The organism is Streptococcus sp. VT 162 (assembly GCA_000688775.2).
Classification (GTDB): Bacteria; Bacillota; Bacilli; order Lactobacillales; family Streptococcaceae; genus Streptococcus.
On sequence record CP007628.2, the window covers coordinates 1,384,117 to 1,441,787 of the forward strand.

A 57,671-nucleotide genomic window follows, 5' to 3' on the forward strand; every position below is an offset into this window, starting at 1 on the left:
ATCAAACTCCCAGACATAAAGGCCACTATGGAAGTCTTGAGTAGATTGGAACCCCATAGATTTTTAAAGACAAAGGCTGAAAATCCAAAGCAGATATTAAAGAAAAAGTTGATTAGGTAGGCTAGGGTTAAGCTAAATAGATAAAGGATGGTTAATCCCAGCACTTCTACCATCCCTTGCCCAGATAAGATTTTCATCAAAACAATGACACTTAAAAATGGCAGGCCAACAGAGATAAAAATCAACCACTTGGACCCAAGCTCGGTAAAGAGGTAAGAAGCCGCAAAATGCACTGGTCTCAACAAACGCATGATAATGGAACCATCCTTGACCTCCTCCCCAATCATAAAGGACGAATCTGACCTAGTCAGAATATTGGTCACAAAACTCATGATGATGTAGAGGGTGATATCCGCCATACTGAAACCCTGGATCAAAGACTCCTGCGAGGAATCAAAGACTGCCTTCCAGAGATAAAAGGCCACAAAAGCCCCCGTGACATCGCCAATCCGATAGAGAATAAAGTTGACTCGATAGGTAATCAACTCCTGAACACCTGCATTGATAAAGGGTTTATAACGTATCCACAATTTGACCATCTTAGAGCTCCTTTCGGTAGAAGCGACGGATAATATCCTCGATATCCGTGTCCAACATCTTCAAATCGCGAATCTCAAAATCAGACAGGGTTTGCTTGATAATATCAGCTGACTGGTAGCGAGAACTATCAAATTCAATAGTCAGGTTATTTCCTTGTCTATCAATAGTCATATCCGAAAAACCTTCATAGTGAGAAAGGAGATGACTTTGACCGGGTAGCAGTTCAAAGGAGAGAGTCTTCATCTTGCCAAAAGTTTCCTTGAGCTGACTCACCGTTCCATCAAAAATCTCTTGCCCCTTATCAATCATAAAAATCCGATCACAAAGTTGCTCAATGTCGCTCAAGTCGTGAGTGGTCAAGAGAATAGTGGTCTCTTCCTCTTGATTGATCTGGGTAATGGCCCGACGAATGTTATCCTTAACGGAAACATCCAAACCAATGGTCGGTTCATCTAAAAAGAGAACTTTAGGATTGTGGAGCAAGGAAGCCGCAATGTCCGCCCGCATCCGTTGGCCAAGTGAAAGAGTTCGCACAGGGTCTTTGATAAAGTCCTTCAAATCCAAAACTTCATTCAAAAAGTCCATGCGCTTATGGAAGAGCGAGTCTGGCACATCGTAAATCTCTTTTAAGACCGTGTAGGTCTCTTGCAGAGCCAAATCCCACCATAGCTGGGTACGTTGACCAAAGACCACCCCAATATCCTTAACATAGTCCTGGCGATTATCCTGCGGAATCTTGCCATTAATCCGACAAAAACCAGATGTCGGTTTTAAAATCCCTGTCAGCATTTTGATGGTTGTCGACTTCCCAGCTCCATTTGCCCCAATAAAGCCTAAAATTTGGCCCTTGGGTACCTCAAAAGTCAAATCCTTGACCGCTTCAAATGTCTGCTTTTCAGGATGAATAAAGGAGCGCAAAGCCCCCTTCAAGCCAGGTTCCTTGACTGTCTTCACAAAATTTTTCTGAAGATGTTCCACTTCTATCATTGCCATAAATCTCTCCCTATAGCAAGGAATAGCAACATTGTGTTTTTGACTACAAATATTCTAAATCCTTACTTTCTAAACCCTCTACATTTTATTATTACAGAAGACTTTATACCAACCTATTATAGTCCAATAAAAAACGGAATGCAAGCGTTTGCCTATAGATTATGAAATTAGAGATTTCTCTCTTAAAATCATACTTTTAAACAAAAATTCTGGTTTCATCGTTTCCTTAAAACACCAAAAAAACCTGCCCGATGGGCAGGTTACGAATTATAAAAAGCAAACTATTTTGATCAATATGAATCACTATTTAATCAAAGAACTAATCTTTCATAATTCTTTTCACAATCCCTTTTCTATCAATTAGAAAACAATCTGGAAAGGTCATCTGCTCCCATTTTTCATAATCAAAACTGGAATCAAAGTGATGTAGTAGTATTCCTATCAAATTCCCGTGTGAACTAAGTAAAATCGTTTTTTCTGAGTATCTCTCTTCCAATTCCATTAAAAAATTTAGTACTCTAGCTAGTGCATCTTGATTTGATTCCCCTTCTGAAAGAGATTCACTGGGATTTTGCCATAAATATTTAATACTGTCTTCAAACTCAGAATCTTTTATAAAGGTTGAAGATAATTTTCGCTCTCGTAACCGATTATCAAGAACTATTTTATCAAATTGAATTGGCGAGCTATTAATCGTTTCAAATGCTCGTTTATAAGGACTAGAAAAATAATAATCAATATTAAAAGAATTCAAAAACTCTAACTGGTCAAGAGATAAAAATCCTTTTTCTGACAAAGTTCTATTAAAATCATCACTTGAAAATCTTGAATGAGCATGTCTAAGTAAAATATAAGAATTATTCATAAGTCATTCCTTTCAATTATTATCATCAGTCTCAATGGATTTTTAAGCCCTCAATTATTCTCTAAAAATTCTTTAATGCGAGAAACAATAGCATCGCTTTGATAATGATAGAGGTCGTGAGGCGCATCCATATAGACGACTTGAACATTAGACTGGTCGCTTGCAAATCTCTCTGCATAACGTTGCCACTCAGATTGGCTAAAACTAGTACCTTCACCGTTAGACACCAGTAGTAAGGTGGGAATTTTCGGATTGATGCTAGAAGTAACTTTCTTGGCATTTTCCTTTACCGTTTGGGATTCATGAAGCATGGCTTGTGACATCAACTGCTTATAAGCTAGAAGTTTATATTGTTTTCGTTCATTTTCGGTCAAAGTTTGATTTTTTATATAAAAGGACTCAGGGAAGTAGCGTAATAAGCCAATATTGCTGGTCCAATATGCTACAGTGAGTAAGGTCTGATTTTGCTTTAAATTCTCATAACTTGATGGCAATGCCCAATCTAAACCAATCAAAGCTTTCACTTCATCAGGAAACTTCTCCTGCCAAGCCAGACTCTCTAAACTAGCCATGGAATGAGACAGAATGATAAACGGCCCTGTGATATTTGCTTGGGAAAGAGCTTGGCGAGTCTCAGACAAAACTTCCATCACATCTCTTGAATGATTGCTATCATCACTATAACCATATCCCGCTCGCTCCACGATGACTACCTTATATCGTTTCGATAAGGATTCCGATACATTTTTAAAGTCCAATATGGGAGAAGCAATACCAGCACCTGAGAGAACTACTATAGTCTCAGGTCCATCCCCTTCAACGTAAATATTTATTTGATGTCCATTGACAAGAACTTGTTGTCCCATAGATGATAGTGAGGCTTCTTCCTTTTCCAAACTGATACGGTGAAAGATGAATGTAGCGAGTAAAAACAAAAGAATGAAACTAAGAATGCCAAGAAACCATTTTTTCAGTATTTTCATAGCATTATTGTACAAAAAATAGAACCTTTTAGCAACTTAAGATTGGTTCTTCTACAGTATATTCGCTATATATCCAGACACAAAAAACCCACCCAATGGGCAGGTTCTTTCTGTATTGTTCAGCTAGATTAAGCTTTACCTTCTGAACCGAATACGTCGATACGTTCTTCAACTGATGCTTGGATAGCTTTTACACCGTCAGCCAAGAATTTACGTGGGTCGAAGAGTTTTTTCTTGTCGTATTCTGCTTCGTTTGCTTCGTAGTCACGAGCAAATTTACGAGTTGCGTTAGCGAATGCGATTTGGCATTCAGTGTTAACGTTAACTTTCGCAACACCAAGTTTGATAGCTGCTTGGATTTGGTCATCAGGAATACCTGAACCACCGTGCAATACGATTGGGAAGCCTGGTACAGCTTCAGTCAATTTTTGCAAGTGGTCAAGGTGAAGACCTTTCCAGTTTGCAGGGTATGGACCGTGGATGTTACCGATACCAGCTGCCAAGAAGTCGATACCAGTTGCAACCATTGCTTTAGCATCTTCGATTGGAGCCAATTCACCATCACCGATGATTCCGTCTTCTTCACCACCGATAGTTCCAACTTCAGCTTCTACTGATACACCATTTGCGTGAGCAAATTCTACAACTTTACGAGCTTTTTCAAGGTTTTCTTCAACTGGAAGGTGTGAACCGTCAAACATAACTGAAGTATAACCAACTTGAATACACTCAAGTGCATCTTCGTAGTGACCGTGGTCAAGGTGGATAGCTACTGGTACAGTGATACCCATTGATTCAACAAGGTTAGCGATCAAGTTGCGAGCAACTTTGTAACCACCCATGTATTTAGCAGCACCCATTGAAGTTTGGATCAAAACTGGAGCTTTTTTAGCTTCTGCTGCGCGCAAGATAGCTTGAGTCCACTCAAGGTTGTTTGTGTTAAATCCACCAACTGCATAACCGTTGTCACGAGCTGCTTGGACAAATTTTTCTGCTGAAACGATTGCCATTTGTCAGGCCTCCTATATATTTTTTGGGACATCCCATTTACATTGTTCATTTTATCACTTTTTGATAAAAAAAGCTAGTTTTTCCCATACTTTAGATTGAATTTCTTCCAATCCAATCAATGTAAACCCTTTCTTTCCCTTAGTCTTGAGCGACTTTGGGATAACGTATGAAGAAGGTTAATCGATCATCTTGCATCTCAAAATGATAAGGTAATTTCTCATGTTCTAATAAACTTTTGACCACAAAGAGCCCCATTCCTGAACCCTTGGCCTTGCGACTAGCATTGTCAGAAAAAGACTGGGCCAGTTTTTCCTGTTCTTCAGGACTACAGCTATTTTCGATATAGAGTTCCCCTTCTCTCTCGCCGATATGAACCAAGCCACCTGGAGTGGAGTGCTTGATAGCATTGCTGATGAGATTCGATAATATCAGTTTCATGACAGATGGGTTTATGTAAGCCTGCTGATGGGTTAGGCTAATGTCTACCTGAAGTTCTCGCTCCTTGGCGAGCAAAGCATAATCCTTGACCAAACTTTGCGTCATCTGAAGGAGGTCAACCTCTTCTTTCTCGTCTCGCAATTCCTGCACAGAAGAGAGAGACAATATCTGGAGAACGTGGTGACTGAGGTCGTCCACAATTCCCAAGGCAACTCCCAGATAGTGATCTCTATCCTTATAACGGCCGATATTTTCTTTCATATTTTCGATTAGGATTTTCAAGCTGGCCAGTGGTGTTTTCAATTCATGAGAAGCTCCTCGCAGGAACTCAACCTTCATCTTTTCCAGCTGGAGAATGGCTTCATTCTTGTCATGCAAGTCCGCAATAACAGTCAAAAGGTGCTGGTAAAGGCTATTGATTTGTTCCTTGAGATCACCTATCTCATCCTTAGAATCCACGCGCAATCGCACTTGAGCATCTAGTTCCATCATTCTACGGGTCACCCGCTTGATTTCCAAAATCGGGGCAACAATGGTTCGAGCGTAGATGTAGGCTACCAAGAGGGAAATCAGAAAGGATGCCAGCAAGGTATAGGGGAGAAACTGGAGACTGATCTGCTCTGCTTCCTTTTGCAAATCCATGGACGCTAAAAACTGGAGAGTCATGGTGCTACCATCTTGCGTTTTCACCTCACGCTCCTCGATAAAAAGGGAAGTAGTCTGGCGGTCCGTATCCAGAGGAAGATTGTCCTTGACTTCTAACTTGTCCTCGGTCATCTCTCCCTTGACAGCTCCTTTGATATCACTGGTCTGGGAATACAAGTCTAAGACTTGCTCGATACTTTGCCTATCCTTTCCATCTAGGGACTGGGCAATGGCTGTCGCTTTCTGGCCAATGGTTTCCTGACGGTGGCTCAGATAAGTTGACGGAAAGAGAAAATAAATGGCTAAATGAAGACAAATAACCAGAACACTAAAAATAGAGAAGGTATAGATAAAAATCTTTGTAAATAAACCTGTTCGTTTCATTTTCGCTCCAATTTATAACCAACATTGCGCACAGTGAGGATACAATCCAGGTCTAGCTTTTTCCGCAGTTCCTTGATATAGACATCAATGACGCGATCAAAGGGAACCTCATCTGTCGCCTTCCAGACAGCATCGATAATCTGAGAACGAGTCAAGGCCCGGCCTTCATTTTTAACCAGATAGTCCAGAATTTCTAACTCTTTGGCATTGATAGCCACTTCTTGACCTGCGAGGCTTGCACTGTAACTCTCAAAGTCCACCTTGGTATCCTTATAGGAGAAGACTCGTCCTGTATCGTAATAGCGCTTGAAAATCGCATCCACCCTCACTTTTAAGAGGGAGAGGGAGAAGGGTTTTTCCAGATAGCCGTCTGCCAGAGATGCAAAGGCGCCCATCTTATATTCTTCATCCTGGAAGGCAGTTAACATTAAGACAGGAACCTGACTGGTTTTACGAATCTCGGCTAGGACTTCTAAACCATTGAGTTTGGGCAGCTGGATATCCAGTAAAACTAGTGCTACTTCATAGCTGGAAAATTGTTCTAGAGCTTCTTGACCGTCCGCAGCCTCAATGGTTTCATAACCACAATCCGTCAAATAGTCACTAATCCCCTCACGGATCATCTCTTCATCTTCTACAATTAAAATTTTCATAGAAAAAACGGTTCACATTCCTTTAAATTTCTTGTAAATCTTCTCTGTTTCATCCTGATAGGAAGAGTTCTTATCAAGAGAAAACAGATAAAAATGCTACCTATATTATACCCCATTTAGGGGAGAATAGGTAGCAAGTTTTTTATTCGCTATCGAGCAAGAGCTCTTTTGGTTGTTTTCTGAGGAGATTGCTTGAGGCAAGCGCCATAACGAGAACCACTAGAACCAAGGCAAGGACAAAGACGATGATAAAGTCTGATGTCTGAATAGAAATATCTAGGCTCGACAAGGTCTTACTAAAGCCATCTACTTCTGCACCACCACCAAGATTAGAGGCTTGAGCAGCCTTGCTGGCTTGCTTGGCAACACCTGAAGTGACATTGGCAAGAACCGTATTTCCGATGGCACGGGCTGTGTAGTTGGCTAGGAAGTAAGCAGAAATAAGAGCAGGAATAGCAATCAAGATAGATTCGGTAATGAATTGCCCCAAGATACTTGCCTGCTTGAGACCGATAGAGAGGAGGATTCCCACTTCCTTGCGACGGGCGTTAATCCAAAGACTAAGCAAGAGTGCAAGGAGAAGGACTGAGAAGCTCAAGCTACCCCAGAAGAGGAGGTTGGCCATCTTGTACATACCAGAGATGGATTGCTCAAGAGCTGGGTAGTTAGAGGAGCTCTTCACAAGTGTGTAGCTCTTCCAGTTGATACCACTGATACCATTCAACTCTTTCATGACATCATCCAAGTTCTTGTCTGCTGTTACAAAGAAGGTTGCGTCCCCATAAATAGCTGTGTCTTCTGTGTATCCATAAAGTTTTGCAGCTGTGTGAATGTCTGTGATAGCTGTATTTTCATAGAGTTCTTGTGAATAGGTTACTGCTGACTTATTGTGACCATCAAATAGTCCCTTGATTGTCACTTCAACTGTTTCCTTGGCCCCTTTTTCATTGTCTGCATCATAGACATTAGAGTCCAATTTGACCTTATCTCCAACTTTCCAGCCATGTTTGGCTGCCAAGTCCTTATGCATGAGGATCTTGTCCTTATCATCGTTGGTCAGGTGCTCACCTTCAACTAGTTTGTAAGAGCCAGAGACAAACTTGTCTTCTTTAGAGGAGTCATTGACACCTGTAATCATCAAGCTGCTTCCAAACCGTTTGGCACGGTCTGCAGTGAGATTTTTCTTGGTTTCTGGCGTTTCGATGAGGTCGTATCCAGTCAAATCTCCGATGGCGTTGATGCGTTTAACATAAGACTCGATGGCCTTATTTTCGGTGATTTTTTTGATATCCTCACCCTTGATATTCCCAGAACCACGTGGCGTTCCTTGATTGACGCGACGATTGATTTGCATGGAGAAACTATTAGTGATATTTTTAAAAGTCTCCTGAGAAGCCTTGGCAGTAGCTCCCTTGATTGACAAGCCGACCAAACTCAAGCTCGCCATGAGGAGAATAATCAGGAAGATAACAATCGATTTGAAAAACTTCCTTGTAACATAGGCAAATGCGTTGTGTAACATAGGTTCCCTTTCTAGATTTTGTTCTATTTCAATGTCTTATAACTTATATAAATTATTTTTTTACTATTTCCCTTAGATTGTGCGGACGGGAGCAACTTCCTGTAGGAATTTCATCCCTAATTTTTGAGCCATATGTCTCAAAAATTCCGGCCTAGATAATAACTTTGTTATTATCTAGGCTATCACTACCTCGGGAAATAGTTGTTAAAGACTCACTTCGTTTATTATTACTTTACACGTATCTGGTTACCAACTAATACTATTTTAAAGTTTAATAACTAGATTCTATATTTCAGTCAATTTCTTATCCTTCAATTCAAGTGTAATATCTGATGCTTGTGCCACTTCTTTACTGTGAGTGACGACGATCACACATTTACCTGTTTTCTCGGCAAGTGATTTGAGCAGTTCGATAATATCTCCAGCAGTTTTAGGGTCCAGATTTCCTGTTGGCTCATCAGCTAGAATAACTGGAGATTCTGATACCAAACTGCGAGCGATGGCCACACGTTGCTGTTGACCACCTGATAACTGGAGAACGTTCCGCTTGATCTGACTTTCATCCAAACCAAGCTCAAGAAGTGTATCCTTGCTTGCTTTTTTGTTGACCAAGCGGATATTTTCCAGCGGAGAAAGATAATCTATCAAGTTATAATTTTGAAAGACCAGGGAAATATGGTGCATGCGATGGTAAGAATACCCCTTGTTCCGAATGTCCTCTCCTTGGAAAAGGATAGAACCTTCAACAGGGCTATCTAGACCAGCCAGTAAGGACAAGAGAGTGGATTTTCCTGCTCCTGACTCACCAATGATACTATAAAATTTTCCGGGTTCAAAATTATACTTGATCTGATATAAAACTGCTTCAGCAGTGTTCTTATAACGGTAGGTAACATCTTGCAATTGTAATAAAGTCATGATTTCTCCTTCTTATACTCAATGAAAATCTAAGATTAAACTAGAAAGCTAACCGCAGGTTGCTCAAAGCACAGCTTTGAGGTCGCAGATAAGACTGACACGGTTTGAAGAGATTTTCGAAGAGTATTAACTAATAGATGATAAAATTTCTTTTGGCGATTTTCTAAATAAGAATACGAAACAAAGGGCTACTGATAAGCAACCAATCAGGAGCAGAAAGACATAGGATTCTGCAAAGGATAGGAGACTGGTTGATAGACCGCTTGCTTTGGCCAGCGTGTCCTGTAAGGTTGCCTGATCTCCACTGGCTAGTACAGTTTGGAGCAGATAGGATGTGATGGCATTTCCAGCGATAAAGGATGGAAGCAAAGCTCCAAGAGATACCAACACTACTTCTAAACAGAATTGTAGGAAGATTGAACTCTTGCCTTTTCCAAGTGCGAGTAGAATCCCCACTTCGTAGACCCTTTCTCTCAACCAGAGGGACAAGACCAAAATTAAGGCTCCAGCTCCAGCTATCAACATCCCATAAAGGAAGATGGTGAGGAAGGTTTGGAAGGTTGCCACTGAGTCTTTAATTTGTTCAAAGGCCTTGTTTTCCTTCTCAACTTGGTAACCTTGACTTTCTAAAGCCAAGTTTTCCACCTGCTTCATGAGTCCGTCCATTTCCTTAGGATTTTCTACATAGAAGCGCGCTGCACTAACTTGAGGCTCACTATTTCCCAAAAGGGTTTGGCTACTTTCATAGTCAGTAAAGACTTGGTTTTCACTGAAGTCAGAAGATAAGCCTGTGAACTTTTCTTGTTTTTTACCAGAAAAGATACCGACAATTTCAAACTCAACTGTTTGCCCTTTTCCAGCTTCTGACTGACCAGCATCCAAGCGAATCTTGTCATGAAGCGAAAGACCGTTCTTCTTGGCCAACTCTTCGTGGATAAGGATTTTCTTGGAATCCCCTTTTTGAAGGTGTCGCCCTTCTTTTAGATTGAAAGCCGAACTGGTAAAGGTGACATCCTTGGATGAATCCTCGAGAGCCGTTAAGCTAACCAAGTTCTTGTCCGCGGCTGACAAATCATCACGTTCTACGCTCTGCTCACCACTCACCGCTTCCTTGTCTTTCAGTTTTGCGACCGTTTCGAGTTCAGGAGAGACATTTTCCAGTCCCTTAATCTTGCTCACGGATGCAAGGTCAGACAACTTGAAGGTCTGTCCATTTTCGATCTTTTTGATAGAAAAAGAAGTATTGAGTGATTTGTAAAGATTGCTTTCTACTGTTTTGTTGGACTTCATCAGAGTCAAACAGGCTGAAATTCCTGCTAAAAGGACAAATAAAATCAGAAATAAAATAAAACTTCTCAGTCGTTTTCTGCTGACATAAGCCCAAGCTCTTTGGATTGGATTCATTTGTCACCTCCATATTTGTAAGACTATTATAAAATCCAAATATGAAATGTTTATGAAATCAAAAATTTTTTTTGATTTATTTTTTGAAAAAAAGCTGGTATTTCTACCAGCTCCATTTTTATAACTGTATCCACTCAAAGCAAAGAAAATGCAGAAACTAAACCAGAGAGGATGTTGGCTGTGGCATGCATTAGCCAACTTGGTAAAATTGATCCTCCTGCTATCTTTTCATTAACAAAACCAAGATAAGCTGCTATTGCTCCAGTAAAAAATACAATGAAAAAAGTGACTTCCAAACTCACTACTGAAGCAAATAATACTCCATGAAGCAATCCAAAAGCGAAAGCCTGTATGGTATTTGCAAAAACAAACGGCATGTGATTTGCCATTCGTTTCAGTAGAAAACCTCTAAATAATAGTTCCTCTGGTAAAGATGTTTGCAAAATACTGTAAATTAGAATACTTGGTAAAGCCTTATATTCCATAGCAGAAAAAGCCGAAGTAGCTGTTTCTAGACTACGCGTAAGAGGAAAGATAAGGATAGAAAAAATAGTAAATAAGGAAAATCCCCCCACCATCCATAAAATCAGATGCAAAGTTTTTACTCTTTTGATAGCTTTTAGTCCGATCCATTCCATAAACGGAACTTTCCCCCTCATAGTCATAAACCACCAGATAGAAGGTAGTAAAATAATAAAGAGAATTTGAATAAAGGCGCTCATTATTCGCTGAAGTTCATTAACCATCGTAATCCTCCTTTACACTTTTGAAATACTCATTTCAAATACCAAATGACTATCTAGTCCTCCTTTCCTACCTTTTATACAACTTTAACTAAACCTATTAGCATCCATTACTCGATGATCTTTCATATAAGACTTTTTACTGTTACTTTCTATCTATATTATAGCACTATTTATAAAGAAAAAGAAAAAACAAGAAAGGTAGACCTCTCTTGTTGAATAGTCACTATATAAGCTAACAAAAAAGAGCTAGCCAAAGCTAACTCTTACCCTATGCGGAGAGAGGGACTTGAACCCTCACGACCTAAAGCGGTCACAGGATCCTTAGTCCTGCGCGTCTGCCAATTCCGCCATCCCCGCGTCGATTACTTTACTAGTATATCAACTTTCAAAATCTTTGTCAACACTTTTTTCAGATTTTTTTCATTTTTCCAACAGGCTTATAGTTCAATTTCAGCAAGGTTTTCATCCAGTAATTTGGCTCCCAATGTGTTCTTAAAATGCCCAAGAGCAAACTGATGATTTTCTGGCCAAATAGAGGCAACCGCAGGCTTGACAATCTCTATTTGATAACCTAAATTATAGGCATCAATAGCCGTATGAAGGACGCAAATGTCAGTCAACACACCAGTCAAAATGACCGTATCTACCCGACGTTCCCGCAAACGGATATCTAAGTCCGTTCCTGAAAATGCTGAATAGTGACGCTTGTCCATCCAAAAGACACGACTATCCGCCTCATGCTCAGCATAAAAGTCAGCTAGGGGGCCATAAAGGTTACGCCCACTAGTTCCGATGATGTTGTGTGGTGGAAAAAGCTTGCTTTCTGGGTGGAATGTATCCTTCTCCTCATGAGCATCAATGGTGAAAAAGACATAGTCTCCACGATTAAAAGCTAATCTGGTTGCCTGATAAATGGCTTTTGATATTGCTTGAGCAGGTGCTCCAGCAGTTAGCTTTCCATGGTCTGCTACGAAATCCTCTGTATAGTCAATCGAGATTAAAGCCTTTGCCATTAGTAGTCCCTCTTTTTCACTTCCTCAAAAATATCACCAATTAGAACTTTGAGATAAGTCCCCTTCATTCCTAATGAACGACTCTCAATAATTCCCGCAGACTCCAATTTACGAAGCGCATTGACAATCACTGAGCGTGTAATGCCAATACGGTCTGCAATAACTGATGCAGTCAGCTGCCCTTCATTTCCATCCAATTCAGCTAAAATAGCTGATACGGCACGAAGTTCTGAATAGGAAAGGGTGTTGACCGCCATAGTAACAGCTGTACGACGGCGAATATTTTTCTCATCTTCTTCACGTTGGAAGTTCAACAGTTGAATCCCTACCACCGTGCTCGCAATCTCGACAAGGATCAAATCTTCATCTTCAAATTTCTTGTCATTGCGCCAAATGATCAAGGAACCTAGACGAATCCCTGATACATGAATCGGAGCGATGGTCGTCAAACCATCTGGAAAGTCCGCACGGCTCTCTACAGGGAAAATGGTCAAATCATGTTCAACAGGAAGATTTGCTTCCGTGTCGTAAATCATGTTTGCCCCTTGTACATAGACCTCAGGGAAGGTTTTAGTTTGGAAGAATTGTTCTACACGGTCATTATTGGTCTTATACCGCATAAAGTAGCCCAAGAGACGTCCCTTGTTATTCACAATACAAGCGTTACAATCAATAATATCAGCTAACTGGCGTGTGATCGCATTGTAAGGAAGTTCATCTTGGAGTTGCTCTTCTGAGCGCTTTAGAATAGACGTGATTTTTCTTGTTTTTTCTAATAAATGTGCCATTTTTTACCTCGCATATAATCGCTTCCATTATAACATAGAAAAGTCTTTATTTCAATAATTATCTGAAAATTGCTTATTTAATTACAATTTTGAACAGCAAAAATATTTTAGAAAAAAAGCGATTTTTTTATTGACATCCTATTTTATTTTTGATATTATAACATTATAAGAAGATGACATGATAAATCCCTTTCCGTTTCACCTATCCTTTACTATCACCATCTTCTTTTACTATCGGTCTCCTTATATATAAAAGCGATTCACAGTGTGAATCGCTTTTTTCTATTTGTCTCCTTTGTTACGAATAACAAAGCCGGTCTTCTTTTCGCTTGAAGTGTTGCGAGGTTTTTTATTGTCTTTATTACGGTAACGTCTGTCTTTATCAAAACGATCGTTCCCACGACTGCCTTTTTTGAAATCATCACGGCGACCACTACGGCGATCACGGTCTCGACGGTCGTCCCCACGACGGCCTCCTCGACCTCCCTTGCCTTTGCCACCAAAGCCATTACCTGATGGTTTAAATGGCAGTGGTTTTTCACGCGCAATCTCCACTTCAGGAAGGCTGTCTGGATCTTGGACTGTCAGACTCAAGATATACATAGCCAATTCTTCTGGACTAAATTCTGCAGCCAATTTACGAGCATCTTTAGCAAATTTCTCAAAGTTCCCACGAATTGCTTCGTCTGCGAAGTCTCGTTCGATTTTCTTGAGCGCTACTTGTTTCTTAGCTTGGAAGGCTTCTTCTGCTGTCGCTGGTTTCAAGCCTTTCATGCGTTTCTTAGTCAAGTTTTCGATGATTTGAAGGTAGCCCATTTCATTTGGAGAAACAAAGGTAATAGATTGACCTGACTTACCAGCACGACCTGTACGACCGATACGGTGAACATAACTTTCAGGATCTTGTGGAATATCATAGTTGTAGACATGAGTCACACCTGAGATATCCAAACCACGTGCTGCCACGTCTGTCGCAACTAGAACATCAAGATTACCATTTTTAAAATCACGAAGGACACGAAGACGTTTATTTTGGTCTAAGTCACCATGAATCCCTTCTGCACGGAAGCCACGGATTTTAAGCCCACGAGTCAATTCATCTACACGGCGTTTGGTACGACCAAACACGATAGCAAGCTCTGGTTGTTCAACATCCATGAGACGTGTCATAGTATCAAATTTTTCTTGTTCCTTGACACGGATATAGTACTGGTCCACCAGCTCTGTTGTCAATTCTTTGGCAGCAATCTTCACATGCTCAGGCTCTTTCATAAACTGAACACCGATACGTTTGATAGCATCTGGCATCGTTGCTGAAAAGAGTAAGGTTTGACGACTTTCAGGGACACGAGAGATAATAGCTTCGATGTCTTCTAGGAAGCCCATGTTGAGCATTTCGTCCGCTTCATCAAGGATGAGGGTTTCAATATCGTGCAATTTCAAAGCCTTGCGTTTGATCAAGTCCAAGAGACGACCTGGTGTTCCTACAACGATATGAGCACCCGACTTAAGGGCTTTGATTTGTTTTTCAATGCTTGAACCACCGTAAACTGAGCGAACTTTCACTCCCTTGCTACGACCAAAGCGGAAGAGTTCTTCTTGACTTTGAACAGCGAGTTCACGAGTTGGAGCGATGACCAAGGCTTGAATAGTTGCTTCTTCTGTACGGATTTTTTCAAGGGTTGGCAAGCCAAAGGCTGCGGTTTTCCCTGTACCAGTCTGGGCTTGACCGATAACGTCTTTCCCCTCAAGAGCCAATGGAATGGTCTGTTCTTGGATGGGACTTGCTTCTACAAATCCAGCTTTTTCAATCTCTGCTAGCAAATCAGCAGACAAGTTAAATTCATTAAATTTCACGTTTTTCTTCTTTCTAAAGATGGTGCGAAGCCATCCTATAGCGCTTAGTATATACTTTTCTTTTCATGATGTATCTTCTTTAAAAACGAGATACCGTGTTGCTTCTTTTCCACGAAAGAAAAGTACGAGTTTCTTTGCAACCTATCTAGTATAACACAAGAGCGGGGCAAAAGATAGTAGAATCTTTAAGGAAAATCATGTAAACGATTTTCCACAAATATAAATACAGCCTTATATGATTCGTTTCTCCGTAGCGGAATTGTGCAAAAGTTTTTTTCTTGTGCTAGAATGAAATCAAACAGGAGGATTAAAAAATGTTAACATACGATTTAATTGTTATTGGATTTGGTAAGGCTGGTAAAACACTAGCTGGTAAATTGGCTTCAGCTGGCAAAAAAGTTGCCCTCGTTGAACGTAGTAAAGCTATGTATGGCGGAACTTGTATCAACATCGGATGTATCCCAACTAAGACCTTGTTAGTTGCTGCTGAGAAAGATTTGTCTTTTGAAGAAGTCATTGCTACCAAAAATACCGTCACTGGTCGCCTTAATGGTAAAAACTATGCAACTGTTGCGGGTACAGGCGTAGATATCTTTGATGCGGAAGCACACTTCCTTTCAAACAAAGTCATCGAAATCCAGGCTGGTGATGAAAAGAAAGAACTCACTGCTGAAACTATCGTTATCAACACTGGTGCTGTTTCAAACGTCTTGCCAATCCCTGGACTTGCTACAAGCAAAAACGTCTTTGACTCAACAGGTATCCAAAACTTGGACAAATTGCCTAAAAAACTTGGTGTCCTTGGTGGCGGAAATATCGGTCTTGAATTTGCAGGCCTTTACAACAAACTTGGAAGCAAAGTTACAGTCCTAGATGCCTTGGATACTTTTCTACCTCGAACAGAACCTTCCATCGCAGCTCTTGCTAAACAATATATGGAAGAAGACGGCATTGAATTGCTTCAAAACATCCGTACTACTGAAATCAAAAACGACGGTGACCAAGTTCTTGTCGTAACTGAAAATGAAACTTACCGTTTCGATGCTCTTCTCTACGCAACTGGACGTAAGCCAAACGTAGAACCACTTCAACTTGAGAATACTGATATTGAACTAACAGAGCGTGGTGCTATCAAAGTCGACAAACATTGTCAAACAAACGTTCCTGGTGTCTTTGCAGTTGGAGACGTCAATGGTGGACCTCAATTTACCTACATTTCACTTGATGACTTCCGTGTTGTCTACAGCTATCTTGCTGGAGATGGCAGCTACACTCTTGAAGACCGTCTCAATGTGCCAAACACCATGTTCATCACACCTGCACTTTCACAAGTTGGTTTGACTGAAAGCCAAGCAGCTGATTTGAAACTTCCATACGCTGTTAAGGAAATCCCTGTTGCTGCGATGCCTCGTGGTCACGTAAATGGAGACCTTCGCGGAGCCTTCAAAGCTATTGTCAATACTGAAACAAAAGAAATTCTCGGTGCAACTATCTTCTCAGAAGGTTCACAAGAAATCATCAACATCATCACTGTTGCAATGGACAACAAGATTCCTTACACTTACTTCACAAAACAAATCTTCACTCACCCAACCTTGGCTGAGAACTTGAATGACTTGTTTGCGATTTAAGTTGAGACTGATTTGTTAGCTAACAGCCCTCGTCGGGCTGTTTTTGTTTCTGCGAAATCTCATACTCTTCGAAAATCAAATTCAAACTACGTCAGCTTCACCTTGCCGTACTCAAGTACAGCCTGCGGCTAGCTTCCTAGTAGCTTCCTAGTTTGCTCTTTGATTTTCATTGAGTATCAAATCTGTCTTTTCCCTCTTTTATGATATAATAGAAACATGAAATTAAAAACTACTTTGGGCCTTCTTGCTGGGCGTTCTTCTCACTTCATCTTGAACCGTCTTGGTCGTGGAAGTACGCTCCCAGGAAAACTTGCCCTCCAATTTGATAAAGATATTTTACAAAATCTAGCTAAGAACTACGAGATTGTCGTGGTCACTGGAACCAACGGGAAAACCCTGACAACTGCTCTCACTGTCGGCATTTTAAAAGAAGTCTATGGTCAGGTTCTGACCAATCCAAGCGGTGCCAATATGATTACAGGGATTACGACAACTTTCTTGACTGCCAAATCCTCTAAAACTGGGAAAAACATTGCCGTTCTAGAAATTGATGAGGCCAGTCTTTCTCGTATCTGTGACTATATCCATCCTAGCCTTTTTGTCATCACTAATATTTTCCGTGACCAGATGGACCGCTATGGTGAGATTTACACGACTTATAAGATGATTTTGGATGCCATTCGTAAGGTGCCTACAGCCACTGTTCTCCTTAATGGTGACAGTCCACTTTTCTATAAGCCAGCTATTCCGAATCCAGTTCAGTATTTTGGTTTTGACTTGGAAAAAGGACCAGCCAAACTGGCTCACTACAATACCGAAGGGATTCTCTGCCCTGACTGTCAAGGCATCCTCAAATACGAGCACAATACCTATGCAAATTTGGGTGCCTATATCTGTGAAAATTGTGGCTGCAAACGTCCTGAATTAGACTACCGTCTGACAGACTTGGTTGAGTTGACCAACAACCGCTCTCGTTTTGTCATTGACGGACAAGAATACGGAATCCAAATCGGTGGACTTTACAACATCTACAATGCCCTTGCTGCAGTTGCCATCGCCCGTTTCCTCGGTGCAGATTCGCAACGGATCAAACAAGGATTTGATAAGAGCAGAGCCGTATTTGGTCGCCAAGAAACCTTCCATATCGGTGACAAAGAATGTACTCTTGTCTTGATTAAAAATCCTGTTGGCGCTACCCAAGCTATCGAGATGATCAAACTAGCTCCTTATCCATTTAGTTTATCTGTTCTCCTCAATGCCAACTATGCTGATGGGATTGATACTAGCTGGATCTGGGATGCGGACTTTGAACAAATCACTGACATGGACATTCCAGAAATTAACGCTGGAGGTGTTCGTCATTCTGAAATCGCTCGTCGTCTACGAGTGACGGGCTATCCAGCTGATAAAATCACTGAGACGAGCAATCTGGAGCAAGTTCTCAAAACCATTGAGAACCAAGACTGCAAACATGCCTATATCCTAGCTACCTATACTGCTATGCTGGAATTCCGTGAACTGCTGGCTAGTCGTCAGATTGTTAGAAAGGAGATGAACTGATGGTTTATACTTCACTTTCCTCAAAAGCTGGCAACTACCCTTATCAGCTCAATATCGCCCACCTCTATGGAAACCTCATGAATACCTACGGGGACAATGGTAACATCCTCATGCTCAAGTATGTGGCTGAAAAACTGGGAGCCCATGTGACGGTTGACATCGTTTCTCTCCATGATGACTTTGATGAAAATCACTATGATATTGCCTTTTTCGGTGGCGGTCAAGACTTTGAACAAAGTATCATCGCAGGCGATCTACCCGCCAAGAAAGAAAGCATTGACAACTACATCCAAAATGACGGTGTGGTTCTCGCTATCTGTGGTGGTTTCCAACTATTGGGCCAATATTATGTTGAGGCTTCAGGCAAACGTATCGAAGGACTCGGTGTCATGGGCCACTACACCCTCAACCAAACCAATAATCGCTTTATCGGTGACATCAAGATTCACAATGAAGATTTCGATGAAACCTACTACGGATTTGAAAATCACCAAGGTCGTACCTTCCTTTCTGATGACCAAAAACCGCTGGGACAGGTGGTCTATGGAAATGGAAACAACGAGGAAAAGGTCGGCGAAGGGGTTCATTATAAGAATGTCTTTGGTTCCTACTTCCACGGACCTATCCTCTCTCGTAATGCCAATCTGGCTTATCGTCTAGTCACTACTGCCCTCAAGAAGAAATACGGCCAGAACACCCAACTCCCTGCCTATGAAGATATTCTCAGCCAAGAAATCGCTGAAGAATACAGCGACGTCAAAAGCAAGGCTGACTTTTCTTAAACTAAAGAAAACTAGACCAAAGAACTCCCCTATCTTGTCGGAGTTCTTTTTGTCTGTTCTTTTACCCTTCTCCCTTGCATTTTCTCTCTTTTTTTGCCAAAATAGAGGGGTAGAAAGAAGGTAGCATATGTCTAAATTACAACAAATCGTAACATATCTTGAATCAGAAAAACTAGACGTCGCTGTCGTATCTGACCCCGTCACTATTAATTACCTCACTGGCTTTTACAGTGATCCCCATGAACGCCAAATGTTTCTCTTTGTTCTAGCGGATCAGGAACCTCTCCTCTTTGTTCCAGCTCTCGAAGTGGAGCGTGCAACCAATACTGTTTCCTTCCCAGTTGTGGGCTATGTGGATTCTGAAAATCCATGGCAAAAAATCAAAAATGCTTTGCCTCAGCACGACTTCAAACGTGTCGCTGTTGAGTTTGACAATCTCATCTTGACCAAATACCATGGTTTGAAAACAGTCTTTGAGACTGCTGAGTTTGAAAACCTCACTCCTCGCATCCAACGCATGCGCCTCATCAAATCAGCTGACGAAGTGCAAAAAATGATGGTTGCAGGGCTCTATGCTGATAAGGCTGTAAAAGTTGGTTTTGACAATATTTCTCTTGATAAGACAGAGACAGATATCATCGCCCAAATCGACTTTGCCATGAAACGTGAAGGCTATGAAATGAGCTTTGATACCATGGTCTTGACTGGCGATAACGCTGCAAATCCGCACGGAATTCCTGGTGCAAACAAGGTCGAAAAAGACGCCTTTCTCCTCTTTGACCTCGGTGTCATGGTCAATGGCTACGCATCAGATATGACTCGTACTGTCGCTGTCGGTAAACCTGATCAATTCAAGAAGGATATCTACAACTTGACACTTGAAGCTCAACAAGTTGCCCTTGACTTCATCAAGCCAGGTGTGACTGCCCATGAAGTTGACCGCGCTGCACGTGAAGTCATTGAAAAAGCTGGTTACGGTGAGTACTTCAACCACCGTCTCGGTCACGGTATCGGTATGGATGTCCACGAATTCCCATCTATCATGGAAGGAAATGACATGGTCATCGAAGAAGGCATGTGCTTCTCTGTTGAACCAGGTGTCTATATCCCTGGTAAAGTCGGCGTTCGTATCGAAGACTGTGGTGTTGTTACCAAGGATGGCTTTGACCTCTTTACAAGCACCAGCAAAGATTTGCTTTATTTTGATTAAATCTAGACAAGCAAAAAGTCAGCTATTGAAGCTGACTTTTTTATTTTATCTTCTTGACGCTCTGAAAGACTACAAATCCTACAACCATACCCAAGGTATTTTGCAGGAAGTTTGGAAGGATTTCTGGTAAGGCTGCTGACCAGCCATTCATTAGGGTTGAGCCCAGAGCGTAGCCACTTACCATGACGATAGTAGCTAAGACTAGGCCCAGCCATTGCCATTTCCCTTTAAAACCTGCAAAATATCCTTGCAAGCCATGGTTTACCAAGCTAAAGAACATCCACTGTGGAAAGCCTGATAAAAGGTCAAGCAGAAAAGCTGCTAGTCCTCCAACGACGGCCCCTTCTTTACTGCCAAAGTAAAAGGCAGTAAAGAAAATACCTGCATCCAAGAGAGTCAATATTCCTGTTGGCGTTCCAATTTTCAAGTAATAACCTAGGACTACTGAAAGAGCGGTTAGAAGAGATACAAGGGCGATTTTAGTTGTTTTGGTTTGCTTCATATTGTCTTACTCCATATTGATCTGCTTGTGCAATAGCACGGTAAACGAAAGCTTTTGAGCTCTCTACTGCTGGTAAAAGTTCATCCCCTTTAACCAAGTGACTGGCGATGCTTGAGGCAAAGGTACAACCTGCACCAGCATTTTGACCTTGAATGACAGGATTTTCTAGAACTGTAAAATTTTGTCCATCATAAAAGACATCTACAGCCTTGTCCTGACTAAGGCGATTGCCTCCCTTGATAATGACTGCTGGCGCTCCTAAATCATGCAATTTCTGCGCTGCAGCTTTCATATCTTCCAAAGTTTTGATTTTCTGACCCGCCAACAATTCTGCTTCAGGAAGATTTGGCGTAATCACACTGACATGAGGGAAAAAGAGAATCAACTCTTTACAGAGTTGGCTGACTGCCACATCATGGGTTTCCTTGCAGACCAAGACGGGATCCAATACAACAGGCACTCCTGGACGTTGCTTGATAAAGTTCAAGGCTTTCTCAGCCACACTGACAGTAGGGAGAAGACCAATCTTAATCCCTGCAAATTCCACATCACGCAAGCTATCCAATTCATGTTTAAAAATGGCATCGTCAGTTGGAAAGACTTCAAAGCCCTTTTCGGTCAAGGCCGTCAAACAAGTGACAGCTACAAAGCCATGCAAGCCGTTTAAGGTATAGGTGGCCAAATCAGCTGACAAACCACCACCACTAAAAATATCATTCCCAGAAAGGGCTAAAATACGATTATTCTTCATAACGAATCTCCTTTAAATACAAGCCATTTGGTGCCGCCGTTGGACCTGCTAGCTGCCTGTCCTTCTTCTCCAAAATCAAGTCAATCTGCTCAACTGGCATTCGATTATTTCCGATTTTGAGCAGTGTCCCCACCATATTGCGAATCTGCTTATACAAGAAACCATTTCCCGAAAAGGTAAAGGTCAAAAACTGCCCTGTCTCATCAACTGTTAGACTTGCTTCTGTGATGGTCCGAATCTTGTCCTCAACACTAGTCCCAGAGGCTGTAAAACCGGTGAAATCATGGGTTCCCTCTAGCTTTTTGATTGCCATCTGCATCCGCTCCACGTCGAGCGGATAGGGAAAGTGAGTAGCGTAGTGACGACGCATAGGATTTTTGGGACGTCCTCTATCCACGATAAACTCATAGGTCTTGCTGTGCTTGGCATAACGGCAATGAAAATCATCTGCCACAATCTCAATTGAAATCACATCGATATCTTCTGGTGACTGGGTATCCAGAGCAAAACGGAGTTTTTCCTCATCCATCTGATAGGGCAGGTCAAAATGAATAACCTGACCAAGAGCATGGACCCCACTATCCGTCCTACCAGCACCGTGTACAGCGATGGCTTGCCCCTTATTGAGTCTTGTTAAGGTTTTCTCAATTTCCTCTTGAACGCTCCGCGCATGAGGCTGGCGCTGAAAACCAGCAAAGGCATAACCATCATAGGAAATGATTGCTTTATATCTTGTCATAACTTCTATTTTATCAGGAAATAAAAGTGTAAACAAGTTTAAAAACCAATAATTGTCTGGGTACAAAATTTCCAGAAAGAAAAACTTAGGAAATTAATCCTAAGCTCTCTTTTGAAGTGCGTACATAACAAAGATAGAAGTGACAATCAACCAGCAGCCTAGAATGGTGAAGACCAACATACCGTTTTGAGTCACCAAACCAATCGCTCCAAGAATGAAAGGTGTCGTGAAGGCTCCAAAGCTACATCCTAGCACTGCAAAAGATGTTGCCTGATTAAGGAGCTTGGCTGGGATTCTTTCAGAAAGAAGCTGAAAGACAGTGGTCAAGGCCACACTGTAGGAAAAACCTGCCACAACACTTCCAACTACCATCACACCCAATGACGGAGACAAGGCAATCACAATTTGCCCCAATCCAAAGGTGATACCTGACCAAAGGAGCAACCTTTCTTTAAACAGAGAGATAAAGAAAGAAAAACTCACACCTGCCAAGATACCAATCAACTGCATGATACTTAAAACCAAGCTCGATAACTGGGCATCCCCTAGACTTCTTTCCACCATCAGACTAGGAATACGAATGGTGATAGCTGTGTTGGTGCAGACAACAACTGCTGCTTCGACAGCCAATAGAAAAATCAAGCCTTTCATCTGTCCTGTCAAACGAGTTGTTTCGGCCTCTTTTTTCTTTGTTTCTTTCTTTTCTTTCCCATAAGGGACAAAGAGCAGATAAAGGATCAATACTAAAAATCCTGCACTGTAGGCCAAGAAGGTCACTGTCCATCCCAAGGATAAGAGTTGACCGACCACTAGAGTCAAAATCGATGCCCCGACAACTTCTGCTGATCCGCGAAGACCCAACATCTGGATCCGTGTCTTTCCATGATAGCGTTCGCTAATGATGGAAATGGCCTTGGCATTAATCATTCCAACACCCAAGCCAAATAAAATCCGCATCGCAAAGACAAAGTTGTACTCCTGATACCAGAAAGGGGCAGTTCCACCGATAGAAAGGATGAGAAGTCCTAGACTAATCTGAAGTCGCTCAGGAAATAACCGCTCCAAAAACCCATTTAAAACCAGCATAATCATAATTCCAAAAGAAGGAAGACTGACCAGGAGCTCGATTTGTTCTTTGGGATAGCCTTGATAGTAGTCAAACATGGCTGGCAGAGCACTTGAGATGGAAAAGGAGGTAATCAAAACGAGGGAGAGGGCCAAAATACTAGCCCGTTCTAAATATTGTTTCATGAATTTTCTTTCTGTATATTTCTCACTGTTGATCCTTTTAAAAGGAAGATGGCAAGAAAAGAAGGAGCCCGATTGAACTAGAGACTCCGTCCTAACTTTCCTAATAGGAAGACTATTTTCGCTTGATTTGCTTGATCAGATAGAAGATGAAGCCTGCAACCATATACGCTGCAAAAATGATCAAACACCATTTGATAACCACGTCCCAACCCTTGTTCACATTTAAAAAGAAATAAGGGAAGGGATTGTCCTTGGAATTCGGAATATTGAGTTTTAAGACCAGGCCGTTAAACAAGGCAAAAATCATATAAACTAAGGGCAAGATGGTCCACAAGACTGGATCCCAGATCTTGTATTGACCCCGTTTATCAAAGAAGAGGGTGTCGGCTAAAAACCAGAGTGGAACGATATAGTGGCAAAGGAAATTTTCCACACGGTAAAAGTCTGTCGCGATCGGAGCAAGCATAAAATGGTAAATCACACAGGTAATCATGATACTCATGGTAACGCCACCCTTGAGACGAAGCAAGGTCGGACTTTGCCAATTTTCACCTGAACGGCTCATCACACGGAGCAGACAGCCCGTGAAAATCGTTACCAAAAGATTGGACAACACTGTGTAGTAAAGGAGCATACCAAAGCCACCGTGCTTGGTAATCTCCAAATAAACTCCTGTAAATGCCGCTAAGAACAAGAGGACACGACTATAAAAGATAAATTTATAATTCAGTTTCATGGCTAGATTTTCTTAACAAATTCTGACTTGAGTTTCATAGCTCCAAAACCATCAATCTTACAGTCGATGTTGTGGTCACCTTCTACGATACGGATATTTTTAACGCGAGTTCCTTGTTTCAAATCCTTTGGCGCACCTTTTACTTTCAAGTCCTTGATTAAGGTTACAGTATCGCCGTCAGCCAATTTATTTCCATTGGCATCGATAGCAACTACACCTTCGTCTACTTCTGCAACTTCAGCAGGGTTCCATTCATAGGCACACTCTGGGCAGGTCAAGAGACTTCCATCTTCGTAGACATATTCTGAATTACATTTTGGGCAATTTGGTAAGTTGTTCATAAGTCCTCCTTAAACTAACAATTATTCTTTAAAATTCATATGTTATTGAACAGCAACTATTATACCGTAAAATCCTACTTTTGACAATGTGTCCTAAGTCCAGCAGACAAAAAATCATGCAACTGTTTACAGTTACATGACTTTTAAAAGATGATTGCTCATGGGCGCTTATCAAGCGCCTCATGATAAAAGGGGTAGCAACTATATTTTACAAACCAGGAGCTTGTCCAAGTTCTGCTGCAAGCATCCAAACTGTTTTCTCAAGTTCAGCCTTAGCACCAACAAAGATATCGTTTGTAACATCATCGCCTTCTTCATCAGTCACATCCAAAGCTTTTTGGAAAAGCGTGATGAGGTAGCGATAAATCGCTAGAACACGTTCCAAACTTTCTTCAACGTTACGGAATTTTCCTTCTTCTTCTTCGATTTCACTGTGTTGAAGGAATTCTGTCAAAGTTGAGTAAGGTTTGCCACCAAGGGTGATCAAACGTTCGCTGATTTCGTCAAGATAGCCATCAAGGCTGTCCATGTATTCATCCATTTTTGGATGCCATACGAGGAAACCACGACCACGCATATACCAGTGTACTTGGTGAAGGGCAATGTGAGCCACATACAAGTCCGCTACTGCTTGGTTCAATACTTCCTTTGTTTTTACCAATGCTACTGGCGCTGTCTTAGATAATGTTGTTACGTCTTTTAATGCATCTTTTTTCAATTCAACCATTTTTTTCACCTCATAATATTATTTTTGTAACCATATTTATTGATTACTACCTCAGTATACTACACCTAGTAGACAAAAGCAAGAAAATTAACCCATATTAAAAAAGTTGTAATAGACTGATAATTTAAGAAAAATATACAGTCTTTAAAAAAAAGACAGTCTTAGAAGACTGTCTGAAATAACTGAGATTATTTTACAAAGTCAAGCAATGCCAAAAAGCTTTCAGCTTCAAGTGACGCACCACCAACAAGGGCACCGTCAACGTCTGGGCAAGCCATGTATGAAGCAACGTTTTCAGGTTTAACAGAACCACCGTATTGAACACGAACTTTGTCCGCAACTTCTTGACCAAAGTCAGCAGCTACAACGTCACGAACGACTTTACACATTTTTTGTGCGTCGTCTTGTGAAGCTGATTTACCAGTACCGATAGCCCAGATTGGCTCATAAGCGATAACGGATGCAGCAACTTGTTCAGTTGTCAATCCAGCCAAAGCAGCAGATACTTGAGCACCTACGAATTCAGCAGCTTTACCAGCTTCGTAAGTTTCAAGTGACTCACCACAACAGATGATTGGAAGCATACCGTTTGCAAAGATTGCTTTTGCTTTTTTGTTGATATCTTCGTCGGTTTCATGGAAGTAGTCACGACGTTCTGAGTGACCGATCACAACGTAGTCAGTACCGATTTCTTTCAAAACTTGTGGGCTAGTTTCACCAGTGAAAGCACCTGCATTTTCAAAGTAGCAGTTTTGAGCAGCAACTTTAAGGTTTGAACCTTTAGCAGCAGCAAGAACAGCTGTCAAATCAACTGCTGGAGCTGCGATACCTGCTTCAACAAGGTCTGATGAAGGAAGTTTTGATGCAACGGCTTCAACGAATGCTTTTGCTTCTTCTGGATTTTTGTTCATTTTCCAGTTACCAGCGATAAATGGTTTACGTGACATTTCACATACCTCTTTTTTCATTTTATTCACTATTATTCTATCATATTTATAAGGAGCTTGCAAACCTTACTCTAATTTTCAAGATTTTTCAAGCGACTAATCTTGCCACAAATTCATGGCATCGAGGAAATCAGCCGAAGCCTGAACTTGTTTGGGATTGTTCGCTTCTCGCTCTGCTCGTTTGGCCTCTACCTGAGCCACAGACTGAATACCTTCATGGCGCCAGTTTCGTAGGATTGCCTGAATATATTTCCAGTTTGGCTTGCCATTGAGAACAGCCTCTCGGAGAGCTTCCTTGATCAAATCCGCCTTAACTCCGTCTTCTTTGACAGTCTTAGAAAGATCTTCGATTTCAAATGGTGTTAATAAGCGTCCCAATTCTTGCTGAAAAGTTTCAACCAGATCCTTCAATTGATTCTGCGGATTTGGGGCTGTTGTAGCTGGAGCTTGGGTATCTAGCAAGCTATCCAAGCGTTCAAAAGCCAAACTAGCATCAAAAATCAGCTCAATTTCCCCATTTAGTTCAATGGTCCGATATTGTAGCAAACCATTTTCAGTCAAATTCGAAATGGATTGGTTGACATCTGCCACCTCTTTGCCAATGATTTCAGCAATCTGACTAGGTGAAACATCTCCTAGGGCTGTGGTATTTTGTAAATAGAAAAATTGCCAGACGAGAAAATCATCGCTGGAAGGAAAGAGTTCCTTAAAATGCAAGAGCAGGGCACTTGGCAAAACCAAGTTCCCTGATTTAAAAGCGTCAAAATATGTCATAATTCCTCTTATAGATATCCAAATGCAGCCGCATCATCCTCTACCTTTCTCCAGTCAAAAGGGGTTTCTTGATAAACTGCATAGTTTACCCAATTGCTGAAAAAGAGGGCAGCTGATGAAGACCAACAGAGACAGGGCGTCTCATTTACATCATCATTTTTAAAGTAGTTCTCTGGGATATGAGGGTCGAGTCCCGCCTCATAATCACGAAAATACTCTCTTGCCAAAGTGTCACGATCGTACTCCAAATGACCAAAACTATAAATCTCACGCAAATCTCGACTAGCTAGGATAGAAACCCCAACCTCAGGACCTTCTGACAGAATCTCCAGATTGGTCTTGTTTAAGATTTCTTCTTTTAAAATCTCAGTATGACGAGAATGAGGAGCTACATAGCGATCATCAAAACCTCTAAAAAGAAGGTGCCCTTCTTTCAAGGTGTCCTGTGGATAAATTCCTGATAGTTTCCGATCCATCTGGTGCTTTTCAACGCCATAGCGAACATATAGACCTGCTTGAGCTCCCCAACAGATATGGAGGGTTGAAAAAACATGCGTCTTGGACCATTCGATGACCTGCTTGAATTCCTCCCAGTAGTCCACCTCTTCAAAAGGCAAATGCTCGACTGGTGCTCCTGTGATAATCATTCCATCAAAAAAGTCATCCTTGACCTCTGGAAAGGTCTTATAGAAGGTTTCCATATGTTCGGCACGGGTTGTCTTGGAACGATGTGTTTCCATATATAAGAAATCAATATCTAATTGCAAAGGGGTATTAGCCAAATGTCGCAAGAGTTGCGTTTCTGTTACCATCTTTTGAGGCATGAGATTTAAAATCAAAATCTTCAAGGGGCGAATATCCTGATGAGCAGCCCGTTGGTCGTCCATAACAAAGATATTTTCTGTCCTTAAAATCTCCACAGCTGGTAATTTTTTATCAATTCGAATCGGCATAATACCCTCCTAACAGTTCTCTATTTCGGGAATGATGTTGTCTGTTTGAAAGCAAAAACCTCCAAATACTTCTTCCCTTTATTATACTGCATGAAGATATAGTTTTCAATTATAGTTTTTCTCTAACTAGCTATAGTTAATTTATATAGCAGATGAAGAGAAAACAGCCCCAAGGACTGTTTTTCATTAATAATGCATAAGTACCTTGTAATCGTAATCTCCGATTTTTTCACGGCCTTTAAGCTCATCCAACTCAATCAAGAAAGCACAACCGGCTACAACTCCACCAAGTCTTTCAATCATCTCAATCGTTGCCTTAACAGTTCCACCTGTTGCCAAAAGATCATCTACGATGAGAACACGTTGACCTGGTTTAATCGCATCAGCATGCATGGTCAAGGTATCAATACCGTACTCTTTCTCATAGTCAGCAGAAATGACTTCACGTGGCAATTTCCCTGGTTTACGAACAGGAGCAAAGCCAATTCCCAACTCAAAAGCAACTGGGCAACCAACAATAAATCCACGAGCCTCTGGACCCACAATCATGTCGATCTTCTTGTCTGTTGCATACTGAACAATTTCACGAACAGCGTAGCTATAGGCATTACCATCTGCCATCAATGGGCTGATATCACGGAAGGTGATACCTTCCTTAGGATAATTTTCAATCGTTGCGATATAATCTTTTAAATTCATCTTTTTCTTTCTTTCAAAGTTTTTACTCTCTATTATACCACATTTTCTGTGAAAGAAGAAGAGGAAAAGCACTATTCTCTTGCTCTATCATGATATTAATGGAGTTATTTTCCCTGGTGTGAACTTATCATCAAAAAAAACGAGCACTTTCGCACTCGTTCTCTGATATAAACTACTGATTAAAGTGAGTTTACGTCAACCTTGATACCAACACCTTGAGTAGTTGTGATTGTCAAGTTTGTTACGTAAGTTCCTTTAGCTGTAGCTGGTTTTGCTTTTTGGATTGTTTCGTTGAAAGCTTTAAAGTTTTCAACCAATTTTTCAGCTTCAAATGATACTTTACCGATGATTGCTTGAACGTTACCTGCACGGTCAGCACGGTAAGTGATTTTACCACCTTTAGACTCTTCAACTGCTTTAGCAACATCCATTGTTACAGTACCAGTTTTAGGGTTTGGCATCAAGTTACGTGGTCCAAGGACACGTCCAAGACGTCCAACAAGAGCCATCATGTCAGGTGTAGCGATAACTACGTCGAAGTCCAACCAACCGTCGTTGATTTTCGCAACAAGGTCATCTTCACCAACAAAGTCTGCACCAGCAGCTTTTGCTTCTTCAGCTTTTGCACCACGTGCGAAAACAAGAACGCGTGAAGTTTTACCAGTACCGTTTGGCAATACCATTGCGCCACGGATTTGTTGGTCAGCTTTTTTAACGTCGATGTTCAAGTTATAAGCAACTTCTACAGTTGCGTCAAATTTTGCAAAGTTAGTTTCTTTTGCAAGTGCTACAGCTTCTTCTACACTGTATGCTTTTGTGCTGTCGATTTTTTCAAGAGCAGCACGAAGTTGTTTGCTTTTTTTAGCCATTTTCTATTCTCCTTGTAAGTGGTTCAATCGATTTTCATCTCCCACGTCACTTCTCGAAATGATGAAGTCTTGCGGGTTATATTGGGGGTGTTATTGATTAGTCAACAACAGTGAATCCCATAGAACGAGCAGTACCTTCGATCATACGCATTGCAGACTCAATGTTTGCTGCGTTCAAATCTGGCATCTTAGTTTCTGCAATTTCTTGTACTTGTGCACGAGTAACTGTAGCAACTTTAGTTTTGTTAGGTGTACCTGATCCTTTTTCAACACCTGCAGCTTTTTTCAAAAGAACAGCAGCTGGTGGTGTTTTTGTAACGAAAGTAAATGATTTGTCTTCGTATACTGAGATAACAACTGGAATGATCATCCCAGCTTGGTCAGCTGTACGAGCGTTGAACTCTTTTGTGAATCCCATGATGTTGATACCAGCTTGACCAAGAGCAGGTCCAACTGGTGGAGCTGGTGTAGCTTTACCAGCAGGGATTTGCAATTTTACAAGTTTTTCGACTTTTTTAGCCATTTTTAAATCCTCCTTTGTGGTTTTGGCGGTAATTAGAGATTTTTACCTCCCACAAGTATGCTTTACACATACCTTTCCATTATACACTATTTATCTAAAAATGCAAGAGAAAAATTACTTTTTTAATCGACGTAATCGCCACCTTCAAAGCCATAGTACTCTTCCAAACTGAGACCACTTGCAGCAATTTCTTTGGCTTCTTTTCCAACGTAGCGGAGATGCCATTCTTCAGCCATGTAGCCAGTCTCTTTTTCCTTACCTTTGAGATAGCGAACGACAAAGCCATAGTCAGCCGCATGATCCAAGAGCCACTGGGCTGCCTTTTCTTCAGTGACTAAATCACCATCTGTCCCAATAAGGTCAAATGCAAGACCTGTTTGGTGTTCACTGTAACCTGGGCGTGCTGAGTAGCGATCTGCTGCTTCCTTACCGTCTTGATTCACATAGTCTTGATAAAGTTTGGTTTGAGTTTCATAACTTCTAAAACCACTGTAGTGATCGCTGATTGGGTAGCCAGCTGCTTGCATTGCTGCAATGAGTTTCAGCAACTCTGCTTTAGCTGTTGGATTTTCTCCTGGATTATAGTCTTTTGACAAAGGATAGTGCTTATTAGCTATGACGATTTCATCGTACTTCCCTTGAATACTATAGTAGTCTCCCTTATTGACAACTTCTGCCTTCTTCTGACTAGAGGCTTGAGATTTGCTCCCTACAGTTCCTTCAGGTTGACTAGTTTGTTCCGTTTTTTGAGTGTTTTCTTCATTTTTAGGTTTTTCTTGAGAACATGCTGCTAGGGTTACTGCCAGCAAACCAGATAAAACGATGTATCTTTTTTTCATTTTTTCTTCCTCTCTTATACCAAGTGCTTCTCTAATTCATCGGATAAGGCTTTAATCATTTGTTCCAACTCATGGGATTTCACTTGGCAATCTTCTGCCGCCATTTCTTCCCATGGCACCCACCAGACTGGACCACGGCCATTCAATCCATGACCCCTCATATCACCTGATCGTCTTGGAAAGAGGTGCCAGTGAGCGTGGGCATCTCCATTTCCTAGGAGTTCAATATTCATCTTTTCAGCTTTAAACGTTTTGGCAACAGCTTCTTGGACCAAACTCATTTCCTCTAGAAAACGAAGTTTTACAGAAGTCTCCATATGGTGGAGTTCTGTGACATGCTCTTTTGCTAAAAACAAGGTATAGCCCTTAAAGTATTGGTGGTCTCCAATAACAACATAGCCTGTCTCTAGTTCTTTTACAAAGTAGGGATTTTCCCCTGCCTTGATCCATTCAATTCTTTGACAAATCAAGCACATATTAGTCTACCAAGGTGCTCTTGAGATAGGCGTCTACCATACGCTCAGTCGCCACGACCGAATCAATGTGTGTTCGTTCGTAAGAGTGACTGGATTCAATACCAGCTCCAAGGAGGGCATGCTTAACCTCTGCTCCTGCTGACATAGCTGCTGAAGCATCCGAACCGTAAAATGGATAAATGTCGAGCTTAAATGGAATATCTTGCTCCTTCGCCAAAGCTACCAAGTGTTGACGGAAGTCATAGTGATAGGGACCTGAAGCGTCCTTGACACAGATAGACACTGTATATTCATCCGTCTGCTGGTCATCGCCCATAGCTCCCATATCCACAGCTAGATATTCCACTACCTGAGCTGGAATATTGGAGTTCGCACCGTGACCCACCTCTTCGAAGACTGAAAAAGCAAAATGAGTTGTTACTGGCAATTCAATCCCCTCTTCCTTGTAAATACGAAGAAGATTGAGCAAAATTGCTGCGCTGACCTTGTCATCCAAGTGGCGAGACTTGATAAAACCAGTTTCTGTCACAACTGTTCGCGGATCGAAACTAATAAAGTCTCCAACCTCAATACCCAAGGCGCGGGTTTCTTTTTCATTACTTACTTTTGCATCCAAACGCACTTCCATATTGTCCTGTGTGCGTTCAGCAGTTCCCGCATCTTTGTAGACATGGCAAGAAGTCTGATGGATGAGAATGGTTCCAGATACCTTTTTACCTGTGCTAGCCACATGAACCGTACAGTTTTCTCCTTCAATCATGTTCCAAGGAAAACCACCGATACGATCCAATTTGAGACGGCCATCCGGTTTGACTGCACGGACAATAGCACCCAGCGTATCCACATGGGCAGTCACATAGCGCTGTTGGTCATCATTTTGACCTTTAATAGTAACATTGACACCACCCTTGGCTGTACGAACCGGCTGGTAACCAAGTTTCTCTATAGTATGGACTAGATAGTCTGAAATCTCACGAGTAAAGCCCGTCGGAGATGCAATAGCAGTTAGTTCTTTGATATAGTTTATAGTCTGATTCATTTCTTCACCTCTTTCCTACCATTATAACATTTTTCTAGTCAGACTCCTTCTCAAAAGGAGAAAAACTGTGTTTAGTTGCTTTCACTATAGATCCATGTTATAATACAAATACTTTGATTATGAAAGGAAAGTAAAAAATATGAAATCATACTTTAAAGTATCACTAGCCCTTGTGGCTTCACTTGTTCTCCTGCTCGGATGTTCCAAACAAGCATCAACACCTACCAACAGCAGTACCAAAGAAGACACAACAACTCAGTCAAGTGAGAGCAAACAAAGCACTGAACAATCATCTGAAAAGAAAGAAACAACTAAAACACATACCTTTGTAAACAAAAATAATTCTGGAATCACTTCTACCTTGGTTTATACTGTAGAGGGGGACAATGTTATCAAGCAAACCGCTCAAAATGTTGCAGATCCTGAGATTCTTAACGCAACTCCAGAAGATGTCAAGAGTTTTATCGAAGAAAAGTACAAAGGTTATAATGGACTCAAAGGTGTTAAACAAACGATTGAAATCAAAGATGGAAAAGTTGTTCAAAATCTAGAAGTTGATTTCTCAGTTGCAAGTATTAGCGAACTTAGAAAAGCACTTCCTGAAGAATATTCTGGTATCGGCAATCGTGTGAGTTTCTCAAACTCAAAAAAAGCACTGGAAAAAATGGGATTCACAGAAAAGACGAACTAATCTCCTAAAATTTCATATAGACTAGTGTAGGTCCACCCCAAAAGTTAGACACAACTCTAACTCTTGGGGTGTTTTATTACATCCCTAAACGATGAGTTCAATAGATTCATCGCAATTCCATAAAAAGTGCATTTAAAACTTCCCACTTTTCAATCCATAGGATAAAAGTTCTTTGAAATAGATAGAGACAAAACATTAATCGTCAGACTAGTTTCTATTCGTTGTCATGTCAGGTCAGATGAGAGGGGAGGTCTAGTTGATTTTGTAGTAGAATCATGTTATAATACAAAATACTTTGATTATGAAAGGAAATTTTATGAAAACTTATGTTAAAACTTCATTAGCTCTAGTGGCTTCACTTATCCTCCTACTCGGATGTTCCAAACAAGCATCAACAACTGCAAACAGCAGTAGCAAAGAAGACACAACAAATCAGTCAAGCGAGACCAAACAAAGCAGTCAACAATCATCTGAAAAGAAAGATGAGACAAAAAACTATATTTTTGTTCACAATAGCAATCCCGGAAGAACTTCTACCTTGACATACACTGTTAAGGGGGATGATGTTGTAAAACAAGAAGTCTATAATGTTTTTGACCCTGAAATACTGGACAAGTCAGCAGAAGAGATTAAAGAACTTATCGTGAAAACTTATAAAAAGGAGGAAGGACTTAAAGGCATTACACAAAATATCGAATTCAAAGATGGAAAAGTCATCCATAGCATGGAGGTTAACATGACTGTTGTGAATCTCGAAGAGATGAAAAAAGCAATGCCAAATGAAGTTTCTGGCTCTGGAAGCCGTGTAAGTTTTCTAAAAACTAGAAAAATGCTTAAAGAGGCTGGTTATACTGAACAAACCAACTAATGAGTCGTGTTCATACAAAAAATTCTTGGTCAATGACCAAGAATTTTTTTATTCCATCTCAAAAACATCACTCTCTTGTTTGTTTGGTAGAACCAATGAAAGCAAGATTCCGATAATAGCTGGCACTAGCCATGGAAGAGAGGCTGACGCAAACGGAAGGGCATTAATCAGATTTTCTAGAAACTCAATCTTAAAGGAACTTCCAAGGACACTTGCAAGAGCAATAGCTGTAACAAGCCCAATAGTTAACTGCATGCCCGGTTTTGATAGGGCTACAAACTTATTCACAATCACGATCATCACAATGGCGATGGTGATTGGGTACAAGATTACCAGTACTGGCACTGAGTACTTAATGATCGCATCCAGACCAAGATTTGCAATAGCAAATCCAATCAAGGTAAAGGCAGTTGCATAGGCCTTGTAGCTGATTTGTGGGAAACGTCCGTTAAAGAACTCTGCTGTCGACACAATCAATCCAACTGTCGTTGTGAAGCAGGTTACAGTTACCATAACAGCAAGGAAGAGTTGAGCTGTTGAACCAAAGATTTCCTGAGTTGCTTGCGACAAGATATAAACACCTGGTGTTCCACCCTTCATCACTTCTGCTGGTACTGGGAAGTGATTTCCAAGGAATCCTAAACCAATGTAAAGAGCGCTAAAGGCAAGAGCTACAACGATACCAACCACCCAAATAGTTGAAATGTATTCTTTCTTACTGGAGAATCCAAGTTGTTTCAAGGTTTGAACAGCAATCACACTAAAAGCCACTGAGGCAAGGGCATCCAAGGTGTTATAACCTTCTAGGAATCCTGTACCAAAGGCAGAAGCTTGATAAGCAGCTGAAGCCACTTGAGGGCTTGTTCCACCATATTTGAAGGCACCTAGTACAACCAAGATAACGATCAACAAAGCAAAGACTGGCGTTAAAACACGTCCGATTCGATCCAAGATTTTTGATGGATTGAGTGAGATCAAATAGGCCGCTGCAAAGTAAAGCACAGTAAAGACAATCAGTCCTAGACCTTTGTTTGCTTCGGATAAGAGGGGACTAATCCCAACTTCGTAAGCTGTTGTGGCTGTACGCGGAATGGCAAAGAAGGGACCAATCGATAGATAGAGGACTGCAAGATAAAGCGTCGCAAACCAAGGTGAGATTTTCTTAGAAATCTCGTGAATGTATCCTTTCGGGTTTAGCGTTCCAATAATAAGTGTCAAGACGGCAATACCAACACCTGAAAAGACAAAACCTGCGATAGCAGGAAGAAATTGTTCTCCAGATAAAGCACCTAGAGAAGGTGGAAAAATCAAGTTTCCCGCACCAAAAAATATTCCAAACAGGAGCAAGCCTGTTAGGGCACCTTTTTTAGCCATAAAAATCTCCTTCAAATTTCTAAAATACTGACCTAGTATACCATGATTAAGACTCTGAAAAAAGTATCCAAAATTAATCATTGAATGTTTTCAATATTTTTAAAAATAAGAATTATCTAAAAATCATAACCACCCGTCTAACGGGTGGTTTGCACCAGGCTCGCACCTTACGGAGCGAGACGGACTAATAGTCACATAACAAAATCCCTCACTCAGTTGGAACCGAGCAAGGGAAGATTAGGATCTATCGCTATAGAGGTTTAAAGATTTTCAAAGGCCGTCACTCCACCTTGGACATTGATAACGTCATAACCCTGTTCAGCTAGAAATTGACAAGCACGCGCTGACCTCATCCCAGATTTACAAATGACATAATACAAGAGGTCTTTGTCCAATTGATCATAAGTATCAGCCAATTGACTAAGTGGTAGGTTCTGAGCACCTTCTAAATGAAGCGTCTCGAACTCTTCTACTTCTCTCACGTCTATGACTGAAAGGGATTCTTTCTGATAAAGCTGGTAAAAATCGTTAAAAGTAATTTCTTTCATTTTGTTTCTCCAAGAATCTTTTGAATTCTTTTTTTCAAATCGGGCACCACTTCTGACTCAAACCAAGGATTCTTAGCCATCCAGATTTGATTTCGTGGTGAGGGGTGCACCAGAGGGAAAAATTCTGGTAGATAGTCTTTGTAGTGTTTCACCCGCTCTGTCACCTTGCCACTAACTTTTTCATGTAAATAATAGGCCTGGGCATATTGTCCAATCAAGAGAGTTAATTGGATATCGGGCAACTCTTGCAAGAGTTGCGGATGCCATTTTTCTGCGAAACCTGTACGAGGTGGCAGATCACCCGACTTGCCATGTCCTGGAAAGTAAAAATCCATTGGCAGAACTGCAAACAAGCCTGAATTGTAAAAGGTATCTTCATCTACACCTAGCCAGTCCCGCAAGCGATCACCACTCTTATCCTTCCAATAAATCCCAGCTTCTTGGGTTTTAAGCCCCGGTGCCTGACCGACAATATTGATGCGGGCAGTTTTTGGCGCCGCAAAGAGAGGTTCGATTCCGCGTTCTGTATAGCTGGTATTCTGTGGATCCGCCATAATGGCTTGCTTGATTCTTTCGATTTGAGACATCTGTTTTCCCTCCAAAAAGAAGTCCAAGCATACAATCTCAGACTTCTATCGTTTTATTTGATCAATTCGTAAATAGCTTCTGCATAGATTGCTGCTGCTCGGAAGAGATCGTCCAAGGCGATAAATTCATTGGCTTGGTGCATGGTGTCAATAGAGTCTGGGAACATGGCACCGTAGGCAACTCCACGTTCCAGCAAGCGACCAAAGGTACCACCACCGATGACTTGCTCATGACCTTGGAGACCAGTTTGTTTTTCATAAACATTCAACAAGGTTTGAACGAGTGGATCTTCCATTGGTACATAGTGAGGGGTATGACCGTGTTCAGAAAGGCTAACAGAAGCAACTGGCAAGTTTTCAAGAACTGACTTGATTTGCTCTGGACTTGTTCCTTTTGGATAACGGAAGTTGAGGGCAATCGTATTGTCAGCACTTGTTTCATCAAAGCGGAAGACACCGGCATTCATAGAAAGGGAACCCATCTTTTCATCTACATGAGCAACCTTGAGATTTGTACCCTCATGGTCATTCAAGAGAATCTTACCAGCGATGTCGACGTAGTCTTTGGCTGGTCCAGCAAAGTCAAATTGGCTGAGGAAGAGGGCCAGATAGGTCGCACCATTGACACCTGAAGCAGGCATAGCACCATGAGCTGATTTACCAATGATGGTGACCTTGTATTTGCCAGCATCTTCTTGAATTTCTCCTCTGAGTTTGTTCTCTGCAACGAAGGCGTCTAGCTTAGCTTGCAAGTCAGCTAAATCACCTGAAACAACTGCAGTTGCTGATTCAGGTACCATGTTTTCACGCAAACCACCTGTGAAGCTGTGAAGACGGGCTGCACCTGTATTTTCACCTGCAAAGTGGAGGTATTCCGTGATGTTTCCTTTTTCACCATTGATGATAGGGAATTCAGCGTCTGGAGAGAAACCGAAGTCTGGTTTCGCAAGTCCTACATGTTCAAAGTAGTAGTCCATGTCTGCCCAACCTGATTCTTCGTCTGTTCCGACGATGAAACGAACTTTTTTAGAAGTTGGAAGACCTAATTCTTTGATGATTTTCAAACCATAGTAACAAGCTGTTGTTGGACCCTTGTCGTCTGAAGCTCCACGCGCATAAAGGCGACCATCTTTGATAGTTGGTGTATAAGGGTCCGTGTCCCAACCGCTACCAGCTGGCACCACGTCCATGTGAGCAAAGATTCCGAGAACTTCTTCTCCTTCACCAAACTCAAAATGTCCTGCGTAGTTATCGACATTTTTAGTTGGATAACCATCGCGGTCTGCGATTTCAAGGAATTTTTCCAAGGCTTTTACTGGACCAGGTCCAAATGGATGCTGAGCGTCCGCCTTGCTGTCATCACGTTCTGAGTTGATTTCCAAAAGGCTAAACAAGTCAGCCAAGAGGTCCTCTTTGCGTTTTTCTACTTCTGCTGTAAAATCAATTGCTGTCATTTTTTCTTCTTTCTATCTTTTCTCGATAATTTCATCCACTGGCAAGCGGTAGCTTGGTTCTAATTTTTCGTCAGTGTAACCTACCGTAATCAAGAGTTCTGGGCGGAAACGGTCTTCAATGTCCAAAACTTCGTTGGCTTTTGATTTGTCAAATCCAAGGATAATGTTAGAACCGATTCCTTGGTCTGTAAGAGCCAAAACCAAATTCATGGCAACCAAACCTGCATTGAGGGCTAGATAGTCGCTGATCTGTTGCTCACTGTAACGCGCAAATTCAGCAGGCAGATTCTTCATAAAATATTGAAGTTGCTCTTCAGAAAAGTTATTAGCACCACCAACTCGGGCAATCTTACGAGCACGTTTAGCCAAATCTGTATCTGTAAACAAGGCAATGGTTACAGGTGCTGATGACACCTGCTCAAAGTTCGCACCATAAGCCAATTTTGCCAATTCAGCATTTTTCTCACGAACGACTACAAACTTCCACGGCTGGCTGTTATGGGCACTTGGGGCCAAGGTTGCGATTTCGATAGCCGTACGCACATCTTTGGGATCTACTGGTTTATCAGTAAAATGCTTAGTCGCATGACGTTTTTTATTTAATTCAAGAAATTTCATAATCGATTTCCTTTTCTAATTCTACTGCATCCATTCTACCATATTTTGAAAGAGCTTGCAGAGATTTTTCATAGAAAGAAATTGGAACACGGATGAAGTCCTGGATTTAAACTTATCATTAAAATCAGATTTTTCCTCATCCAGTTCCAACTAATTTTCAGGGGTTTTAAGAAACTAGTCTACCTTATATTCTGACTTTATAGCCTCCAAAAATTTCTTCACATCCTCCACATACCCATGCTTTTCAATTAAACTAGCTAAGAGTTCTAGATTGTGCCCCCGATAGTTGTCATCTCGGCGTAGTTCTTCATACATTTCGATAAAAGGAAGCCCCTTGGATTTGGCCAATTCTAACTCTGCTTCATAATCGTAGGAAACTTTTCGGAATAGAATATTTACCAATTCCCCGTCTTCCACTTCTATCACGGCATACTGGGCACGGTGATTTTTTAACGCCTCCCAATTAAAATAGGGCATGCCAATCGACCCTGGATTGATGATTTGTTGCCCTTGACTGCCATAACGAAGCAACTGCTTGTGAACATGACCATAGACTGCCACGTCAACTTCATCATCTAGGAGTTGGTCAAATTTCTCTGTATCATTCTCAACTAGCAAGTCACCACCATAGTTCTTATTTGGCAAATTATGAGAAAGAGAAAAGCGCAGTCCGTCAACTTCTCTCTTTTCTAGCATAGGTAAGCTTCGTAGCCAGTCAATCGTTGCAGGATCCATTCGCTCCATCAAATACTGCGTCATACGCAAGAGCTGAACTTCCTGTGGGTCTTCTAAGCCATATTGCCCATCTAAAGCCTCAAGGACACAATCATCCCAATTGCCTCGAACACTTGCCGTGATAGGAAGTTCCTTTAACAGAGCGACCAAGTCATTTGCACCTGGACCAGGTAGAAAAATATCTCCCAGAAGCCAATATTCAGTGACTCCGTGAGCTTTAGCATCTGCAACCACTGCTTCTAGTGCCGTTGCATTGCCATGAATATCTGATAAAATTGCGATTTTATGGTTCATGATAGTTTCCTTCCGTTTGGTAATCTACTCTCTCTTCTGCTACTTGAGCCAACTCCACTTCTTCCTGAGGGTTCAACTTTCTCTGAACAGCTTCTGCGACTGCCCTTGGCACACCAACTTCGACAATTTCATCCACACTGGCTTCCTTGATTTTAGTGAGAGATTTAAAATGCTTCATGAGATTCTGCTTGCGTTTAGGTCCCAGACCGTCAATCCCATCCAATTGAGATGAAAAAGAATTTTTTGAGCGCAGTTGGCGGTGGAAGGTGATAGCAAAGCGGTGTACCTCATCTTGGATGCGTTGAAGGAGGAAAAATTCCTGAGAATTTCGTGACAACTCCACCACTTCCAGCGGATCTCCAAAGAGCAATTCATGGGTTTGGTGCTTATCATTTTTTTGAAGCCCAGCAATGGGAATGTCCAAACCTAGCTCTTCTTGGATGACTTGCTTGGCGATATTGACTTGACCTTGTCCCCCATCAATCACAATCAAATCTGGCGGGGTTAAACCATCACGTTGAACTCGGCCATAACGTCTGCGAATAACCTCACGCATACTAGCATAGTCATCTGGACCGACAACCGTTTTTATCTTGTACTTTCGGTAGTCTTTTTTACTTGGTTTGCCATTGACAAAAACCACCATAGCTGAAACAGGACTGGTTCCCATGATATTAGAGTTATCAAAGGACTCGATGCGAACTGGAGTCGGTATTTGGAGCAAGTGTCCCAGATTTTCAATAGCTCCTTGGGTCTTTTCAACAGATTTCTCTAGCAGATTGAACTTTTGCTCCAGACTAACACGGGCATTTTTTATGGCTAGATTGACCAGCTGTTTTTTCTCACCACGCTGAGGTTTGAGAATCTTGGTATCCACCAAGACCTTGACTGCTTCTTCATCGATATCCTGCGGAATCAGCACCTCATTGGGAACCAGGTGAGATTTTTCTTGATAGAATTGTCCCACATAGGTCAAGAAGTCCTCATCCGGATCATTGTAGTAGGGGAAGAGATTGACATCCCTCTCAATGAGCTTGCCTTGACGAACAAAGAAAACCTGGACACACATCCAGCCCTTATCCACATAGTAACCAAAGACGTCCCGATTTTGCAAATCTTTCGCCATGACCCGTTGCTTGGTCCGAAGTGTTCCAATGGCCTGAATCAGATCACGGTATTCCGCTGCACGTTCAAACTCCATACTTTGAGCCGCCTTTGCCATCTTCCCCTTGAGGTCATCGATGATTTTATCATCCTGCCCTTTTAGGAAATCAGAAACCTCCTGAGCCATGGACTTGAAATAGGCCTCATCTTTTTTACAGATTGTGTGGGCCATACACTGGCCGATATGGTAGTAAAAACAAACCTTAGAGGGTGGATTAGTACACTTGCGAAAAGGAAAAATCCGGTCCAATAGTCGCTTGATTTCATTGGCTGCCCCTACATCGGGATAAGGTCCAAAATAAAGACCACCGTCCTTTTTGACCTGACGGGTGATAATCAATCGAGGATAACGCTCATTGGTGATTTTGATGAAGGGATAGGACTTGTCATCCTTGAGCATGATATTGTACTTGGGCTTATTCTCCTTGATGAGGTTGATTTCTAGGAGAAGTGCCTCAATATTGGACTCAGTGACGATAAATTCAAAATCTACAATTTCAGACACCAGTGCCTCCGTCTTGGTATCGTGACTTCCACGGAAATAGGAGCGCACACGGTTGCGCAGATTTTTAGCCTTTCCTACATAGATAATGGTGCCATTTTTATCCTTGTGAATGTAACAACCAGGGCTGGTCGGTAGGAGCTCTAGTTTTGATTTGATCAAGTTATTCATAGTTCCATTATAGCAAAAAGGCCGTAACAGGACGAACAAAAAGCCCCACCAATCACTTGTTGGAGGAGCTTTGATTTCTTTTCAGATTGCACCGACTTCATCTAGTCGCTACTGGAATAGAGTTCTTGAACAGCTGTCACATCCTGAGGCTGAATCCCATAATAGGAACCTGCTGGCTGCATGACAGAAGTCTCGTTGGTATGATCCAAACCGATGGCATGCCCCAGCTCGTGCTCCGCCGTGTGCACGATTCGGTCATAAGAATAACCATAGTTTGGATTGGATAGATAATAGTGATTCAGGCGAACCGTTACAGATATAAATTGTTTGGTTAACAAATTGGTTTGACTCTCGGCTTGACCTGCTACAGCGGTCGATCCATCATTCATCTCACTTGCCACAATATCTGCCTGGCTAGGATCCGCAACCACCTCAAAGGTAAAGGCTCCCGTTTGATTCCAGTTTTTTATGGCTTCTGCATAGGCACCTTGGAAGGTTTCATCCATTTGAGGCTCAATATAGATGCGAGCTGAGGCTTGAGCCCACTTGCCTTCTGCATGTTGGTGACTGTCTGTCTGAGACAAGACTTCCAGCGTTCCCGTCTCCTTCCATTGATTCCAGCCACCTTGACCAATCTTGCTCATTTTTTCAACCTGATTGACCGCAGAATGAAAATCACCTGTCAGATACCAAACCACTCCAAAGGCAATGATCAGTAGAATGACCACAGTCCAAACCAGACGCCAGAAGAAACGCCAAATTCCCAAAAGAAATCGGAAGAATAATCGAATAATCCAGAACATGACGCCCCACCTTTCATAAAAATAAGAACCTATCTTGAAATCACATTCTCCTTGATCAAGATAGATTCTCTATTTTACTGAAGAAAGCTGAAAGAAACCTAAAACTAAGATAAACGTTCTTCCAAGACAAAGTCAATTGGTAGAGTAGCTAAAAAACGCTCCAATTGTTTTTCCCAGTAGTACCACTCGTGCTTACCTGGACTATGACTATAGGTCACCTCAAAACCTAGTTTTTTGAGGTTTTTCACTGCGAGGTTATTGGCAGAGTAGAGATAGTCTTGCTCCCCACACCAAGCCCATAGTTTGGTCTTTTGATCGGACTTTGCAGCCGTGCTTTCAAGCGAATGAGGGCTAGCTGTCCAGTCTTTAATCTCTCCAAAAACTCCTCGCCAGTAGGCAAGTGACCCCAGATCCTGACTTTCAGGAGAAAATTCTTGAAAACTGAGCGCACCAGAAAAACTAGCCGCATGAGAAAAACGATTTGTCGATAGAGCGAGTTTGAAGGAACCATATCCTCCCATGGAGAGACCTGCTATGAAGGTCTTTTCTCGCTTGCTGGTCATATTGGGGAAGAAACGTTTCATGACTTGGGGGAGTTCTTCTGCTAGAGCAGTATAGTAGTTATAGCCATACTGAGTATCTGTGTACCAGCCATTGCTAGTATTGGGCATGATAACAATGAGATTGGTTCCACGCAACAAGCGTTCGACATTGGTACGTTTGAGCCAGCTATTTTGGTTTCCTGACATTCCGTGCAAAAGATAAAGAACAGGAATATCCGTGCAATCTGGTTCAGTCACCCGACTAGCATCTGGATAGAGTACGGTAACGCCCCACTCCATATCCAAAACTTTTGAGTAATACTCAATATTCATAACTGCCATGGTTGTCTCCTTTTACTATTCTATAAGAAAAAGCCGAATTTCGACTTTTTCTGTAGGTATTCTGCTTATTATTTTGCTTCCATCACGACTGGCAAGATTGCCGGGCGACGCTTGGTTTGATCAAAGAGGTACTTGGTCAGATTGTCGCGAACCTTGCCTTTGAGATCTGCCCAATCAAAGTCATCACCTTGAAGATACTCTTCTACCGTTTGGTTAATCAATTCTGAACTTTCACGGAGAATGTCACGACTCTTCTTGAGATAAACGAATCCACGCGTGTGAACACGGGCCTTGGCCACAATTTTCTTCTCACGACGGTTGACAGTGATCGCCACGATAAAGATTCCATCCTCTGACAAGACCTTACGGTCACGAAGGACGACATTTCCAACATCCCCGATGGCATTTCCGTCAATCAAGACATCCCCTGCAGAAACTGCTCCAGCTGGAACAAAGTCTCCATGTTCATAAGACATGGTCGTTCCCTTTTTAGGGATGAAAATGCGTTCCGGCAACATTCCAACTGCCATGGCAGCCTTGGCATGCGCATCCAACTCACGATACTCCCCTTGGATAGGGAAGAGGTAGTTCGGCTGTAGAAGATTGATCATCAACTGCAAATCACGCGCATTCCCGTGTCCGGATACTCGCAAGCTTTGGGTAATGAGTTTCACCACACCACCAGCTTGGTAGATCATGTTTTCAACACGCGCCATGACAGCTTCTTTGGCGATAGATGGAGTCGTTACGATATAAACTAAGTCCCCGTCTTTGATTTCCACATAGCGGTGGCGACCGATGGACATCTTACGAAGTCCATTAATCGGCTCACCCATACGCCCAGTCTCAAGGATAATCAACTCATGGTCGTCAAAACGAGACATTTCTTTGGGTTTAATCAAGAGACTTTCATTGGCTAGAGACAATTTTTTGAGTCGAATCGCAGTGCGGACGATATTTTCAATATCAAATCCAGTCAAAACAACTCGGCGACCTGTATCTGCTGCAGCATCAAAAACCTGCTGGATACGAGAAAGGTTGCTGGCAACTGCGGCAACGATGATACGACCTTCCCAGTCTGCAATGGTCTGGGTAATTTCGTCTCCAACTTCACTCTCGCTCGCCACCTGAATATTGCTGTCTGCATTGGCTGAATCACTGAGGAGTGCCAAGACACCATCACGACCAATCTCTGCCAAACGAGCAAAATCTGTCGCATAGGATTCGCTAGCTGTCTGGTCAAACTTGAAGTCCCCTGTGTAAACTATGCTACCTTCAGCTGTTTTCAGGACTACTCCCAAACTTTCTGGGATAGAGTGGGTTGTACGGAAGAAGGAAACCACAGTCCCTCCAAAGTCGATCTCTGTATCTTCATCAATCACATGGAAGTCATTGAATTTCTTAACCGTATCATTTCCTTTGACAAAGAGTTTGGCCAACTCAATGGTCAACTCAGAACCAAACACAGGCACCTTAGCCTCTGCCAAAAGATAAGGCAAGGCACCAATAGCATCCGCATGTCCGTGGGTCAAAAAGACCCCTGCAATACGATCGCTATTTTCAAAAAGGTAGTCCATATTTGGAATGACGACATCAACACCTAGTTGTTCATTTTCAGGGTATTTAAGCCCTGCATCCAAAACAAAAATAGAACCATCGATTTCAGCGATGTACATATTTTTACCATTTTCTCGTACACCACCTAGTGTTGTTAAACTAATATTACTCATTTTTCCTCCGAAACTTCATTTATCTTGATTATAGGGTGAATTTACCCTCTTATTCTAAAAGCACTAATACTTTTATACTCTTCGAAAATCTCTTCAAACCAAGTCAGCTTCCATCTGTAGCCTCAAAACAGTGTTTTGAGCAACCTGCGGCTAGCTTCCTAGTTTGCTCTTTAGCTTCCTAGTTTGCTCTTTGATTTTCATTGAGTATTAGCCGAATCTTTTCCTACCATTATACCATTTTTTTGATTATTTTCAAAACGAAGATCGGTTTTTAACTAGAGATTAGTCACTACTGTGAATCAAATCTTTTTACTTTGACTTCTCTTTTGGAGGCTTCATCTAAGATAATAGAACGATTTTACCATCAAAAATATAGATTTTCTGAATCAATTTGATTTCAGATACCTTTCTCGAACTCTAAATTTCTCTTTTAGTTCAAAAAACTTGCTTTTACCTCTCGACTTGAGAACTATTTTCCACAAAGACATGGTTTATCTACATCCAAAAGCGAAAATTTCCTGTTCGCTACAGAATCTAAAAAATTTTCAGCAATTAGTCATTAAGATGGAGGCTAACGATAGGAAATTTTTTCAAAAAGAAAAAAGACTTAGAAATTCTAAATCTTTTTATCATCTTTAATTTGGATAGATATAAGTGACGTTACCTAAAAATTCATGTGGATTAAAGAAGCCACGGTAATTCGCAATCTGCTTTTGACGTCTGTAGTTTGCTTCCAATACCTGGATAGAGTTTTCACTTTGAACATCTGTTACATAAGCAACGTGTCCATATTCACCACCGTCCCAAACGGCGATTGCTCCTACTACTGGAACACTTCCTGTCTTATAGCCTTGAGCGCTCGCGTAGATTGCCCACGTGTTGGCATTTCCCCACCAGTTGCTGGCCCAAGGCGCCAATTCTTTCACACCCCATGTACACTGACCAACAGGATAAGAGTTTCCATAGTTTGTTGGAGTCTTTTCGACAACATCCTCTGTATCTGATACCACGTTCGCAGTGCTAGCTGGAGCACTGTAGGTTGAGCTAGCCTGAGCGGAACCACTCACTTCCAATACATCGCCTGGGTGGATAGTGTCAAAGATGGTTTTTCCATTCAAAGCTGCCAACTCATGCGGATCCATGCCGTTTGCAGTTGCGATGGCATAAAATGAATCACCGTCTTGGACAACGTAAGAGTTCGCGTGCACAGTTTGAGCACCAACTGTAGCTAAAATAGCGGTAGAAGTCAAACCAAGAGTCAGTTTCGTAACTGTTTTTTTCATAACTGGATTCCCCTTATATTTTCTTGATAAGAAAATCATACTTGATTTACATGTCAGTTCGTTTAGAGTTATATTTTAGTCATGTTACAAAAATTTATACTTTTACTACATAAGGTTTAAAAGCAGACATCGTATAAAGTGATAGAAGAGAATAAAAAAATGAATCATTTCCCCAACCTTTACATCAGCAAACCATCCAAAAGACTATCCAATCAACCACTCCCACACCAAGCATTTATCCGTCAAAAAGAGACCGAGATAGGTCATCTCAGTCCCTTTCCACCCATAACTCCATTAAAAAGTCATACATTTCCTGCACGGTACCCAGCGCCATCATTTCTTGGTATTTGACGGTTCTTTAGCTATCTTTTTCTACTATCTCTGGAAAATAACTTTCAAAATATGCCTTGGTAAGGCTAAATAAATGTAATTTTTTACCCTCAATATTCACAAAATTCATTTTATCATTGATTCCTTCTAATTTTAAATCATAGACATATTTATTTTCTAAAATATCAATAAAAAATATTTTAATCTTTTCAATATCTTCAATTCTTGAGTCAAACTTCAATAGTAGATTATTTGAGGTTTTCTTATCAATCATAAATCTTTCTTCAGCCTTTAATTTATGATTACCTCCCGATCCATTTTTTTCTATATATTCTATTTTATCAATTAAGGCATGACCTAACCCAATATTTCTAATTTTTATAAGAATAGCAATCGATTCTTCATCTTGAGCATCTTCTTTGTTAATCTTTATATAATTATACTGACAGATATAATTCTTGCCTTGTTTCTTGCCTTGTTTCTTGCCTTGTTCTGAATCTATTTTTAAACAATTAGAGGTATGTTTATGTTTATCTTTACTTCCCATTTGTTCATAATTTAATCCAACATTCAATATTGGTCTAACTGAGTCACATTTTTCTTCCCTATATTTTGTATTTTCATTCTTTAGAGTATATACAATCAAATAACTCCCAATAATTGACCCATAATAAGCTAACCAATCAAAGTCTATTGTTTTTCTCAAATTAATACCAAAATCTTCAGTTCCAAAGTGCGTTTTTAAAACAATTTTTACAACAGCATACAATATAGGTAAAAAAGACACAAAAAAGAATATTACTATTACTTTATCTTTAACAATCCAGCTTGAAATTTTCTTTAAAGACATCATGCTTATCCTTTCAAAAAGTCATACATTTCCTGCACGGTACCCAGCGCCATCATTTCTTGGTCTTTAACGGTCTGTTTGAGATTTTGGTAAATCTGACTTTCAGCAATTTCCCTTTTCGGCGCTTCTTTATTGACTGTCATGACACCATCTTTGATCGTCACAAAGCCCAGCTCTTCAAATACTTGGATCATCTTGACCAGCAAGATTTGTTGGATATTGAGATAAGTTGCCAAATCTTTCAGCTTGTAGCGAATATCAAACTCTGGGAACTGGTAAATGGTCTTGTACAATTTGGCAAACTGTTCCCTAGTCCCATAACCTGTCAGATAGTAGGCCTTATCGATGTCATTTTTGAAATAGACAGCAGAGAAATCCTGTTCCTGAAAAATGGTCTTCAGCAAGGTAATATCCTCGGGAATGGTTTTCACAACCACAGCATCACTAGTCGCTAAATCTGGCACCTCTCCAGAGAAATCCAAGACTGGAACCCCTTCTGGCAGGGCTACGTTCTTCCCACGAATGTTAAAGAGTTGAACACCTTCCACACGCGCATCCACCATCATCAACTGGAGGGCAGTTTGCCCATTCCATTGGTTGACAGACAGGGTGACTGCTAATTCTAGGTTTTTTGTTTGAGCAAACTCTGTCGCCCATCTACCTTGTCCGAAGGCCACCACTTCAAAACTCGCCTCACCCTTGGAAATTTTTAGTTTGAGGTGGGCATTGCCTGCTCCCATGGTTCTGGCACTTTCGACATGAAAATCCTTGATATAAAAGACAGGTTTCTGATTGTCCATTCCAAAAGGTGCCAAACGTTCAAAGTTTTTGACCGTTTCCAAGCTAAGCGTCTCCAAGTCTAGCTCTTCGTCTAGATTTAACTTGTTCTTACCACTAGCATCTGCACCTTTTTCACGGACATAGTCTTCCAAAACCTGAGATAAATCTGAAAGTTTCTCAACTTCCAGCGTCATTCCAGCTGCACCAGCATGGCCGCCAAAGGCGATAAAGAGATCTCGGTGGGGATCCAGAGCTTCAAAAATATCGACCGCTTCCACACTACGAGCACTGCCCTTGGCACGACCATCTTCTATATTAAGAACGATAACTGTCTGCCCTAGCTCTTCCAACAAACGACCAGCAACGATACCCAGAACGCCAGGATTCCAGCCTTCCTTTGCCAAGACCTGGACCTTCTTCTCAGGATCCACCATGGTCTTAGCTTCTTCATAGATTGACTGAACGATTTCCTTGCGCTCTTCGTTTTTCTGGTGAATCATGAGGGCAATCTCATGAGCTTCCTCGTCGTCAAATCCAGTCAGCAAATCAATGGCAGGATTAGGATCATCCAAGCGCCCCAAGGCATTTAAACGAGGGGCAATCTGGAAACCAACCGTTTCTTCTGTTACTTCATTAGCAGCAATTCCAACCATGTCTAGCATTTCTTGTAGTCCAATGCGCTGGGTATGTCCCAACATTTCCAGACCATATTGGACCAAAATGCGATTCTCATCCGTCAAACTCACCATATCAGCAATGGTACCGATAGCGACCAAATCAAGCAATTCCACTTGCACTTCTTCTAAAAGAGCGCAAGCTAGCTTGAAAGCCACTCCGCATCCGGCCAAATATTTGAAAGGATAGTCCGCATCCGGATGCTCAGGGTGAACAATGGCAAAGGCATCGGGAAGGGTTTCAGGCATGGAATGGTGGTCGGTCACAATGACATCCACTCCCATAGACTGGGCCAATTCAATGGCTTCGTGACCCGCAACCCCATTATCCACTGTCACAATCAAGGAAATACCCTCTTGCTCGATAAAATATTTATAGACACTGGCATTGGGGCCATACCCATCGGTAAAACGATTAGGCAGGTAAACACGGCACTCGGCGCCAAGCTGTTCTAAACTTTCCTTCACAATCGAAGCCGAAGTCATGCCATCCGCATCGTAGTCTCCATAAATGAGAATATTTTCCCCTTCTTCAATGGCCTGACGAATCCGTTCCACTGCCTTATCCATATCATGGAGCAGATAGGGGTCATGTAAATCCTCTAAAGAAGGTTCTAAAAACTTCTTTAGACTTTCTTCATCCTGAATCCCTCTTTCAAATAATAACCGAGCCACCTCAGGACCCAGTCCAGCCTTCTTGGCTATCTTTGTAAAATCCGCATCTTCAACCTGCGGGGCAAACTGCCATTCATAAGTAGGTGTTATCAAAAAGACATCCACTCTTTCTAAGAATTCTATCGTTTCATTATAACATGATTTAGGCATTTTCTCTATCCAGATTGCTTTTTTATAACATTTTAGTGAATTTTTTCAGATATGATTTGACAAGAACATTCTTTTGGTGTAGAATCATGTTATAAAATCTAACACAAAGGAGATCTCTCATGGCTTTAGTAGAATTTAAAAACGTCGAAAAATATTACGGAGACTATCACGCACTCCGCGACATCAATCTCCGTTTTGAAAAAGGACAAGTTGTTGTCCTGCTTGGACCTTCCGGCTCTGGGAAGTCCACTCTTATCCGTACGATTAATGGTTTAGAGGCTGTTGACAAAGGAAGTCTCCTAGTCAATGGACACCAAGTAGCAGGTGCTAGTCAGAAAGATTTAGTTCCTCTTCGTAAGGAAGTTGGCATGGTTTTTCAACATTTTAACCTTTATCCACACAAAACAGTGTTAGAAAATGTTACACTAGCGCCCATAAAGGTTCTAGGAATTGATAAAAAAGAAGCTGAAAAAACAGCCCAAAAATATCTGGAATTTGTAAATATGTGGGACAAGAAAGATTCCTATCCAGCTATGCTATCTGGTGGACAAAAACAGCGGATCGCCATCGCTCGTGGTCTTGCCATGCATCCGGAACTCCTCCTCTTTGATGAGCCAACATCTGCTCTTGATCCTGAGACCATTGGAGATGTTCTAGCAGTTATGCAAAAACTGGCGCATGACGGGATGAATATGATCATCGTTACCCACGAAATGGGCTTTGCTCGAGAGGTTGCGGACCGCATCATCTTTATGGCAGACGGAGAAGTTTTGGTGGATACGACAGATGTCGATGACTTTTTTGACAACCCAAGCGAACCTCGTGCCCAACAATTCCTCAGCAAAATTATCAACCACGAAAGTGACAAAGTCAAATAAGGAGGCGCCTATGAAAAAGAAATTCTTTTTATCCGCATTATTGATTAGCCTTTTCAGCCTTGCTGCTGCCAAACCAGCCCAAGCCGATACCAGCGTCGCAGACATTCAAAAAAGAGGCGAACTAGTTGTCGGTGTCAAACAAGATGTTCCCAATTTTGGCTACAAGGATCCCAAGACAGGGACTTATTCTGGTATCGAAACGGACCTTGCCAAGATGATTGCAGACGAACTCAAGGTCAAGATTCGCTACGTTCCTGTTACCGCTCAAACCCGTGGTCCACTACTAGATAACGAACAGGTCGATATGGATATCGCGACCTTCACCATCACAGATGAACGTAAAAAATTATACAACTTCACCAGTCCCTACTACACGGATTCTTCTGGTTTTTTGGTCAATAAATCCGCCAACATCAAAAGCATTGAGGACCTAAACGGTAAAACGATCGGAGTTGCCCAAGGTTCCATCACCCAACGCCTGATTACTGAACTGGGCAAAAAGAAAGGTCTAACCTTTAAATTCGTCGAACTTGGTTCCTACCCAGAATTGATTACTTCCCTTCACGCTCACCGTATTGATGCCTTTTCCGTGGACCGCTCTATCCTGTCCGGCTACATCAGCAAACGGACAGAACTACTAGATGATAGTTTCAAGCCATCTGACTACGGTATCGTCACCAAAAAATCAAATACCGAGCTAAACGACTATCTTGATAGCTTGGTCACTAAATGGACCAAGGATGGTAGTTTACAGAAACTCTATGACCGTTACAAACTCAAACCATCTAGCCATACCGTAGATTAAGGAGGACACCCCATGACAGATTTATCATCTTGGACAGCCTATTTTCAGGATTTTGGACAATTTTTCAATGGTTTCCTCTTCACCCTTGCCCTAGCGGTTGGATCCTTTATCCTCGCCATGGTTTTGGGCATCTTCTTTGGGGCCATGTCAACCAGCAAACGCCCATTATTGCGTGTTTTGGCTCGTATCTTTGTCGAATTTTATCAAAACACTCCCCTCTTGGTGCAGTTTGTCATCGTCTTTTATGGTTTACCTCTTATCAGTGACCACACCATCATGATTCCCATTTATTGGACAGCTGTACTCTGCGTGGGACTCTATCACGGCGCTTATATCGCTGAGGTTATTCGTTCAGGGATTCAGTCTATTCCTAGCGGTCAAATGGAGGCCGCCTTGTCGCAAGGTTTTACCTATATCAGTGCCATGCGCTTGATTATCTTGCCTCAGGCCTTCCGTATCATTCTCCCACCTTTGACCAACCAAATCGTCAACCTCATCAAGAACACCTCTACAGTTGCCATCATCTCTGGAGTAGACTTGATGTTTGTGACCAAATCTTGGTCGGCCCTCAACGGAAACTATATCCCAGCCTTTTTAGGCGCTGCTCTTCTCTACTTTGCTCTATGCTTCCCTGTTGCCCAGTTTGGTCGCAAGATGGAGCAAGCCAACAAAAAAGCCTATTCACTTTAGGAGGTTACTATGGAATCTATTTTAGAAGTTTTGACCCCAGATAACCTAATCTTTATCTTTAAAGGATTTGGCTTGACCCTATACATTTCTCTAATCGCTATCGTCCTCTCGACCCTTATCGGAACAGTACTAGCCGTCATGAGAAATGGGAAAAATCCTATCTTACGGATCATCTCCAGCATTTATATCGAGTTTGTACGTAACGTTCCCAACCTCCTCTGGATTTTCACCATCTTTTTGGTGTTTAAGATGAAGTCCACACCAGCTGGTATTACAGCCTTTACCCTCTTTACCTCAGCAGCCCTGGCTGAGATTATCCGAGGCGGTCTCAATGCCGTGGACAAGGGTCAGTATGAAGCAGGAATGTCGCAAGGATTCACCTCTGCGCAAATCCTCTACTACATCATTCTCCCACAAGCGATTCGAAAAATGCTGCCAGCCATCATTTCACAGTTTGTAACCGTGATCAAGGATACCAGTCTTCTCTACTCTGTTATCGCTCTACAAGAACTCTTTGGCGCCAGCCAAATTCTCATGGGACGCTATTTCGAACCAGAGCAGGTCTTCAGTCTTTATATCCTGATTGCCTTAATTTACTTTATCTTTAACTTTGCTATTTCCAGCCTGTCTCATAAGCTAGCAAAACGTTGGCAACAAGCAGCAGAATAAAAAAGAAATGTGAACTCAAAACAAGGGTTCACATTTTTTTCTATAGATGGAAAAGAGTAACTCAATGCTATGCAAACGTTTTACTTTTTGGTAAAATGACTTTAAAACCATAAAGCAAGGAGAAAAATCATGATCCACGAACTTTGCAAAGAATTCTCTCAACTGGAACAAGTAGAAGCTATCGCTCTTGGTGGCTCTCGTGCAGGACAAAACTATGATCAAAATTCTGACTATGACGTTTATGTCTATCTCAACTCTTCTATTGATGAGGCGACTCGCCTCAAAATTTTGAGTAAATACTGCTCCTATATGGAAATTGGAAACCAGTTTTGGGAGTTAGAGGACGACTGTGTACTAAACAACGGTATCGAAATCGAGTTGATTTATCGTTCGCTGGAGTCGTTTGAACAGGAATTGAACTCAACCGTTTTTCAGCACAAAGCTCAAAATGCTTATACAACTTGCATGTGGCATAATCTACTCCACAGCAAGATTTTATACGACCCGAATGGACACTATGCTTCTCTCCAAAAGACTTACCAGATTCCCTATCCACAGGAACTCAAAAAGCATATCATCGAAAGGCAACTCCTTTTGCTAGAACAAGCCATGCCTGCCTTCTCTCACCAAATAGAAAAAGCTATCAAACGCCAAGATCTTCTCAGTATGAATCATCGTACGAGTGAGTTTTTTGCTTCCTACTTTGACTTGTTATTTGCGCTCAATGAGCAAACCCATCCTGGTGAAAAACGAATGTTGGAGTACGCAAAGACCAATTGTACACTCCTCCCTAAGCAATTTGAAGAAACTATTCGCAAGTATTTCCAACTACTCTACCAACCACAACAAGGAGAACAAGCGATTGTAACCTTACAAACCATCCTGAACCAACTAAAGGCCATTTTGCCATGAGTAAAAAATGAAATGTGAACCTCTGTTGCTGTTCACATTTTTATTTGTCGTTGACTGTAAAATTCTAGTCTACTCATATTCAGTTGCCTATTTTTGACTCTCTCTGAAAATCTGCAACTAGGTTAGAAATTGTTCAATTGATTGACGAGCAATCATGAAACCGTTCCAAAAACCGCACTCACAATCACTTACCCTGCTCTTTCATTACTAGTGACAATTTTTCCCTTAGGGTTACTACAAGATTTTTTAGAGATTCTAACAAGAATTACAATATGAATTTTACATATTACCATAGAACACCTCTATAGGAGAAAATCAGAGCTAAAATTAATAAAATATAGAAGGCGAGAAAAAGCCATCTCATCTTCACACATAGAGCAATGTATTCTCTGATAAAGGCCGATGGGATATAGTAGGCGGCTGTACGGCAACCAAGACCATCTCCCTTCATCCCAATACGGCGAGCATAGGTACTGGTACGAAAAACATGGTAATCATTGGTCACAAAGAGAAAACGTGGACTGGCTACCAGCTTCTCACCCATTTCTTTTGAGAAGAGAAGATTCTCATAGGTCGTCGTTGAGTCTTCCTCTAGGAGAATCGCTTCTCTCGGAACATCCGTCTCTTCCAGCAAATAATTACAAATTGCCTGAGCCTCGGAAATCTTCTCATCCCCACCTTGACCACCACTTGCGATGATTTTAACATTGGGATTGAGAGACTGGTGATAAGCTTCTACTGCCTTGTCAATGCGACTCTTCAGTAAGGGAGTAACTTTTTCTCCATTCAACAAGCCTGCTCCGTGAATGATGATAAAATCATAATATTTTTTCTTAGGAATGAAAAGATACAGAATGGAATAAAGCAGAAATCCTGCAAAGGCAAAACCAAAAATCAAATACGAATAAATCAAAAAGAAAAAGATAATATTCACTAGATGATTGGTGTAAAACAAGCCCTTGGTATCGCTCACTCGAATCGCCATGATTACAAAAAAGAATAGAATCACACACCCTAGCCCCAGAGACAAATAATTTGCCTTGGATTTTCCTTCTTTTCTCAACAATACAAATCCGTTATAAATCAGAAAAAAGCCACTTAGAAAAACTAAAAAAGGCAGCAGGAGAAAAATCCCTGCAAAGAAAATCATGTGCACTTCTTCCTGCCCAGCTTCATAAAAAAGATTGGCAATAGACAGGTAAGAAAAGAGCAGAGATAAAAGCAAGAGAGCTGGATTCCAGAGACTGCGATTGTCCCTAAAAAATGAAATCAAAAAAAGTAGGACGAAAAATCCTGTAATAAAGTACATAGTCTCCTCCTTTAATGACTACATTGTACCATAATTATGGCAATAGAAAAAGAGAACCTTAGTCCTCTTACTTAGACAGTTTATTCTGAGCATCGGCTACAACCTGAGCCAGACTTGTCTGACGCAGTTGGTTTTCCATAGCTGCTTGAACATCGAACAGCTTTTGGTCCAAGACCCCATGGATATTCGCACCAATTGGGCAATTAGGATTTGGATTGTCATGAAAACTAAAGAGCTTACCGGATTTTCCTAAACACTCCACAGCTTGGTAGACATCCAACAAACTGATATCCTGAAGGTCTTTTATTATCTCAGTTCCCCCCGTACCACGAGCAACTGAAATCAATCCTGCTTTTTTGAGTTGCGATAAAGTCTTACGGATAATGACTGGATTGACTCCGACACTAGCCGCAAGAAAATCACTGGTTACCTTGCTGTCTGTATCCTGCATTGCAATAATAATCATCATATGAGTCGCAATTGTAAATCGGCTTGAAATTTGCATCTTCTTCTCCTTTCATTGATATTTTATTCATCTTTTCCCGTATAAACATTATACCGTTTTTGGTTTCCCTGTCAAATATTATAGACTGATTACCTTCTCCATGCAAAAAGTCCTGTATCCCTCTTGGTAACCAGAACAGCGGAGGACATACAAAGACTTATTTTTTTATGCAATTTTACGGGCAATCCCCTTTGTTTTATGACTTGACCAAACCGAGCTGATAGACACCCCAGCACCAACTAAGGTAAACACAGCTAACATAGCTAGATTATAAAAATAGTTATCTGGGAAATCACCGCTAAAGATTAATTCATTCACCGCTCGGAAAGCAAAGGCAAACTCAACCCCTAGTTTGGAAACGACTTCCATCGCCAAATCAATTTGATTCACTAGAAAGACAGTAATCACCATCCAAATAGAGGAAATTACAATCCCCTTTCGAGATATCTTTCTTCCAAGGATTTCATATCCTTTAATGGTACAAATCCCCAGAACAATCCCCGCTACCATAGCTACATAACCTAGACGAGCGATAAATAGAGCAACTGCTCCACCAATCAAGGCTCCAAGCAAGGCACCAACTGCTCCAAGAAGAACATTTTCCTTTTGATTTTGATAAGAATCCACCTCAATCTGAAGATTGCTCTTCAGCAATTGATAGCTTTCCTCATTGATAAGGAAAATTGAATCACCTAATTGATAGAGACCAACAGGACCCTCCTGACCACTGTAGGCACAGACTTGGACGAAATGATGGGTTTCAAGGAAGGCAACGAGATCTGTTATGAGCGTCTGTAACTTCTCAATTGTTTTTGATTTGCGCATGGCACCTTTTACGACAAAAGAAACAAGGTACTGGTTGATAGACAAGGTCGACAAGTTTGGAAGAGATTCACTCTTAAACTCATCCCAAACCAATTCGTTTTCTTCTGAATCCGCAGGATTGCCATTCAAACTCACACTGACACAAAGTCGAAACTGATTTTTCACATCAGTTTCTTGCAGGAAAAGTAAATAGCCTGACTGCGTGCCATAAATACTACGCGAATCTTCGTCAAATTGCAAGCCCAACTCCGAGGCAATGGCGTGTAACTCTTCTGGTTTCATTATCTGTCTCCTCTTATTTTGAATATCAATTAGTATGGGATTCAAATTAGTTATATTCCGTTATTCTAACATAAATTTGAGAAGCCGTCAATTCGTATCCAGTTCGACTTATCGCGAAACAGCAGCAGTCACTAGACTATCTGATTTCTAGCTAGAAGTCCTCTTAAAACCAATCTTTCTTGTCTCTTTCCATCCAGAGTTCAACATCCTGATCATAACCTTCTTGTTCACTAATCTGACCTAACAATTCATGGTTATGAGTGTGGTGAATTCCATTTACCAAACTTTCATAGTAGACCTGGAAATAGGGGAGCTTCAAATCTTTAGCCAACTGCAATTCAGTTTCCACATCATAATCCACACGACGAAAATCAACATCAGACAAACCTGCCTCATCAAACTCTAAGATCATATACTGGGCCCGCAGGTCCTTACGCAACTTCGCATCTAGAAAGAAAGGTTGTCCAATGGAACCTGGATTAAGAATCAACTGTCCATCACTTCCATAACGAAGCAACTGTTGATGAATATGGCCATATACTGCGATAGAGGCGTGTGGATTCGTGACCAATCTATCAAAATCTTCTTGTTTTCCCGTATGAATCAATTCTCTACCCCAGTTTTTATCAGGGAGATGGTGAGTGATTCCCACCATCAAATCACCAAACTGACGATGAACTTGCAGGGGTTGATTATTGAGGTCTTCGATTTCTTCAGGGCTGACCTCCTCTAAGATGTACTGACTTTGACGCAGGAGATAACGATGACTCGCTATTGTAGGATCTAACTTGCGATGCAGACCTCGCCAGAGACTATTCTCCCAATTTCCCAGAACTCTTACTGTAATAGGCAAGCTAGCTAAGAGGTCCAAGATCCTTCTACGTCCTGTCCCTGGCATCAGAATATCCCCTAAAAGCCAGTACTCATCTACCTCTGCAGCTTTAGCATCATCCAGTACAGCTTCCAAAGCTGTCGTATTTCCATGTATGTCTGAAAGAACTGCTATTTTGGTCATTCTTTCTCCTCATTCTCTTACTTCTTTTGTTAGTATTATAACAGAAAACACTCGAAAAGATCACTATCACTGATCACTGGATTAAATTGTAAGAGCTTCTAAATCGTGCTATAATATAAGTAGAGATTTCCCCTTCATTTAGGATTATGTGGTCTACAATATCTCTCAAATATCTCTCAATTTTTGCAGATTGGAGGATTATTGCCATGCGGAATTATCTTAAGTATATTCAATACTACCTTGTCATTTTCTTCTTTTACTGGCCACTCTATGAACTCCTCTCTCTATGCATCTCTGACCCATATACACTGAAGGGACTGTACATTTATAACATCATCCTCTTTTCACCTCTGGTTACCTTCATCGTATCCCTTCTTTATAGTTATCGTTTCCATTTCTCACTTTGGTGGTTGCTGGGAATTGGACTGCTCTATTGCTTTACCATCA

General features: G+C 41.4%; 59 protein-coding genes and 1 tRNA gene (2 of these 60 only partly in view). 12 read left to right on the forward strand and 48 right to left on the reverse strand.

Annotated elements, in window-relative coordinates:
- From V470_06965 to V470_07035, 15 genes are all read right to left on the reverse strand, one after another.
- A protein-coding gene (locus V470_06965) for an antibiotic ABC transporter permease (GenBank protein ID AHZ48157.1) crosses the window boundary here: on the reverse strand, positions 1–599 show its 5' portion. The gene continues 220 nt to the left of window position 1, outside the view; the window shows 599 of its 819 coding nt (coding positions 1–599); the start codon lies at positions 597–599; its stop codon lies off the left edge, out of view.
- A gap of 1 nt (position 600) precedes the next feature.
- Positions 601–1,593, reverse strand: coding sequence for a sugar ABC transporter ATP-binding protein (locus tag V470_06970; GenBank protein AHZ48158.1), 993 nt, complete (start codon positions 1,591–1,593; stop codon positions 601–603).
- A gap of 319 nt (positions 1,594–1,912) precedes the next feature.
- Positions 1,913–2,458 carry a phosphoglycerate mutase gene (locus V470_06975; protein AHZ48159.1) on the reverse strand — a complete coding sequence of 182 codons (546 nt, stop codon included), beginning with the start codon at positions 2,456–2,458 and terminating at the stop codon, positions 1,913–1,915.
- 50 nt (positions 2,459–2,508) lie between these two features.
- Positions 2,509–3,441: a hydrolase gene (locus V470_06980; protein ID AHZ48160.2), complete on the reverse strand. Its 933-nt coding sequence runs from the start codon at positions 3,439–3,441 to the stop codon at positions 2,509–2,511.
- Between the two features lie 128 nt (positions 3,442–3,569).
- The gene (locus tag V470_06985; protein ID AHZ48161.1) at positions 3,570–4,451 is read right to left on the reverse strand and encodes a fructose-bisphosphate aldolase; all 882 of its coding nucleotides are present in this window, start codon (positions 4,449–4,451) and stop codon (positions 3,570–3,572) included.
- A gap of 139 nt (positions 4,452–4,590) precedes the next feature.
- Positions 4,591–5,919 carry a histidine kinase gene (locus V470_06990; GenBank protein ID AHZ48162.1) on the reverse strand — a complete coding sequence of 443 codons (1,329 nt, stop codon included), beginning with the start codon at positions 5,917–5,919 and terminating at the stop codon, positions 4,591–4,593.
- Positions 5,916–6,572, reverse strand: a complete 657-nt coding sequence (locus tag V470_06995) for a transcriptional regulator (GenBank protein ID AHZ48163.1) — start codon at positions 6,570–6,572, stop codon at positions 5,916–5,918. Before V470_06995 ends, V470_06990 begins: the two co-directional genes overlap by 4 nt.
- A 142-nt stretch (positions 6,573–6,714) precedes the next feature.
- Entirely contained in the window at positions 6,715–8,094 is a 1,380-nt protein-coding gene (locus tag V470_07000; GenBank protein ID AHZ48164.1) for a peptide ABC transporter permease, read from the reverse strand.
- A 285-nt stretch (positions 8,095–8,379) separates the two neighbouring features.
- Complete coding sequence (locus V470_07005) at positions 8,380–9,012, reverse strand: multidrug ABC transporter ATP-binding protein (protein ID AHZ48165.1); 633 nt, start codon at positions 9,010–9,012, stop codon at positions 8,380–8,382.
- 126 nt (positions 9,013–9,138) lie between these two features.
- Complete coding sequence (locus V470_07010) at positions 9,139–10,416, reverse strand: peptide ABC transporter permease (GenBank protein AHZ48166.1); 1,278 nt, start codon at positions 10,414–10,416, stop codon at positions 9,139–9,141.
- Positions 10,417–10,550: 134 nt separating this feature from the next.
- On the reverse strand, positions 10,551–11,162 hold the full coding sequence (locus V470_07015; protein AHZ48167.1) for a CAAX protease: 612 nt from the start codon (positions 11,160–11,162) through the stop codon (positions 10,551–10,553).
- Between the two features lie 271 nt (positions 11,163–11,433).
- Positions 11,434–11,519: transfer RNA gene (locus tag V470_07020), tRNA-Leu, on the reverse strand.
- An 80-nt stretch (positions 11,520–11,599) separates the two neighbouring features.
- Entirely contained in the window at positions 11,600–12,175 is a 576-nt protein-coding gene (locus V470_07025) for an isochorismatase (protein AHZ48168.1), read from the reverse strand.
- Entirely contained in the window at positions 12,175–12,963 is a 789-nt protein-coding gene (locus V470_07030; protein ID AHZ48169.1) for a transcriptional repressor CodY, read from the reverse strand. Before V470_07030 ends, V470_07025 begins: the two co-directional genes overlap by 1 nt.
- Before the next feature lie 282 nt (positions 12,964–13,245).
- Complete coding sequence (locus tag V470_07035; GenBank protein AHZ48170.1) at positions 13,246–14,820, reverse strand: RNA helicase; 1,575 nt, start codon at positions 14,818–14,820, stop codon at positions 13,246–13,248.
- A gap of 314 nt (positions 14,821–15,134) precedes the next feature.
- On the opposite strand from V470_07035, the gene V470_07040 reads away from it, so the two are divergent.
- The 4 genes from V470_07040 to V470_07055 all read left to right on the forward strand — a co-directional run bounded on the left by V470_07040 (position 15,135) and on the right by V470_07055 (position 20,003).
- A complete protein-coding gene (locus V470_07040; GenBank protein ID AHZ48171.1) occupies positions 15,135–16,451 on the forward strand; it encodes a pyridine nucleotide-disulfide oxidoreductase in 1,317 nt (438 codons plus the stop codon).
- 216 nt (positions 16,452–16,667) lie between these two features.
- Complete coding sequence (locus V470_07045; GenBank protein AHZ48172.1) at positions 16,668–18,011, forward strand: UDP-N-acetylmuramyl peptide synthase; 1,344 nt, start codon at positions 16,668–16,670, stop codon at positions 18,009–18,011.
- Positions 18,011–18,793, forward strand: a complete 783-nt coding sequence (locus V470_07050) for a glutamine amidotransferase (GenBank protein ID AHZ48173.1) — start codon at positions 18,011–18,013, stop codon at positions 18,791–18,793. The genes V470_07045 and V470_07050 overlap by 1 nt, the downstream gene beginning before the upstream one ends.
- A 127-nt stretch (positions 18,794–18,920) precedes the next feature.
- Positions 18,921–20,003, forward strand: a complete 1,083-nt coding sequence (locus tag V470_07055) for a dipeptidase (protein ID AHZ48174.1) — start codon at positions 18,921–18,923, stop codon at positions 20,001–20,003.
- Between the two features lie 40 nt (positions 20,004–20,043).
- Here V470_07055 and V470_07060 read toward each other — a convergent pair whose 3' ends face one another.
- The 16 genes from V470_07060 to V470_07135 form a co-directional block, all read right to left on the reverse strand.
- Complete coding sequence (locus V470_07060; GenBank protein AHZ48175.1) at positions 20,044–20,505, reverse strand: membrane protein; 462 nt, start codon at positions 20,503–20,505, stop codon at positions 20,044–20,046.
- Entirely contained in the window at positions 20,483–21,256 is a 774-nt protein-coding gene (locus V470_07065; protein AHZ48176.1) for a phosphomethylpyrimidine kinase, read from the reverse strand. Before V470_07065 ends, V470_07060 begins: the two co-directional genes overlap by 23 nt.
- Complete coding sequence (locus tag V470_07070) at positions 21,246–21,995, reverse strand: pseudouridine synthase (protein ID AHZ48177.1); 750 nt, start codon at positions 21,993–21,995, stop codon at positions 21,246–21,248. The genes V470_07065 and V470_07070 overlap by 11 nt, the downstream gene beginning before the upstream one ends.
- A gap of 99 nt (positions 21,996–22,094) precedes the next feature.
- Complete coding sequence (locus tag V470_07075; GenBank protein AHZ48178.1) at positions 22,095–23,246, reverse strand: MFS transporter; 1,152 nt, start codon at positions 23,244–23,246, stop codon at positions 22,095–22,097.
- A gap of 112 nt (positions 23,247–23,358) precedes the next feature.
- Complete coding sequence (locus V470_07080) at positions 23,359–23,982, reverse strand: membrane protein (protein AHZ48179.1); 624 nt, start codon at positions 23,980–23,982, stop codon at positions 23,359–23,361.
- 2 nt (positions 23,983–23,984) lie between these two features.
- Positions 23,985–24,323: a protein PhnA gene (locus V470_07085; protein ID AHZ48180.1), complete on the reverse strand. Its 339-nt coding sequence runs from the start codon at positions 24,321–24,323 to the stop codon at positions 23,985–23,987.
- A gap of 208 nt (positions 24,324–24,531) precedes the next feature.
- Positions 24,532–25,050: a ferritin gene (locus tag V470_07090; GenBank protein AHZ48181.1), complete on the reverse strand. Its 519-nt coding sequence runs from the start codon at positions 25,048–25,050 to the stop codon at positions 24,532–24,534.
- A 188-nt stretch (positions 25,051–25,238) separates the two neighbouring features.
- Positions 25,239–25,997, reverse strand: a complete 759-nt coding sequence (locus V470_07095) for a triosephosphate isomerase (protein ID AHZ48182.1) — start codon at positions 25,995–25,997, stop codon at positions 25,239–25,241.
- Between the two features lie 96 nt (positions 25,998–26,093).
- Positions 26,094–26,771, reverse strand: a complete 678-nt coding sequence (locus tag V470_07100) for a DNA replication protein DnaD (GenBank protein AHZ48183.1) — start codon at positions 26,769–26,771, stop codon at positions 26,094–26,096.
- A gap of 8 nt (positions 26,772–26,779) precedes the next feature.
- Positions 26,780–27,724 (reverse strand): homoserine O-succinyltransferase, encoded by a 945-nt coding sequence (locus V470_07105; protein ID AHZ48184.1) that lies wholly within the window; start codon positions 27,722–27,724, stop codon positions 26,780–26,782.
- Positions 27,725–27,910: 186 nt separating this feature from the next.
- Positions 27,911–28,423: an adenine phosphoribosyltransferase gene (locus V470_07110; protein ID AHZ48185.1), complete on the reverse strand. Its 513-nt coding sequence runs from the start codon at positions 28,421–28,423 to the stop codon at positions 27,911–27,913.
- Positions 28,424–28,602: 179 nt separating this feature from the next.
- Positions 28,603–29,292 (reverse strand): 50S ribosomal protein L1, encoded by a 690-nt coding sequence (locus tag V470_07115; protein AHZ48186.1) that lies wholly within the window; start codon positions 29,290–29,292, stop codon positions 28,603–28,605.
- Positions 29,293–29,389: 97 nt separating this feature from the next.
- The gene (locus tag V470_07120) at positions 29,390–29,815 is read right to left on the reverse strand and encodes a 50S ribosomal protein L11 (GenBank protein AHZ48187.1); all 426 of its coding nucleotides are present in this window, start codon (positions 29,813–29,815) and stop codon (positions 29,390–29,392) included.
- Positions 29,816–29,937: 122 nt separating this feature from the next.
- The gene (locus tag V470_07125; protein ID AHZ48188.1) at positions 29,938–30,654 is read right to left on the reverse strand and encodes a D-alanyl-D-alanine carboxypeptidase; all 717 of its coding nucleotides are present in this window, start codon (positions 30,652–30,654) and stop codon (positions 29,938–29,940) included.
- Positions 30,655–30,668: 14 nt separating this feature from the next.
- Complete coding sequence (locus tag V470_07130) at positions 30,669–31,130, reverse strand: histidine triad protein (protein ID AHZ48189.1); 462 nt, start codon at positions 31,128–31,130, stop codon at positions 30,669–30,671.
- Position 31,131: 1 nt separating this feature from the next.
- Complete coding sequence (locus tag V470_07135; GenBank protein ID AHZ48190.1) at positions 31,132–32,169, reverse strand: peptidase M42; 1,038 nt, start codon at positions 32,167–32,169, stop codon at positions 31,132–31,134.
- Between the two features lie 139 nt (positions 32,170–32,308).
- Between V470_07135 and V470_07140 the strand changes: the two genes are divergently transcribed.
- Entirely contained in the window at positions 32,309–32,860 is a 552-nt protein-coding gene (locus V470_07140; protein ID AHZ48191.1) for a hypothetical protein, read from the forward strand.
- 316 nt (positions 32,861–33,176) lie between these two features.
- On the forward strand, positions 33,177–33,728 hold the full coding sequence (locus tag V470_07145; protein AHZ48192.1) for a hypothetical protein: 552 nt from the start codon (positions 33,177–33,179) through the stop codon (positions 33,726–33,728).
- 48 nt (positions 33,729–33,776) lie between these two features.
- Here V470_07145 and V470_07150 read toward each other — a convergent pair whose 3' ends face one another.
- The 13 genes from V470_07150 to V470_07210 form a co-directional block, all read right to left on the reverse strand.
- Positions 33,777–35,102: a branched-chain amino acid ABC transporter substrate-binding protein gene (locus tag V470_07150; GenBank protein ID AHZ48193.1), complete on the reverse strand. Its 1,326-nt coding sequence runs from the start codon at positions 35,100–35,102 to the stop codon at positions 33,777–33,779.
- Between the two features lie 260 nt (positions 35,103–35,362).
- Positions 35,363–35,650, reverse strand: a complete 288-nt coding sequence (locus V470_07155) for a rhodanese (GenBank protein AHZ48194.1) — start codon at positions 35,648–35,650, stop codon at positions 35,363–35,365.
- Positions 35,647–36,237, reverse strand: a complete 591-nt coding sequence (locus tag V470_07160) for a uracil-DNA glycosylase (protein ID AHZ48195.1) — start codon at positions 36,235–36,237, stop codon at positions 35,647–35,649. The genes V470_07155 and V470_07160 overlap by 4 nt, the downstream gene beginning before the upstream one ends.
- Before the next feature lie 53 nt (positions 36,238–36,290).
- Positions 36,291–37,691, reverse strand: coding sequence for a dipeptidase PepV (locus tag V470_07165; GenBank protein AHZ48196.1), 1,401 nt, complete (start codon positions 37,689–37,691; stop codon positions 36,291–36,293).
- A 12-nt stretch (positions 37,692–37,703) separates the two neighbouring features.
- A complete protein-coding gene (locus V470_07170; protein AHZ48197.1) occupies positions 37,704–38,309 on the reverse strand; it encodes an NAD(P)H nitroreductase in 606 nt (201 codons plus the stop codon).
- Positions 38,310–38,483: 174 nt separating this feature from the next.
- Complete coding sequence (locus V470_07175; protein AHZ48198.1) at positions 38,484–39,338, reverse strand: serine/threonine protein phosphatase; 855 nt, start codon at positions 39,336–39,338, stop codon at positions 38,484–38,486.
- Complete coding sequence (locus V470_07180; GenBank protein ID AHZ48199.1) at positions 39,328–41,175, reverse strand: excinuclease ABC subunit C; 1,848 nt, start codon at positions 41,173–41,175, stop codon at positions 39,328–39,330. Before V470_07180 ends, V470_07175 begins: the two co-directional genes overlap by 11 nt.
- Before the next feature lie 101 nt (positions 41,176–41,276).
- Positions 41,277–41,978, reverse strand: coding sequence for a peptidase (locus V470_07185; protein AHZ48200.1), 702 nt, complete (start codon positions 41,976–41,978; stop codon positions 41,277–41,279).
- A 104-nt stretch (positions 41,979–42,082) separates the two neighbouring features.
- The gene (locus V470_07190; GenBank protein ID AHZ48201.1) at positions 42,083–42,862 is read right to left on the reverse strand and encodes an acetyl esterase; all 780 of its coding nucleotides are present in this window, start codon (positions 42,860–42,862) and stop codon (positions 42,083–42,085) included.
- Between the two features lie 68 nt (positions 42,863–42,930).
- Positions 42,931–44,592, reverse strand: a complete 1,662-nt coding sequence (locus V470_07195; protein AHZ48202.1) for a ribonuclease J — start codon at positions 44,590–44,592, stop codon at positions 42,931–42,933.
- A gap of 635 nt (positions 44,593–45,227) precedes the next feature.
- Positions 45,228–45,875 carry a hydrolase gene (locus tag V470_07200; protein ID AHZ48203.1) on the reverse strand — a complete coding sequence of 216 codons (648 nt, stop codon included), beginning with the start codon at positions 45,873–45,875 and terminating at the stop codon, positions 45,228–45,230.
- Between the two features lie 358 nt (positions 45,876–46,233).
- Entirely contained in the window at positions 46,234–47,058 is an 825-nt protein-coding gene (locus tag V470_07205) for a hypothetical protein (GenBank protein ID AHZ48204.2), read from the reverse strand.
- Positions 47,059–47,060: 2 nt separating this feature from the next.
- Positions 47,061–49,334, reverse strand: a complete 2,274-nt coding sequence (locus tag V470_07210) for a single-stranded DNA exonuclease (GenBank protein AHZ48205.1) — start codon at positions 49,332–49,334, stop codon at positions 47,061–47,063.
- A gap of 119 nt (positions 49,335–49,453) precedes the next feature.
- Here V470_07210 and V470_07215 point away from each other — a divergent pair, with 119 nt between their 5' ends.
- From V470_07215 to V470_07235, 5 genes are all read left to right on the forward strand, one after another.
- A complete protein-coding gene (locus V470_07215) occupies positions 49,454–50,212 on the forward strand; it encodes a hypothetical protein (GenBank protein ID AHZ48206.1) in 759 nt (252 codons plus the stop codon).
- Between the two features lie 10 nt (positions 50,213–50,222).
- Positions 50,223–51,017: a glutamine ABC transporter substrate-binding protein gene (locus V470_07220; GenBank protein ID AHZ48207.1), complete on the forward strand. Its 795-nt coding sequence runs from the start codon at positions 50,223–50,225 to the stop codon at positions 51,015–51,017.
- Between the two features lie 12 nt (positions 51,018–51,029).
- Complete coding sequence (locus V470_07225; GenBank protein AHZ48208.1) at positions 51,030–51,707, forward strand: glutamine ABC transporter permease; 678 nt, start codon at positions 51,030–51,032, stop codon at positions 51,705–51,707.
- 9 nt (positions 51,708–51,716) lie between these two features.
- Positions 51,717–52,376, forward strand: a complete 660-nt coding sequence (locus V470_07230) for a glutamine ABC transporter permease (protein AHZ48209.1) — start codon at positions 51,717–51,719, stop codon at positions 52,374–52,376.
- A gap of 129 nt (positions 52,377–52,505) precedes the next feature.
- Positions 52,506–53,288, forward strand: coding sequence for a nucleotidyltransferase (locus V470_07235; GenBank protein AHZ48210.1), 783 nt, complete (start codon positions 52,506–52,508; stop codon positions 53,286–53,288).
- Positions 53,289–53,574: 286 nt separating this feature from the next.
- Here V470_07235 and V470_07240 read toward each other — a convergent pair whose 3' ends face one another.
- The 4 genes from V470_07240 to V470_07255 all read right to left on the reverse strand — a co-directional run bounded on the left by V470_07240 (position 53,575) and on the right by V470_07255 (position 57,224).
- Positions 53,575–54,597 (reverse strand): membrane protein, encoded by a 1,023-nt coding sequence (locus tag V470_07240; protein AHZ48211.1) that lies wholly within the window; start codon positions 54,595–54,597, stop codon positions 53,575–53,577.
- A gap of 67 nt (positions 54,598–54,664) precedes the next feature.
- Positions 54,665–55,102 (reverse strand): Rrf2 family transcriptional regulator, encoded by a 438-nt coding sequence (locus V470_07245; protein AHZ48212.1) that lies wholly within the window; start codon positions 55,100–55,102, stop codon positions 54,665–54,667.
- A gap of 165 nt (positions 55,103–55,267) precedes the next feature.
- A complete protein-coding gene (locus tag V470_07250) occupies positions 55,268–56,209 on the reverse strand; it encodes a hypothetical protein (protein AHZ48213.1) in 942 nt (313 codons plus the stop codon).
- 163 nt (positions 56,210–56,372) lie between these two features.
- A complete protein-coding gene (locus V470_07255; GenBank protein AHZ48214.1) occupies positions 56,373–57,224 on the reverse strand; it encodes a serine/threonine protein phosphatase in 852 nt (283 codons plus the stop codon).
- A 206-nt stretch (positions 57,225–57,430) separates the two neighbouring features.
- Here V470_07255 and V470_07260 point away from each other — a divergent pair, with 206 nt between their 5' ends.
- Positions 57,431–57,671 carry the 5' portion of a membrane protein gene (locus V470_07260; protein ID AHZ48215.1) on the forward strand. Its footprint extends 125 nt past the window's final position, so 241 of the gene's 366 nt are visible here — the first part of the coding sequence; it begins with the start codon at positions 57,431–57,433; its stop codon lies beyond the right edge, outside the window.

Bases quoted from the DNA above. Each gene is read 5' to 3' on its own strand.
- V470_06970 (AHZ48158.1), bottom strand. From the start codon at position 1,593: ATGGCAATGATAGAAGTGGAACATCTTCAGAAAAATTTTGTGAAGACA.
- V470_06975 (AHZ48159.1), bottom strand. From the start codon at position 2,458: ATGAATAATTCTTATATTTTACTTAGACATGCTCATTCAAGATTTTCA.
- V470_06980 (AHZ48160.2), bottom strand. From the start codon at position 3,441: ATGAAAATACTGAAAAAATGGTTTCTTGGCATTCTTAGTTTCATTCTT.
- V470_06985 (AHZ48161.1), bottom strand. From the start codon at position 4,451: ATGGCAATCGTTTCAGCAGAAAAATTTGTCCAAGCAGCTCGTGACAAC.
- V470_06990 (AHZ48162.1), bottom strand. From the start codon at position 5,919: ATGAAACGAACAGGTTTATTTACAAAGATTTTTATCTATACCTTCTCT.
- V470_06995 (AHZ48163.1), bottom strand. From the start codon at position 6,572: ATGAAAATTTTAATTGTAGAAGATGAAGAGATGATCCGTGAGGGGATT.
- V470_07000 (AHZ48164.1), bottom strand. From the start codon at position 8,094: ATGTTACACAACGCATTTGCCTATGTTACAAGGAAGTTTTTCAAATCG.
- V470_07005 (AHZ48165.1), bottom strand. From the start codon at position 9,012: ATGACTTTATTACAATTGCAAGATGTTACCTACCGTTATAAGAACACT.
- V470_07010 (AHZ48166.1), bottom strand. From the start codon at position 10,416: ATGAATCCAATCCAAAGAGCTTGGGCTTATGTCAGCAGAAAACGACTG.
- V470_07015 (AHZ48167.1), bottom strand. From the start codon at position 11,162: ATGGTTAATGAACTTCAGCGAATAATGAGCGCCTTTATTCAAATTCTC.
- V470_07025 (AHZ48168.1), bottom strand. From the start codon at position 12,175: ATGGCAAAGGCTTTAATCTCGATTGACTATACAGAGGATTTCGTAGCA.
- V470_07030 (AHZ48169.1), bottom strand. From the start codon at position 12,963: ATGGCACATTTATTAGAAAAAACAAGAAAAATCACGTCTATTCTAAAG.
- V470_07040 (AHZ48171.1), top strand. From the start codon at position 15,135: ATGTTAACATACGATTTAATTGTTATTGGATTTGGTAAGGCTGGTAAA.
- V470_07045 (AHZ48172.1), top strand. From the start codon at position 16,668: ATGAAATTAAAAACTACTTTGGGCCTTCTTGCTGGGCGTTCTTCTCAC.
- V470_07050 (AHZ48173.1), top strand. From the start codon at position 18,011: ATGGTTTATACTTCACTTTCCTCAAAAGCTGGCAACTACCCTTATCAG.
- V470_07055 (AHZ48174.1), top strand. From the start codon at position 18,921: ATGTCTAAATTACAACAAATCGTAACATATCTTGAATCAGAAAAACTA.
- V470_07060 (AHZ48175.1), bottom strand. From the start codon at position 20,505: ATGAAGCAAACCAAAACAACTAAAATCGCCCTTGTATCTCTTCTAACC.
- V470_07065 (AHZ48176.1), bottom strand. From the start codon at position 21,256: ATGAAGAATAATCGTATTTTAGCCCTTTCTGGGAATGATATTTTTAGT.
- V470_07070 (AHZ48177.1), bottom strand. From the start codon at position 21,995: ATGACAAGATATAAAGCAATCATTTCCTATGATGGTTATGCCTTTGCT.
- V470_07075 (AHZ48178.1), bottom strand. From the start codon at position 23,246: ATGAAACAATATTTAGAACGGGCTAGTATTTTGGCCCTCTCCCTCGTT.
- V470_07080 (AHZ48179.1), bottom strand. From the start codon at position 23,982: ATGAAACTGAATTATAAATTTATCTTTTATAGTCGTGTCCTCTTGTTC.
- V470_07085 (AHZ48180.1), bottom strand. From the start codon at position 24,323: ATGAACAACTTACCAAATTGCCCAAAATGTAATTCAGAATATGTCTAC.
- V470_07090 (AHZ48181.1), bottom strand. From the start codon at position 25,050: ATGGTTGAATTGAAAAAAGATGCATTAAAAGACGTAACAACATTATCT.
- V470_07095 (AHZ48182.1), bottom strand. From the start codon at position 25,997: ATGTCACGTAAACCATTTATCGCTGGTAACTGGAAAATGAACAAAAAT.
- V470_07100 (AHZ48183.1), bottom strand. From the start codon at position 26,771: ATGACATATTTTGACGCTTTTAAATCAGGGAACTTGGTTTTGCCAAGT.
- V470_07105 (AHZ48184.1), bottom strand. From the start codon at position 27,724: ATGCCGATTCGAATTGATAAAAAATTACCAGCTGTGGAGATTTTAAGG.
- V470_07110 (AHZ48185.1), bottom strand. From the start codon at position 28,423: ATGAATTTAAAAGATTATATCGCAACGATTGAAAATTATCCTAAGGAA.
- V470_07115 (AHZ48186.1), bottom strand. From the start codon at position 29,292: ATGGCTAAAAAAAGCAAACAACTTCGTGCTGCTCTTGAAAAAATCGAC.
- V470_07120 (AHZ48187.1), bottom strand. From the start codon at position 29,815: ATGGCTAAAAAAGTCGAAAAACTTGTAAAATTGCAAATCCCTGCTGGT.
- V470_07125 (AHZ48188.1), bottom strand. From the start codon at position 30,654: ATGAAAAAAAGATACATCGTTTTATCTGGTTTGCTGGCAGTAACCCTA.
- V470_07130 (AHZ48189.1), bottom strand. From the start codon at position 31,130: ATGTGCTTGATTTGTCAAAGAATTGAATGGATCAAGGCAGGGGAAAAT.
- V470_07135 (AHZ48190.1), bottom strand. From the start codon at position 32,169: ATGAATCAGACTATAAACTATATCAAAGAACTAACTGCTATTGCATCT.
- V470_07140 (AHZ48191.1), top strand. From the start codon at position 32,309: ATGAAATCATACTTTAAAGTATCACTAGCCCTTGTGGCTTCACTTGTT.
- V470_07145 (AHZ48192.1), top strand. From the start codon at position 33,177: ATGAAAACTTATGTTAAAACTTCATTAGCTCTAGTGGCTTCACTTATC.
- V470_07150 (AHZ48193.1), bottom strand. From the start codon at position 35,102: ATGGCTAAAAAAGGTGCCCTAACAGGCTTGCTCCTGTTTGGAATATTT.
- V470_07155 (AHZ48194.1), bottom strand. From the start codon at position 35,650: ATGAAAGAAATTACTTTTAACGATTTTTACCAGCTTTATCAGAAAGAA.
- V470_07160 (AHZ48195.1), bottom strand. From the start codon at position 36,237: ATGTCTCAAATCGAAAGAATCAAGCAAGCCATTATGGCGGATCCACAG.
- V470_07165 (AHZ48196.1), bottom strand. From the start codon at position 37,691: ATGACAGCAATTGATTTTACAGCAGAAGTAGAAAAACGCAAAGAGGAC.
- V470_07170 (AHZ48197.1), bottom strand. From the start codon at position 38,309: ATGAAATTTCTTGAATTAAATAAAAAACGTCATGCGACTAAGCATTTT.
- V470_07175 (AHZ48198.1), bottom strand. From the start codon at position 39,338: ATGAACCATAAAATCGCAATTTTATCAGATATTCATGGCAATGCAACG.
- V470_07180 (AHZ48199.1), bottom strand. From the start codon at position 41,175: ATGAATAACTTGATCAAATCAAAACTAGAGCTCCTACCGACCAGCCCT.
- V470_07185 (AHZ48200.1), bottom strand. From the start codon at position 41,978: ATGTTCTGGATTATTCGATTATTCTTCCGATTTCTTTTGGGAATTTGG.
- V470_07190 (AHZ48201.1), bottom strand. From the start codon at position 42,862: ATGGCAGTTATGAATATTGAGTATTACTCAAAAGTTTTGGATATGGAG.
- V470_07195 (AHZ48202.1), bottom strand. From the start codon at position 44,592: ATGAGTAATATTAGTTTAACAACACTAGGTGGTGTACGAGAAAATGGT.
- V470_07200 (AHZ48203.1), bottom strand. From the start codon at position 45,875: ATGAAAAAAACAGTTACGAAACTGACTCTTGGTTTGACTTCTACCGCT.
- V470_07205 (AHZ48204.2), bottom strand. From the start codon at position 47,058: ATGATGTCTTTAAAGAAAATTTCAAGCTGGATTGTTAAAGATAAAGTA.
- V470_07210 (AHZ48205.1), bottom strand. From the start codon at position 49,334: ATGCCTAAATCATGTTATAATGAAACGATAGAATTCTTAGAAAGAGTG.
- V470_07215 (AHZ48206.1), top strand. From the start codon at position 49,454: ATGGCTTTAGTAGAATTTAAAAACGTCGAAAAATATTACGGAGACTAT.
- V470_07220 (AHZ48207.1), top strand. From the start codon at position 50,223: ATGAAAAAGAAATTCTTTTTATCCGCATTATTGATTAGCCTTTTCAGC.
- V470_07225 (AHZ48208.1), top strand. From the start codon at position 51,030: ATGACAGATTTATCATCTTGGACAGCCTATTTTCAGGATTTTGGACAA.
- V470_07230 (AHZ48209.1), top strand. From the start codon at position 51,717: ATGGAATCTATTTTAGAAGTTTTGACCCCAGATAACCTAATCTTTATC.
- V470_07235 (AHZ48210.1), top strand. From the start codon at position 52,506: ATGATCCACGAACTTTGCAAAGAATTCTCTCAACTGGAACAAGTAGAA.
- V470_07240 (AHZ48211.1), bottom strand. From the start codon at position 54,597: ATGTACTTTATTACAGGATTTTTCGTCCTACTTTTTTTGATTTCATTT.
- V470_07245 (AHZ48212.1), bottom strand. From the start codon at position 55,102: ATGCAAATTTCAAGCCGATTTACAATTGCGACTCATATGATGATTATT.
- V470_07250 (AHZ48213.1), bottom strand. From the start codon at position 56,209: ATGAAACCAGAAGAGTTACACGCCATTGCCTCGGAGTTGGGCTTGCAA.
- V470_07255 (AHZ48214.1), bottom strand. From the start codon at position 57,224: ATGACCAAAATAGCAGTTCTTTCAGACATACATGGAAATACGACAGCT.